Genomic DNA, 57054 nt, shown 5'->3' on the forward strand with positions numbered 1-57054 from the left:
CTGGTTGGTGATTACAATAAAGCCAAGGATAATTTTACCGGCTAGGCGGTGAACTTGCCGGGTAATACAACCCTAAGGTGTTATATTTTAAAAGGTCGTTTGCTTTGCAGACGGCCTTTTTTTATGCTGATACACCGCTTGGAAGTAGCCACGAGATAACCATGAAAAAGATTTTTGCCTACGGTTTATTGCAGTACCCCGATTTGTTGAATGCGTTGATCGGCAAAGCGCTGCCGATAGCGTCAGCTTCGCTGCTGGATTACCGTCGACGCTCTATTGATCACCCTGCAGTCTCTACCATTGCAATGGCCGTTGAGGAACCGGGACATCGTATAGAGGGGGTGGTTATTTCGCAGGTTGATGCGCAGTCGTTAGCCATACTCGATGCCTTCGAAATGCTCGATGAGGGCTGGTATAGTCGCCGCTCGGTCACCGTACAAATGGACGATGGCACAGAACAGCAGGCTGAGCTTTACTGTGTAGGTGCCTTGGCTGCCGGCAATATTGGTGGTGACTGGCCGGAAGAACAATTTTACCAAGCTAACTATCAGCACTATATTGAACACATTATCCCCGATTTCTTGCAGACGTTGGCCAGTTAAGCACAGGCCGCCGATCCGCCTTTAATCCGCATTGAAAGCCTAACTTTGAGAGCGACTATGACAACGTATAGAGCCCTGCAAACCGTAAAAACCGACCACGGATTCACCACCGACATGATTGAATTGCCCGCGTTGGAAGCCGGCGATGGTGAGCTGGTTGTGGCCGTCGAATACTCGTCGGTCAACTATAAAGATGGCCTCTCTGCCGCCGGTAACCCCGGCGTCACGCGACAGTTTCCCCATGTACCTGGTATCGACGCCGTGGGCAGGGTGCTGCAGTCCAATGACGATGGCTTTGCCGTGGCTGAGCGCGTACTGGTCACCGGTTATGATCTGGGGATGAATACCGATGGCGGCCTCGCCGAGCAGTTGAAGATACCGGCGAGCTGGGCGTTGAAGCTGCCGGCCGATTTATCGGCACTCAATGCAATGGCGTTGGGCACTGCCGGTTTAACCGCCTACCTCTGTCTCGATCGCTTGGAGCGGGCTGGGTTGCAGAAGGGAGCCTCTATTATTGTCAGTGGTGCAGGTGGTGGTGTTGGCTCCGTGGCTGTCGCGCTGGCCAGTAGTCGGGGCTACCGGGTGACGGCGTCCAGTGGTAAGGCCGAGCAGGGGGAGTGGCTGACGGCGCTGGGGGCGGCGGAGGTTATCGACCGCAGCGAATTGTCGGAGGAAAACAAGCGTCCTATGCTCAAACCGCGTTGGGATGCCGGTATAGACTGCGTCGGTGGCTTTACCCTGGCCAACATGGTCAAGCAAATTACCTACGGCGGCCATGTCAGCGCCTGTGGCTTGGCCCAGAGTGCCGACTTACCGTTGACCGTGCTGCCGTTTATTCTCAACGGTGTTGGTCTGTTGGGGGTGGATTCGGTCGAGTTGCCGCTGTCGGCCAAGCAGGCAGCGTGGCAGGCCCTATCCCAGATCGATGATCAGCTGGGCTTGGAGAAACTGTTTAAAGTGATTAGCTTAGAGCAGAGTGTTGATGCACTATCCGAGGTGTTAACCGGCTCGGTTTTGGGGCGGACAGTGGTCGATGTAAACCGTTAAACAATGATTGAATGCATAAAAAAAGCCAGCGATTGCTGGCTTTTTTTATGCTTGATTGAAACTACTTCATGGTTGGCATGGTGAATTCTGCCTGTAGGTTTTCTGGCCAGCGAGCCGTCACAGTCTTCATCCGGGTGTAGAAACGAACGCCGTCTTGGCCGTGCATATTCAGCGGGCCAAAGATGGAACGCTTCCAGCCACCAAAAGAGTGGAAGGCCATGGGCACAGGGATTGGCACGTTAATACCGACCATGCCGACGTGAATACGGTTGGCGTATTGACGGGCGGCGCCACCATCACGGGTGAAGATGGCGGTACCATTGGCGTATTCATGGCTGTTGATCAGTGCAATCGCGTCCTCGAGAGTGTCGACACGGACCACGGCCAATACTGGACCAAAGATCTCTTCCTGATACAGGCGCATGCCGGGCTTAACGTTATCGAACAAACAGCCGCCGATGAAGAAGCCATTGGAGCCATCAGTGGTTTCGACACCGCGGCCATCGACTACCAAGGTGGCGCCTTCGGCCACGCCCTGATCGACATAGCCGGTGACTTTGTCAAGGTGGGTCTTGGTCACCAGAGGTCCCATTTCCATTTCAACATCGTTACCAAGACCATTACCAACACGGAGTGCCTTGACCTTTGGTGTTAGCTTGGCGATCAGCGCATCGGCCGCTTCATCACCGACGGCAACCGCGACAGAGATTGCCATACAGCGCTCGCCAGCAGAACCGTAGGCGGCACCCATCAGCGCGTTAACCGTGCCGTCGATATCGGCATCGGGCATCACGACCATGTGGTTTTTGGCGCCGCCGAGGGCTTGGGCGCGCTTGCCATACTTGGCCGCTTGCTCGTAGATATACTGGGCAATAGGGGTGGAGCCTACAAAGCTTACCGCGGAAATGTCAGGGTGTTGAATCAAGGTGTCGACGGCAAACTTGTCACCGTTTAAGACGGTGAAGACGCCATCGGGCAGACCGGCCTCGGTGAGCAATTCAGCGATGCGAATAGCAACTGATGGATCGCGCTCCGAAGGCTTGAGTACAAAGCTGTTACCACAGGCGATAGCGACAGGGAACATCCACATTGGCACCATGGCGGGAAAGTTAAACGGGGTAATACCGGCGACCACACCCAGCGGCTGCATCAATGAGTAGGAGTCGACACCACGGCCGACATCGCTCGAGTGCTCACCTTTCTGCAGGTGTGGAATACCGCAGGCGAATTCGACCACTTCGATACCGCGGGTTAATTCACCCATGGCATCGGAGAACACCTTGCCGTGCTCACGGGTAATCATGGCAGCAAGTTCATCGGCGTGCTTCTCAAGCAACGCCTTGAACTTGAACAGTACTCGGCTTCGGTTCAGCGGTGTGGTGGCTGCCCAGCCAGTAGAGGCCGCAGTCGCCGTGGCGATGGCAAGTTCACAATCTGCGGCGGTGGCCAGCGATACCTGGCTGGTCACGTCACCAGTGGCGGGGTTGAATACGTCGCTGCGGGCGGTGCCGCTGGAGGCGTGGTGTTGACCGTTGATGTAGTGACCGATAGTGGTTGTCATGATGAATACCTTAACGCTTTAATAAAATAGAGTGAAACCACCGCTTATGCGGTGGCTTGGATGACCTCGGCAAGGGTGCCGAACAGTTCATCGATATGGCTGTGTTCGATAATTAATGGCGGACTCAGAGCAATAATGTCGCCGGTCACTCGAATCAATACGCCGCGCTTATAGCACTCGGTAAAGACTTCAAATGCGCGTGCACCGGGGGCACCGTCACGGCTCTTGAGGTCGATAGCGGCTACCAGGCCGTAGTTGCGAACATCTTGAACGTGTTCTAATTCTGCCAGGCGGTGAGCGCCATCTTCGAAGTACTGACCGAGGCTGTGGGCCTTCTCGAAGAGATTGTCCTTCTTATAAATGTCCAGGCTGGCCAGCGCCGCAGCACAGGCAACCGGGTGACCTGAATAAGTATAGCCGTGGAAGAACTCAATCATCTCCTCGGGCCCTGCCATAAAGGTGTCGTGGATCTTGTCGCTGACGAAGACTGCACCCATTGGCACGGCGCCGTTGGTCAGGCCTTTGGCTGTGGTAATAATATCGGGTGTGACGCCAAATTCTTCGGCGGCAAAGCAGTTACCAATACGGCCGAAACCGGTGATCACCTCATCAAAAATGAGTAGAATGCCATATTTGTCGCAGATATCACGCAGTGCCTGTAAATAGCCTTTGGCAGGCAGAATAACACCGGCAGAACCCTGTAGCGGCTCGACAATAACAGCGGCAATGGTCGAGGCGTCGTGCAGGCCGACAATGCTCTCGAGTGCTTGTGCCAGCTCGACACCGTGCTCGGGCAGGCCACGACTAAAGGCATTGAGATCGATGTTAAGGGTGTGCGGTAGGTGATCGGCACCGGGTAATAGAGGGCCGAACATCTTGCGATTATTGACCAGACCACCGACGGAGATACCGCCGAAGCCGACACCGTGATAGCCTTTTTCGCGACCGACAAAGCGGGTGCGACTGGCTTCACCACGGATGCGGTGATAAGCGACAGCAATTTTTAGTGCCGTATCAACCGACTCGGATCCCGAGTTGGTGTAAAAAACCTTGTTAATACCTTCCGGGGCCAGTGCGACTAAGCGGTTTGCCAGTTCAAACGGCAGTGGGTGGCTCATCTGAAAACTGGGGGCATAATCGAGCTGTTCAATTTGATGTGAGACCGCCTGGGTGATCTCTGAGCGGCTATGACCGGCGTTACAACACCAAAGACCAGCGGTACCGTCGAGAATCTGACGGTCATCATCGGAGGTGTAGTACATCCCCTTGGCCGCTTTCATTATGCGAGGTGTTTTTTTAAATTGACGGTTTGCCGTAAACGGCATCCAATAGGCATCCATCGTGTTTTGTGGGGTATTAGCCATGGATTTGCTCCTCTTATAGCGCTCTTCTGGGGCGCTTGATAATGATATAAAGTTCTGTCTCTATTAGTAAAATTTGCTAACCTAGTGTTTTCTGCTGCGGTTTAGCTTGAGACGGTGAAGTAGAGCATAAGGGTGTTTAATAAAATTTACAATTATTAAATTTGATGCGATATAATTTACGCCCACTGTAAAATGTTTTTGACACCGGTTAAAATCTTAAGCACAGTGGATTTTCCTTATAAAAAGGCATCAAACAGGCCATCGATAGGCGGTTTGTCTAATAAGAGACGAGGAGACAGTGTGGATATAGGTGAGCGGCTAAAAAATATTAGAAAGGACTATGGCTATTCTCAGCGAGAGCTGGCCAAGCGAGTTGGGGTGACTAACAGTACTATCTCATTGATTGAGCAAAACAGAGTCAGCCCGTCGGTGGGGTCGCTGAAGAAGGTGCTCGATGGTATTCCTATGTCGCTGGCCGATTTTTTCGCCGTGGACGCCGGTGAGAAAGATCAGCAGTTCTTCTATCAATCCAATGATTTACCCGACCTTGGTACCGAGGGTATTCAATATTTGTTGGTGGGCGCTAACCGCAACGACCGTCAGATGTCGATTATGCGTGAGGTTTATATTGCCGGCAGTGATACCGGTGAGGAATTACTCAGCCATGATGGCGAAGAAGGTGGCTTTATTGTCCAGGGCCAGCTCGAATTAACCGTTGATGGCGATGTGCAGCTGCTCAGTGAGGGCGATGGCTATTATTTTGACAGTCGCAAACCCCATCGCTTCCGCAATATTGGCGAGCAGGACTGTGAAGTGGTCAGTGCCAATACGCCGCCGTCTTTCTAAGGTAAACCAGGCACCACAACAGTGGTGGCTGGGCGTGTAGGATCCAGTAAAACGAATAATAAAAGAGATGTAAGGTATGGCGGTAGAAAGAAATCAGGCCTATTGGCTGCAGAAGTTAACAACACTGAACATCGAGGGTCGTGCTTTTATTGCCGGTCGCTATGTCGATGCAGCCGCGGGTGAGCAGTTTGATTGCCACTCGCCCCGTGATGGCCGGTTGTTAACGGCAGTGCAGTCCTGTCAGCAGGCGGATGCGGATATTGCCGTGGCCGCTGCCAAAACCGCCTTCGATAGTGGCGTTTGGAGTGAAACCAGTCCCAAGTATCGCAAGAAAGTGATGCTACGTTTTGCCGATTTAATGGCGCAGCACCAAGAGGAGTTGGCGTTGTTAGAGTCTCTGGACATGGGGAAGCCGGTACTGGAAGCTGAGAGCATCGATATTAAGGAGTCGATTGCCAGTATTCGTTGGCACGCCGAGGCCATCGATAAGGTCTTCGATGAGGTCTGCCCAACGTCCCCCGATGTGCTGGGCATGGTAACCCGCGAGCCGCTGGGTGTGATTGCCGCCATCGTGCCGTGGAACTACCCTCTGTTAATGGCCTGCTGGAAGTTAGGTCCCGCCTTAGCGACCGGTAACAGCGTGATCGTTAAACCGTCGGAAAAATCACCGCTGACCATGATTCGTGTTGCCGCCTTGGCCACCGAGGCCGGCCTGCCCGACGGCGTATTGAATGTCTTACCGGGCTTTGGTCATACCGTCGGCCAAGCCCTGGCACTGCATATGGATGTCGAAGGTTTGGCCTTTACTGGCTCCACTGCCACCGGTAAACGCCTGTTACAGTTTGCCGGTGAATCGAACATGAAGCGCGCGTTTATGGAGTGCGGCGGCAAGTCGCCGAATATCGTCTTTGCCGATGCGCCCAATCTCGACCAGCTCGCCGTCCATGTCGCCGAGTCTATTTTCCACAATCAGGGTGAGGTCTGTACCGCCGCCTCACGACTGTTGATCGATGCCTCGATCAAGACCGATTTCGTTAAAAAGGTGGTGGCTGCGGCCGCCGAGATGCAGCCAGGCGACCCGCTGGACGACGACGCCTTCATGGGCGCCATCGTCGACGATATTCAGCTGGCCAATATCCAGCGGATGGTGGCGATGGCCCTTGATGAGGGGGCCGAGTTGCGCTGTGGTGGCGAGCAGGTGAGGGCCGATACCGGCGGCTATTACTTCGCCCCGACCATCTTCGACAATGTCGATAACCGCATGAAGATCGCCCAGCAGGAGGTCTTCGGCCCGGTGCTGACGGTGATTGGCTTCGATACTGAGGAGGAGGCGATTGCCATTGCCAACGACACCATCTACGGCCTCGCCGCTGGCGTCTGGACCACGGACCTCGGTCGCGCCCACCGCGTCGCCAAGAAAGTTCGCGCCGGTTCGATGTGGGTCAACACCTGGGACGGCGGCGATATGACCACGCCGTTCGGTGGCTTCAAGCAATCCGGCAACGGCCGCGATAAGTCGCTACACGCGATGGAGAAGTACACCGAACTGAAGTCGGTTTGGATTAACTTGGATTACTGAGTTGAATGCTGACTAAAAAAGGCGAGCTATTGGGCTCGCCTTTTTTAGTGTTGGGAAGCGGTGCGCCGGTGCTCGCCCTCGCTGCGTCTATTCCCCCTGAGATTCAGTAACAGATATTCTTCATCTCAACATGAATAGACGCCGCCGCCGGTTTAACGACTGGGGTGGGAGCCTCGAGAGGTTGTCTCGTGAGTCGCCAACTGTCTGGCCACTCTGTCACTGCAAAAACAACCTGTTCAGTGTATAACTACGGCAATTACAGATTTGTTTGGAGTTTCCGTTAATGACGGTGAAACGCAACACGGCTTTAATCACTGGCGCCTCGTCAGGCATTGGCGAAGCCTTTGCCCGGGTTTGTGCGCAGCATCAGTATGATGTCATTCTGCTGGCCCGCAATCAGCAAAAGTTAAACAGCTTGGCGGTACAGTTAAGTGCTGACTACGGTGTTGAGGTGACGGTTAAAACCTGTGATCTGACGGCACCGGACGCCGTCAAGGACTTAGTCGAAGAGCTGCTGACCGAGGGCAAAGAGGTTGATCTACTGATTAATAATGCCGGCAGGGTAGAACATGGTGCCTTTGTGCATATCACACCTGAGGATCACCAAAACATTGTCCAGCTCAACGTGGCTGTTGTGACGGCGATGACGGCCCATCTATTGCCGCGGATGATTGCTCGTGGCCAAGGGCGGGTATTAAACGTCGCCTCAATGGGGGCGTTTCAGCCGATGCCCAGCGTTGCCAGCTATGCTGCCACCAAGGCTTTTATTCTGTCGTTGTCTGAATCCCTTAGCGAAGAAGTAAGAGGCACGGGAGTCACGGTGACGGCACTGTGCCCAGGTCTCACCGCCACCGATATGGTAGCCGGTGCTCAGCAAAAGAGCCCGGCGCTGACCCATATTCCCCGGGCCGTTATGGCTGATCCTTATGCCGTTGCTCAACAAGGTCTGCGTGGCTGCCTTAAGGGCAGGGTAGTTGTGGTGCCCGGCGCCAAAAACTGGATTGTCAGCGTGTTATCGCGGGCCACGCCAAAGTGGTTGGTGCGACGGATTATCGGCCTGGTTGGTCGAGCGACGATATCGCCATAGCCTGCTGCCAATGCTTGTGTCGTTAGCATTAGGCCATAAATCGATATTAGCCTTGTGTCTGTAGTTTTTTCTGCTCACAATACGCCTTTTAAGTAATGCCTATCAGCTGTGCTTATTTTAATCATTTAATAGAGACCCACGAGTATGCCCAGCAATGTTGTTATAGAAGCTATTGCTTACGAACTCCCGAGTACAATCATTACATCACTGAGTATTGAAGAGCAGATTGCTGACAACCTGGCAAAATTTGGTATCCCGCTTGGCAGCCTAGAGATGCTATCGGGCATCAAAGAGCGGCGTGTTTGGGATGCCGGGACAGAACCCAGCAATGTCGCCACCCTGGCGGCGCAGAAGGTGATCGATGAGTCTGGTATTAATGCCGATGACATTGGCTGCATCATCAACACCTCGGTCAGTAAAGACTACATAGAGCCCTCTGTAGCCTGTCTGGTTCACGGTAATCTGAAGCTCTCTGCGCACTGTAGAAATTATGATATTGGCAATGCCTGCCTGGGCTTTGTTGATGGCATGTCGACCATGATGATGATGATCGAAACTGGCCAGATAAAATACGGCCTGATCGTCAATGGTGAAAGCTCTCTCGGGCCTATGGATCCAACCATGGCGCGATTAAAAGACCCCGAGCTAACGATGGAAACCTTCCGTGATAACTTCGCGACGCTGACGCTGGGCTCCGGTGCTGTCGCTATGATTCTCACCCATAAAGACAATTCTCAATCAGGCCACCTGATCAATGGCTCAGTGACCCTGGCCGATACCGATAATAATCGCCTGTGCGTGGGCACACACGAGGGCGGTATAACAGATCCTCAAAAACTGCTGGTTGCCGGTGTAGAGCTCGCCGGTAAAACCTGGAAAACATGTGAAAGAGACCTGGCCAATTGGAGTGATAGCGCGATAGATATTTACATCCCGCATCAGGTGAGTATGCCGCACATCAACAAACTGTCGAAGGCCTTGGGTATGTCGATGGATAAGATATTCCTGAACGTCCAGACGTTGGGTAATATCGGCCCTGCCGCCTTACCGATTACCCTTAAAATGGCGGAAGAAGCGGGTAGAATGAAGGCTGGCGATCACGTCGCGTTATTAGGTATTGGCAGCGGTCTTAACTGCACCGGCATGAGTGTGACCTGGTAGCGCCGTCGCCGGCGCCTCGGTGGGTCGGAGCAATTATCGCTTGCGGGCCGACCATTCGCCATAGCCGGTAATAAACATCTTCAGCGTATTGTCGCTGCACTCGCGGTAGTGCTTGTTGCCGGGCTTGCGGAAGAATGCGCTGATCTCATGCTTGCTGAAGTAGATGTCTACCTGCTGGAACACCTCTAAGATATCCTCGGCGTGTAAATCGAGGGCGATTCTCAGTTTTTGGAAGATCTTATTGTTGTTGAGCTGATCGACCGGCTTGGGTTGTTCGCCCTCGCGTCTGCCGCGGTTGTGGTTGATAAAGCCATTGAGAAATAGCGCCAGCTCCGTGTCGCTGATTTTGAGGTAGGTCTTGTCGCCGTCCTTTTTTGACCAGCCTGTGATCTGCTCCAGCGATGCTGCGAAGTCCGCCAGGGCGAAGATTTCGGTCATGGCGTCATCATTAAGCTCAAGTGTGCTGCGTATCAGGTGCAGGGTTTCGTTGTTCGTCAAAATAATTCCTAGGCTAGGGTAAGGCCAGTACAATCAACACGATTACTGGATGCCCCCATTTTAGCAGAATCTACTCTAAGCCACTATTGGCTATCGGGCTAATAACCGTCGTTTATCCCGCTTGAGAAGGTGAGTCGAGTCCGCCCGCCGATCGATCGATACCGTCGCGTAGTCGGTCATTCCCCTCAACTTCAAAAAGCGCAACGGCAAAGACCAGCAATCACGCCAACGTCTGGTACCAATCATATTCCAGTTGGCTGATGTGACGTTCGAAATCGAGTCGTTCCTCGGTTTTGATTTGGCTGTAGACGCTTTGAAACTCTGCCCCTAAATATTCGTGGATAAACTCGCTGTGTTGAAAATAATGCACAGACTCCTTCCAGTTGCAGGCAATCGACTCGCGCTGCTCTTTATAGGCGCTTAACTCGGTCTCGCTGGGTAGTGGCAGATTGCCATGATCGAAACCGTAACAGATGCCGTTGATGATACAGGCCATGACCACGAAGGGGTTGGCATCGGCGCCGCCGATGCGGTACTCGATACGGGTGGCCGAGGGGCTGCTGAGGGGGATACGCAGCGCCACAGTGCGGTTGTTGTGTCCCCAGCTTTTGTTGATCGGCACAAAGCTGCCCGGCTGAATGCGGTGATAGCTGTTGGCGTGAGGGGCAAAGGCCAGCAGGCTATCCTGCATGGTGGTAATCAAGCCGCTCAGCGCCTGTCGCATCGCTGGATTAATGGTCTCGTTGGTGATCAGTGGGCTGACATCGGGGCTGAAAATATTATTTCCCTGTTGATCTAGCACACTGATATGCACATGCATGCCGCTGCCGGCCAATTGTTGGTAGGGTTTGGCCATGAAGGTGGCTTGGTAGCCGCAGGCCTTGGCGCAGCCCTTGATAATACGTTTAAGCAACAGAGCCTGTTCGCAGGCCAGCACCGGATTATTAATGTGTTGTAGATTGATCTCGAACTGGCCGGGGGCGAACTCGGCGATTGCCGCGGTGGCGGGGATATTTTGTGCCTGGGCGCTCTGTTGTACCAGGGCTAAGAAGTCGCCATAACTGTTGAGGTCTTCAAAGCTATAAACTTGAGTTTCGCAGTCGCGCCTGCCGCTGTCCGGTGAAATAGGGGGCTGGGGCTGACCCTGGGCATCGGTTTTTACATCGAGCAGATAAAACTCAAGTTCAACGGCAACCACGGCACTGTAGCCGTGGCTATCCAACCGTGTGACGGCGTCGGTGAGCACGGTTCTGGGGTCGCAGCGCAGGCCGCTGCCATTGGCTTCGACCATATGGCTGAGCAGTTGCGCGGTTTTAGGTTGCCAGGGACAGGGTGCCAGTGTCTTGGCTTGTACCTGACAGAGGTAATCACGGTCGCCGGTGGCGTCACCGAGTTCAGTGGCCTCGGCTGCCTCACCAGTGATTTTATTACCGAAAATAGAACGAGGTAGCAGAATGCCTTCGGTGATGACTTTTTCGAGCTGATCAATCGGGGTGCGTTTGCCACGTAGTACGCCATTACTATCTGCTAGCATGATATCGACAGTTTCAACGTCGGGGAACTGAACAGCAAAGGCTTGATCGGGGTGGTGGGATTGCATATTTTTTTCTCGTAAGTCTATGATAATTTATATTAAATGTTTATTTATCAATTATATTAAACTGGGTGTTGAAAAAAATAAACACCACTTGTAAGGTGTAGGCTTATTATTAGGTTGGAATTTAACGTGTTTGGAAGATTTTACGGGTATTAAAAAATGGCTATACAGCGAAAACCGGTCGTCTTAGTTTGTGCCGACCGCAAGATGGCAGGCGTACACCCTTTTCACATGGCGGGTGAAAAATATATCAAAGCCGTCGTTGAGGGGGCGGGTGCTATTCCTCTCATTCTGCCCGCCTTGGCACACAGTCAAGACGTTATCGATTTGCTCGATCAGGTTGATGGATTTTTATTGACCGGTGGCTATGCCAATATCGAGCCGCATCACTACGGTGGCCCAGCCGCCCCCTCGGAAGAAATTATTGATCCGGCCAGAGATTCGGCCACGCTGCCTTTAATCCCCGAGTTGGTAAAACGAAAAATTCCATTGCTGGGTATTTGTCGTGGTTTTCAAGAAATTAACGTCGCCTTTGGCGGCTCTATTCACTACCGCGTCCACCAGGTGGAAGGAATGGCTGACCACCGTGAAGATGGTGAGCTGACGTTGGATCAGCAGTATGCCGTGGCGCACCCCGTGACGACAACTGAAGCGGGCAGGCTGCGTGGCATAGTGGGCCAGACATCTATTATGGTCAACTCACTACACGGCCAGGGTATTGACCGGCTGGGTGAGGGGTTGCTGCCGGAGGCAACTGCCGATGATGGTTTGATTGAGGCCGTCAGTGTCAAAGATGCCGAGGCCTTTACCATGGCTGTGCAGTGGCATCCTGAGTGGAAACTGCAGCAGCACCCACAATATTTATCCCTGTTTGAGGCGTTTGGTAATGCCTGTCGTGAGCGTGCTAAAAGCCGCTAAAACGTAGAGACACCCCTTGGGGGGTATTCTTTTAGTGGGTAAAAGCCCGTATAAAATTAGCTTCAAATAGGTGAAACCACATGTCGATGTTAGAAATTAAAGCCTGGTTAGAAAAGAATAATATATTAGATGTCGAGTGCCTTGTGCCTGACATCACCGGCAACGCCCGCGGTAAGATTATCCCGGCGGATCATTTCGTTAATGAAGAGGGTATGCGACTGCCTGAAAGTCTGTTTGTACAAACAGTCAACGGCGATTGGTCTGACGATTGGGATGAGTTAGTCGATGGTGTCGAACCCGATATTGTGATGACGCCTGATTTGGCTTCTATACGCGTCGTGCCTTGGGAGAAGTCTACCGCCCAGATCATTCACGACGATAATGAACAGCTGGACGACTCGCTGCTCTGTCGCTCGGTTCTCAAACGCATCTTGGCTCTGTATGACAAAGAGGGCTGGGTACCGGTTGTGGCGCCAGAGATGGAGTTTTATCTGGTCGCTAAAAATATTGATTCGAACCAAACTATCGAGGCGCCAGTTGGCCGTTCAGGTCGACGCGAAACAGCCTGCCTTTCTTACAGTGTCGAGGCGGTCAATGAATTCGGTAAATTGTTCGATGACATGTACCGCAATTGTGATGCCATGGGGCTCGATGTCGACACCCTGATTCACGAATCGGGCACCTCTCAGTACGAACTTAACTTCAAGCATGGTAATCCGCTACAGCTGGCTGACGAGGTGTTTACCTTTAAGCGCCTGCTGCGCGAAACAGCGATGGAATACGATGTTTATGCCACCTTTATGGCCAAGCCGATGGATGATCAAGCCGGCAGCGCCATGCATATCCACCAGAGTATCGAAGACAAGGACGGCAACAATATTTTTGCCGGCGAAAAAGACGGTGAATACACCGAGTCGTTCTATCACTATATCGGCGGCCTGCAAAAGTATCTGCGTAAGGCCACTGCTCTGTTTGCCCCTAATGTGAACTCTTATCGTCGCTTTATGCGTGATAACTCCGCGCCGATTAATCTGCAATGGGGTGTCGATAACCGTACTGTGGGTTTGCGAGTGCCGATCAGTAATCGACGCGGTACCCGCGTTGAGAACCGCCTGCCTGGTGCTGATGCCAACCCTTATATTGCCATGGCAGTCACCCTTGCCTGTGGTTATTTGGGCATGAAAGAGCAGTTAAAACCGACGGACCCCATGGACGGCTCTGCCTACGATGAAGACTTCGAAATCCCTCGCAACCTAGAGTACGCACTGCGTTTACTCGATGGCTGTGATGAATTGAAAGACGTATTAGGCGAGCGTTTTATTAAGGCTTACAGTTCGATCAAGGCAAAAGAATACGATGACTTCTTCAGTGTCATCACCCCTTGGGAACGTGAACATTTACTGCGCAACGTCTAGTTGCTGCTGCGTCACGGGACCGTTTTAAATAATAATTTTTATAGGTAGATTCGACAATGAACCAGTCACTGGATAATAAAACCCTCAAACAAATGGATCGCGACCACTATTTGCATCCGTTCAGCAACCTTACCGAGATGAAAGAGACCGGTAGCCGAATTATTGAACGTGCTGAAGGGGTTTATTTGTATGACAGTGAGGGCACCAAGACCCTCGATGGTTTTGCTGGTTTGTGGTGTGTCAACATTGGTTATGGTCGTGATGAGTTGGCTGATGTTGCCGCCGAACAAATGAAACAACTGCCGTATTACAACAGTTTTTTTGGCACGACTAATCCGCCGGCGGCTGAGCTAGCGGCGTTGATAAAGGATGTGACGCCAGAGGGGTTCAATCACGTATTTTTTACCGGCTCAGGCTCTGAATCTAACGATACGGTTGTGCGTATGGTACGCCGCTATTGGCAGTGTCAGGAGCAGCCATCGAAGAAATATATTATCGGCCGTCACAACGCCTATCATGGCTCGACGATTGCCGGCGCCAGTTTAGGTGGCATGGGTTATATGCATAAACAGGACGAGGGACTGCCGATGCAGTTTGTCGACCATATCGAACAGCCTTATTGGTTTGCCGAGGGCGGCGATCTTAGCCCTGAAGAGTTTGGTCTTCAGCGAGCACAAAAGTTAGAAGAGAAAATTCTAGAGCTCGGCGCAGAGAATGTCGCCGCCTTTATTGGCGAGCCGCTGCAGGGTGCCGGCGGTGTTATTATCCCACCGTCTACTTACTGGCCTGAAATTCAGCGGATCTGTAACCAGTACGATATTCTGTTGGTCAGCGATGAGGTCATCTGTGGCTTTGGGCGTACTGGCCAGTGGTTCGGTTGTCAACACTTTGGTTATACCCCTGATTTGATGTCTGTTGCCAAGGGGATGACCTCGGGTTATTTGCCCATGGGCGGGGTTATTGTCGGTGATAAGGTGGCCAATGTATTGGTCGAGAAGGGCGGCGATTTCAACCACGGCTTTACCTATTCGGGGCATCCTGCGTCGGCGGCGGTGGCGGTGGCGAATATCAAGATTATCCGCGACGAGGAGTTGGTCGAAAAAGCAGCTAACGATACCGGTAAGTATTTCAGAGAGCAGTTGGCAACCTTTGCCGACCACCCGGTTGTTGGCGAGGTGCGCAGCATTGGCTTGGTCGCTGCCATCGAGTTGTGTGCCAATAAAGAGACCCGTGAATTTTTCCCTAATCAAGGTGATACTGGTAGCCTGTGCCGTAACTTTGCTTTGCAAAATGGCTTGGTTCTACGTGCCACGGCAGATACGATGCTGTTCTCTCCACCGTTGACGATTAGCCGTGAAGAGATTGACGAATTGATTGCCATTACCAAGCAGAGTTTAGATTTTGTGGCAGAACATTACGGCATGAGCAACGGTTAGTGCTAGTGTTGACTGTTAAATTATTAGTAAGCGCAAGAATAAAAATTACATCCAGCATCATAATAGGGGTTAAGTAATGTCAGATGGTTCCAGTAACCAACGTGAAGTTTGTCTTCAAATCAAAAATGTCAGTAAAAATTTTGATGATTTCACCGCGGTAGATAATGTCAGTCTTGATATTTACAAAGGCGAAATTTTTGCACTACTTGGCGCCTCTGGCTGTGGTAAGTCGACACTGTTAAGAATGATGGCCGGCTTTGAAAACTTAAGTGCTGGTCATATGATACTCGATGGCGATGACCTAAGAGAGATGCCACCGTATCAGCGTCCTATTAATATGATGTTCCAGTCCTATGCGCTGTTTCCTCATATGACAGTAGAGCAGAACATCGCCTTTGGTTTAAAGCAGGATAAGATGCCCAAGGCGCTTATCCGCGATAAGGTGGATCATGTGTTAGGCATGGTACAGATGACCAAGTTTGCCAAGCGCAAACCGCACCAGCTCTCCGGGGGGCAGCGTCAGCGTGTTGCCCTGGCGCGTAGCTTGGCAAAAGAACCTAAGTTGCTGTTGCTCGATGAGCCAATGGGGGCGCTGGATAAGAAGCTGCGTACCCGTATGCAGCTTGAGGTTGCAGAGATTATTGAAAACGTCGGTGTTACCTGCGTTATGGTAACCCACGATCAGGAAGAGGCGATGACCATGGCCGACCGGGTCGGTATCATGCACAAGGGTATCATCCGTCAGGTGGGTTCGCCGCACTCGGTCTACGAGCAGCCAAACAGCCGCTATACCGCTGAGTTTATCGGTTCGGCTAACGTCTTTGATGGCAAGTTGGTTGTCGATGAGCGTGATCATGTTGAAATCGATTCACCGTCGTTAAGCAGCAATATCCTTGTCGGTCACGGTGTGGCTGGACGTATGGGAATGGACTTGGCCTATGCGATCAGGCCAGAGAAAATTTCGATCAGCAAGACCAAACCTGATCAGACTTACAATGTGGCCAAGGGTGTGGTCGAGGAAATAGCCTATTTAGGCAGTCATTCTATCTACCATGTAAAATTATCCTCTGGCTTTATCGTCATGGTGCAGTCTAGCAACAGCCATCGCCGCATTGTTGGTGACGGAGAAGACGCTGCTATCACATGGGAAGACGAGGTGTACATTAACTGGGAGCAGAACAGCGGGGTGGTGTTAATATCATGAGCCATTCACGCCCTTTACTCGATAGAATAGGTAGCGGCACTGTCTTAGGTATTCCCTATCTTTGGTTGCTGGTCTTTTTCTTAGTTCCTTTTGCTATTGTGTTGAAAATCAGTTTTGCTGAATCGATTCGCGCTCAGCCGCCAGTGACGCCACTGGTGATATGGGACAGCATGGAAGAGGTATATCAGCTAGCACTGAATTTCTTTGCCTATGTCGACCTGTTTCAATATGAACTCTATTTAGACGGTTATTTAAACTCACTGCGTATTGCCGCGACCTCTGCTTTTCTGTGCCTGTTGATTGGCTACCCAATTGCCTATGTGATCTCTAAAATGCCAGAGTCAACTCGCAGCGTTGCCCTGATGCTGGTTATCCTGCCATCGTGGACCTCTTTTCTGATACGTATCTATGCCTGGTTAGGTCTGTTAAAAAATAACGGTTTGATTAACCATGCGTTATTAAGTATCGGCATTATTGATCAGCCAATACATATGTTGCATACCCCGTTCGCCGTCTATGTCGGTATTGTCTATGCCTATTTGCCCTTTATGATATTACCGTTGTACACCAATTTGGTGAAGCATGATCAAAGCCTGATTGAGGCGGCCAGTGATCTTGGTGCCTCACCTGTGACCACCTTTTTCAAAATTACATTGCCGCTGTCGCTTGCCGGTATTGTTGCTGGTGTGATGCTGGTGTTTATCCCTGCGGTAGGAGAATTTGTTATTCCTGAATTACTGGGTGGTCCAGATACAGTCATGATCGGTAAGTTATTGTGGCAAGAGTTCTTCAGTGCGCGTAATTGGCCTGGTGCTGCAGCGTTGGCTATCTCCATGCTACTGGTATTAATCGTTCCTATTATGATTTACCAATATGTTCAGGCGAAGGAAATGGAGAGTGCAAAAAATGACTAAATCTAAAGTAGCGTCATTCAGTGTGCTGTTTTTTGGCTTTCTATTTCTCTATGGCCCGATTTTCATACTGATGTTTTATTCGTTTAACGAATCTAAGTTGGTAACCGTTTGGGGGGGGTTCTCAACCAAATGGTATGCCGAGCTGTTTCAGGATGAGGCAATGTTGCGGGCGGTATGGAACAGCCTGCGCATTGCGGCAATGAGTGCAACCAGTGCGGTAATTTTGGGAACGATGGCGGCACACGTGCTGATCAATCGTCGCTATTTCCGCGGCCGCACGTTGTTTTCCGGCATGGTAACGGCGCCACTGGTTATGCCAGAGGTTATTACCGGTCTATCGCTGTTGCTGTTGTTCGTGACCTTTAATATGGATCGCGGTATTACTACTATTACCATTGCCCACATTACTTTCTGTATGGCCTATGTGGCGGTCATCATGACGTCACGTTTGACCGAGTTGGACAAGTCAATCGAAGAGGCTGCACAGGATTTGGGCGCAACGCCGGCACGCACGTTCTGGTCGATTACGCTGCCTCAAATTACCCCGGCCCTGGCCTCGGGCTGGTTGCTGTCTTTCACGCTGTCACTCGATGATCTGGTTATCTCAAGCTTTGTTTCGGGTCCGGGTTCTACCACTTTGCCGATGTTGGTTTTCTCCAGTGTTCGGATGGGTGTCAGCCCTAAGATTAACGCCTTGGCAACGTTGTTGGTATTGGTTATTTCGCTGGGTACATTTATCGGTTGGTGGTATATGCGTCGACAGGAACGCAAACGCCAAGAGGAAATGAAGCTGGCCTTTGCAAATGACTAAAATGATGTAACAAGATCCGCGGGGTAAGCATGATGCTTCCCCCGTATTTTATTTCAACAGTGGGCTGACCAGAGCAGGGTAGAGAAAGGCACGCAGTTGTTTTTCGGTTTTTAAAATACGACTAGGGTTGGTGACGAAGGAAACCACTACCCGGGTAACCCATTCGACCATCAGCGCCAGCGTGACACCGGGACGAAGTTGATTATTTACTTGGGCGTAGCGATAAAACGGCGTTAGCATTTGTTCGCCAAGCTCTTTGAAAGCATCTTGTGACAGCGTCAGCCGACTGGTTAGGGCGGCGGAGTGCTCGCCAAACAAGATCACTGACATCGCTCTTTTGGGAGTTTCTCTCAGAATCAGCAATACACCCTCGACAAAATACTCCTGCGCATTGGGCTGTTTTTTGATACGAGTTTGTAACAGTTGCTGCAACTCTTCTAAATCCTTGATCACGACTTGGGTGAGCACCTCGTCTCTGTTACTGAAGTGCCGATACAATGTCGCTCGGCCGACACCGGCAGACGTGGCAATGTCGTCCATGGTAGTCGATAGAATACCCTGTTGCTCGTAGCATGATAGTGCCGCACTCATTAATTTCTTTCGAGTTAGCTGGCTTCTGGTGCGCCGTTTATCGGTATTAATTGGTGTGCTAGTCACTGGTTTATCCCTCTGATTTAGCGTTATTCTATCAGTTCGGCTCGTCATTCTAAAATGGCGCTTTTTTGAGGCGGTGATGGTACAAATTAGTGCGTAAAAAATATGTAAATATGTGTAAATAATACTTAACAGTAGCGTTTTGTGTTGATAAGCTGATTAAGTATTTTGACTGTAAATATTCATTCAAGATTAGCTAAATTTGATGGATTAAAATTCTCTTAAGCTAGACCCAACGAGGTTGAAATGAAAATAATAAAACACGCGATTGCAACAGCTATCCTAGCCGTTACAGCCACCACGGCCATCGCCGAAGAAGAAAAGATTTTAAACGTATATAACTGGAGCGATTATATCGCCGAAGATACCCTGGCCAACTTTGAAAAAGAAACCGGCATTAAAGTTATCTACGATGTATTCGATAGTAACGATGTGCTTGAAGCGAAGTTAATGGCGGGTAAGACCGGTTATGACATCGTAGTTCCCTCATCAGTCTTTATGGCTCGCCAGATTCAAGCCGGCGTTTTTCAGCCGCTAGACAAATCAAAAATCCCTAATTACAAGAATCTCGATCCTGAAATGATGGCCCGTCTTGAGAAGATGGATGCGGGTAATGCTCACGGTATTCCCTACCTTTGGGGTACGACTGGCATCGGCTATAACGTCGATAAAGTCAGAGAGATTCTTGGCGAAGATGCACCGGTAGATAGCTGGGATCTGGTTTACAACGTTGAGAATATCTCTAAGCTGTCTGAGTGTGGTGTCGCCATGCTCAATGCCTGGGACGAGATTATCCCTACCACGTTAAACCACCTTGGTGAGGATCCAAACGACCACAGTATTGCCTTAACCCGTGGCCCAGTACTGGATAAGCTGCTTGAAATTCGCCCGTATATTACTTATTTCCACTCATCACAGTATATTAACGATTTGGCCAATGGTGACATTTGTCTAGCTGTTGGTTGGTCTGGTGATATCATTCAGGCTATTGACCGTGCTGCAGAAGCAGATAACGGCGTTGAAGTTGCCTACACCATACCTAAAGAAGGTGCTGGTCTTTGGTTCGATATGCTGACAGTGCCTAAGGATGCTGAGCACCCTGAAAACGCGCACAAATTCCTCAACTATCTGCTGCGCCCTGACGTGATGGCCGGTATCAGTAACTACGTTTGGTATCCAAATGCAGTGCCTGCTTCTAAGGCGATGATTGAAGAAGAGATCTTAAACGATACTTCAATTTATCCTGATGCTGAGACTGAGGCGAAGCTATTCCCTTTCCTTATCACACCGGATAAGTATGACCGTGCAGCGACCCGTGTATGGGCTCAGGTTCAAAGCGGTAAGTAAGTCTTGATGCAGTGCTTATAAAAAGGGCGAAAGCCCTTTTTTTTCGTCTGTAAAAAGTGAAGGTTAAGAACTGTTAATCCGTTCTACAATGATTGTTGGAGCTTGGTTGTTGAGCTATTATCATCGCCTGAAATTGGTTTTTAAATGATTAGGTTTATTATGTTTTCATCAGCGGTAAAGACGGCGATTGTTGCCTTGTCCCTCAGTTCTGCGGCCAGTGCATTGGCTCAGCAGCAGACGTTAAATATCTATAACTGGACCGATTATATCGGCCCCAAAACAATAGAAAAGTTCGAGGCGCAAACCGGTATTAAGGTAGTCTACGATGTCTTTGATTCCAATGACACATTGGAGGTCAAGCTACTGACCGGCCAGAGTGGTTATGATTTAGTGGTGCCGTCACACAACTTTATGGCACGGCAAATCGAGGCCGATTTGTTTCTGCCGCTCGATAAGAAGCAGTTAACTAATTATTCTCAGCTCGATCCGATTCTGATGGCACGATTAGACGCCGTCGACCCCGGTAATACCTACGGTGTGCCGTATCTTTGGGGAACCACGGGTATTGCGATTAATGAAGATATGGTCAAGGCAGCCCTCGGTGAGCACGCAGCGCTCGATAGTTGGTCGTTATTGTTTGATCCGGCGACTACTGGCAAGCTGTCGCACTGCGGTATTAACCTGCTGGATGCCTGGGATGAGGTAATTCCCTCAGCGCTCAGCTATGCTGGCGCCGATGTCACAACGCACAGTACTAAGGTGATGAAGAGTGAGGCCGTGCCAGTGCTCAACAAGATTCGTGGCGATATTAAAACGCTCCATAGCTCGAGTTATATTAATGGCTTAGTTGGTGGTGATGTCTGTGTCACCATGGCCTGGTCGGGCGACGCGCAGATGGCTAAAGATCGCTCTGCAGAGGCCGAAACAGGGATGAATATCAGCTATATCATTCCTAAAGAAGGTGCCGGACTGTGGTTTGATATGATGGTCATTCCCAAGGATGCGCCCAACCCGGAGGCCGCCCATCTGTTTCTTGATTACTTAATGCGCCCAGAGGTGATTGCCGAGGTGACCAACTATGTTGGCTACCCCAATGCGATACCGGCGAGTTTGCCGCTGCTCGATGCAGAGATCCGCGACAATAAGGGTGTCTACCCCAGCGAGCAGGTGATGAATAATCTTTTCATGTTCGAGGTTTATCCGCCGGCCGTTGATCGTTTTGGCTCTCGCTTATGGGGGCGATTCCGCGCTGGCCGTTAAAAGTCTTGCGAGAAAAGGATGATCATCAACAAAAAAGCCGACATTACAGTCGGCTTTTTTGTTGATGTCGTAGCCTTACAGGCGATCGCGCAAGGAGTAGTACAACATGCCGGCGACGAGCCCGGGGTAGCGCAGCAGGGTGCCACCGGGGAATTTTTTCATCGGTGCGTTGCTAAGCAGATCAAAACGCTCGGCGGTGCCGGTTAAGGCTTCTGCAATCAACTTGCCGGCAAAGGCCGCCAGTACCACGCCGTGGCCAGAGTAGCCTTGGGCATAGAAAACGTTCGGCGCCAGACGACCAAAGTCAGGCATTCGATTCATGGTAATGGCGAGGGTGCCGCCCCAGGCGTAATCGATGCCAACATTGTCGAGTTGAGGGTATATCTTCAGCATATAATCACGCACAAAACCCTTCAGGTTAGAGGGGAAGGCGTTACGGTAGTTTTCGCCGCCGCCAAATAGTAGGCGATGATCTGCCGTCATGCGCCAGTAATTGACCACAAAGCGAGTGTCGTAAACAGCGGCATTGTTTTTGATTAACTGCTCAGCACGTTCCTTGCCCAGTGGTTCCGTGGCCAAGACAAAGTTGTTAATTGGCATGATCGACGAACTCAGGCGCTTTTCAGTTTTGCCCAAATAACCATTACAGGCCAGTACCACGTATTTTGCCTTGACCTTACCCTCGGCAGTATTAATAGTTGTCGGTGTCTTGTCATCGTAACTGAGCACCTCAGAGTGCTCAAAGATGTGCGCGCCCGCATCAACGGCAGCCTTGGCCAGGCCGAGGACGAAATTAAGAGGGTGAAGATGCCCGCTGCGTTTATTGTAAAGACCGCCGTGGAATTGATCACTGGAAACCGTGTTGTTAACGGTGTCTTTATCCATATACTCGATAAAGTCAGCATCATAATCTTTGTGCAGTTTATCGAGGTAGTGGCGGTATTCACTGTCGTATGACGCTTTGTGGAAGCTATTAATAATGCCATCCTGCCAGTCACAGTCGATATTGTGCTGCTTTATTCTCGCCTTCATATCGTCGAGGGCGGCATAGTTCAAATCCCAGTGACGGTGTGCATCTTCAACGCCAACCAGTTGTTCTAATTCATCTACGCCGAGTCTCGGGTCGCCGCCAGCCTGACCACCATTGCGTCCAGTGGCGCCCCATCCGATATGGTATGACTCTAACAGTATTACCTTAAAGCCTTGTTCAGCCAGATTAAGTGCCGCACTAACACCGGTGAATCCGCCGCCGATAACACAGACATCACAATCGTGTTCTCCCTGTAGGCGTGGGTGTTCGGGGCGTGTGTTGGCACTGGCTAGATAATAGGATTCGGCAGCGTAATGATTTTGCATAAGAAGGTTTCCGCAGTTAAAACTGTTGTCAGCATTATGCGGTTATCATAGCTCGAGTGTTAATTATTTTAAACGATAATTGTGGTTTTTTTTACGCGTTCGTTGGTCACATCATTGGCAAAAAAATGACCCTACGATAATGGGGAGGGATCGTAGGGCCATAAGCTACCGCACATTGGAAATCAAAGAGGTCAGTGAATAGGAATCGTGGCGTTGGCAATGTCCTTTGGTGTATGTGTTGATAATGAATTCTGATCGAGTGTGCTAATCGTGGTCGCAAAATCTGCGCCACTGGCCAGGGCGACAAGGGCTCCGTGAAATAACAGCTTGGCTTGCTCGGGTTGTTGGTTAACGGTGAGAAAAATCGTCAGCGCCTGATGGTACTGTTGCGTTGCTCTATATTGGCTGCAGCTCGATAGCCCGTGGAGTAGCAGGGCAATCATTTTCGGGTGTTGATACATCTTAGCGAGCAAAATGGCGATGTTCTGGCTGTTGTTGTTCTCTAGCCCGCCGAAGTGGCTGAGGCTGTCGAGCTGTTTGGCCGCCTCCTCCAAGCATTGACTAAACCACTGTAGCAATAGTTCACTGATCAGCGCGTCACTGTTTTCAAAATAGTTGTAAGCGGTGGTGCGAGTGGTTTTTGCACGCTTAACAATGGCTTGAATATTCAGCTCATGGAGTGTGCCGGTATTCGCCAATTCAAAGGCGGCGTTCAATAGTGCTTGTCGGCGACGCATCTTGGTTGGGCTGAGTCTTTGTCTGTGTGACGATTGTTGCAGTGCCTGACTAACGAGGCTGCTATAGCTTGTGCGTGAAGAGCTGGATACATAATGGTTGTCTAACATGCCTAAAGTCTCGCTGTGCCGCTTTCTCTGAGGGGAAATTTCAGAGTAGCACAGCAATGTATTTTTGCTGTCAGCCTGTTATGTTTTCGCGCCCGGCTTTAATTAATCGGTGACGAATATTGTCTACCAACGCATCGGTAACAACACTGGTTTTTTCGTAGAGATCATCGACGGCCAGTGCTGGGGTGTTGTTTTCAGTGCGGGGAGCGGAGATTGTTTGGGTGATATCAGCAATCGGTTGGTGACAACTCGCAGGCATATCTAAGCTGCTATTTAGATCAATTAATTCTTTATTGATGGCCAAGCCTAATTTGATGACTTGCTGGGTTAGCTCGTCACTGGGTAGCTCGGCATCGGAAATTGTAGCGCTACAAAGCGCTCGAAATTGACCGATCTTTTCTACCAGTAGCGGTGCAGATCTTAGCAGGTGGTAAAGTCTGTTGTCGGCGGTGGTGCAATCGAGTTGGCTGTCTATGCTGACAAGGGGAATAGCTTCGAGCAAGGTTTTAATCAGCAGGCAGTGGCTGTTGATATTGTCGAGTGTTGTCAGCACTTGCCAGTGATTACTTAGGCTTTGCCAGTCGGCGGTAAATGCGTGCCAAACGGCGCTGTTGAAAAAACTAATGGCGCTGGAGAAATCCGCGTCAATACAGGCAATATTGTGATCGATGGCTTCACGGGTTTGCTGAATCTGACGTTGTAATGCCGGCTTGCCCGATTCTTCTCGGCTGCTGAGGCTACGGTGTTGCTGGATAAGCTGCATTGTATTCAGCAGTGCGGCGTTAGCTTGTAGGCCCTGTTGTTGGCGATATTGTTGTTGCTTGCCCTGATGGCGAGAGAAATAATACAACGCGGCAATGGTGGCGATAAACCCAGTGGACAGTAGCCACACAGTGGATAAGCTAAACATCGTATAAAACCTTTTTTATAGTTATTTTATCGATACGTCGTTTAATTTAGCTTATAACAAGCTTGCTTAGTGTTCTATAGTCAGTGAACGTAAATACCAAGTTTTTTCAATTGATTGAAAAATAACAAATATTAGGAATAGAAATGAAGGCGATTGTCTGTGAGGGTGCGGGTCAGGCCAATATTATGCGGTGGCGTGACGTCAATAAACTCGCTGAGCCTGGTGAAAACCAGGTGATAATTGCGGTCGCGGCGGCGGGGGTTAATCGTCCCGATGTCTTTCAGCGCATGGGGTTGTATCCGCCACCACTTGGCGAATCTGAGGTGTTGGGGCTTGAGATATCGGGACAGGTGGTGGCGGTTGGCCGTGGCGTTGAATGGCCTGCACTGGGCGATCAGGTCTGTGCACTGGTTGGCGGTGGCGGATATGCGCAATATTGCCTGGCGACAGCTGACCACTGTATGCCGATCCCTTCAGGTATTGGTGTTGAACATGCGGCTGCGCTGCCTGAGACGGTGCTGACGGTTTGGCATAATGTATTTCAGCGCGGCAATTTGCAGCCAGGTCAAACACTGCTTGTGCACGGTGGCTGTAGCGGCATTGGATTGGCAGCTATTCAGCTAGCGCTGGCCAAGGGGGCTAAGGTGATTACCACTGTTGGTGGTGATACCAAGCGACAGTTCTGTCAGCAGCTTGGCGCAGAGGCGATTGATTACCAGCGGACTGACTTTGTTGAGCGGGTGGGGGAGTTGACTCAGGGGCGAGGGGTCGATGTGGTTCTCGATATGGTTGGGGGTGATTATATTGAGCGTAATATACAGGCGGCCGCTTTCGACAGCACGATTGTCAGTATTGCTTTCCTTCGAGGCGCCTCGGTCACAGTTAATATGATGCCGATAATGCTAAAGCGTATTAACTTAACGGGTTCGACGCTACGTGCCAGAGATGGGCTGTTTAAGGCGGCGCTGTGCCGCGAAGTCGTTGCGCAGTGTTGGCCTATTATTGCTCGCGGCGATTTTAAAATTGTTGTCGACAGTGAGTTTGCCATGGCCGAGGCGGTACAGGCCCACGAAAGGATGGAATCGAATGGCCATATCGGAAAAATTGTTTTACTGACCTAGCGTAAACCCTGCGACGGCCGGGTTATTTACCGGCCTTAACATCCCGTACGATCATATAAAGCACACCGGCAATCACCACGGTGGTAGCGGCAATGACTAATAGTCCAGCAACAATGGTTTCATCAATATACATGGCTATCTCCTTATTTATAGTATGGTTATAGTAGCGCGATAATGCGTGTCGAATATTGATCTATATCATCCCTACACTTGCTGGGGTTATTCTCTAGCGGTATTCATCCCGTTGGTTAAAAAATTGGCTGAAAAAGACCTTGTTAGAGCACTTTTCCCCCGTCAGCCCTGTCTGCGGTCAGCGCATAAAAAATACTACATATAGTCAATCCGTAATATCGACCACTATATATAGTGGTTTAATGCCTAAGACAGTCGTTGACTCTGTGATCCAGTTGTGGTTTTTACGGTCTATTGAGAGTAGCCACTTACGGCTCAGCAAGCATGGTAGCGAGTCAGCCCATTTTAGTTGTTTTTAGTGCTTGCCGACGTCGAATAAATTTGCGAATATTTATTTCAGACACACAAGATGTAGTGGTCGAGAGCACGGATGCCCACCAGCAGGGCGATTTTGCTGATTTTCCCTCCACGAACCTATTTTATTTTACACAACGACTGTTGATTGAACGACAAGGACCTTTTCATGCCTGCCACCCTTAAATCTGTGCCGAATACTTCTGAAGAAATTACTCTCCAGGATGCTTCGCTTGATATTTGGAACACCAAGTATCGCCTCCGTGCAAAGAACGGTGAAGCTGTCGATACAGACATCGATGCAACGTATAGCCGTGTGGCTAGAGCCTTGTCTGATGTTGAGGACAAAAAAGTACGTAAAGAGTGGTATGAGAAGTTTCTTTGGGCATTAAGACAGGGTGTTATCCCCGCCGGCCGTATTATTTCAAATGCCGGAGCCAAGGAGCACAAGCCTGCTACCTCGACAATTAACTGTACGGTTTCAGGCACCATCAGTGATTCGATGGACGACATTCTCAACAAGGTGCATGAGGCGGGTTTAACGCTGAAGGCTGGTTGTGGTATTGGCTATGAGTTTTCTAGCCTGCGCCCCAAGGGTGCTTATGTTTCCGGTGCCGGTGCTTATACCTCAGGCCCGCTGTCCTTTATGGATATCTACGACAAGATGTGTTTTACCGTCTCGTCTGCCGGTGGCCGTCGCGGTGCACAAATGGCCACCTTTGATATCTGTCACCCCGATGTTGTCGAATTTATCCGTGCCAAGCGTGAAGATGGTCGCCTGCGTCAATTCAACCTGTCACTGCTGATTACCGAAGAATTCATGGAAGCGGTTAAAGCCAATGCTGACTGGCCACTTTCTTTCCCCGTAACCGAGAAAGAAGCCAAGCAAGATGGCTTGGAATTAAACGACAGCAGCCAGGTTATCTGGCGTGATTTCCCGGTCAAAGATACTTATATCACCGATGCAGAAGGTCGTACTGCCTGTAAGATATACAGCACGATTAAGGCCGAGAAACTGTGGAACGTCATCATGACGTCTACCTACGATTATGCCGAGCCTGGTTTTATTCTGATCGACAAGGTTAACGATCAAAACAACAATTGGTTCTGTGAAGACATTCGTGCGACCAACCCTTGTGGTGAACAGCCTTTACCGCCATACGGTGCCTGTTTGTTAGGCTCGGTTAATCTGACGCGATTTGTTCGTGAGCCTTTTACTGACAAGGCCTATTTTGATTGGAATGCCTACGCTGAAGTTGTTGCAGTCTTTACTCGAATGCTTGACAACGTGGTTGAGATCAATGGCTTGCCATTGCCGGAGCAGCGCGCAGAGATCGAGCGTAAGCGTCGCCATGGCATGGGTTTCCTCGGTCTTGGTTCAACCTTGACGATGCTGCAAATGAAATACGGTTCTTCCGATTCTGTTGCCTTTACTGAGGAGGTCAGCAAGCAGATGGCGTTGACCGGATGGCGTGCAGGTCTCGATCTTGCTCGTGAGAAGGGAGCGGCCCCAGTGATGACAGAAGAGTTTACCGTCACTGAAGAAATGCTACGCCACCGCCCAGAGATGCGCGCCGACGGCCACAAGGCTGGCGATGTGTTAAAGGGCCGTGAATTGCTGGCCAAGTACAGCCGTTATATGCAGAAAATTGCCGAGGCCGACCCTGAATTGATTGCGGCGTTAGCGACAGAGGGTAGCCGTTTCAGTCACCACTCATCGATAGCTCCAACCGGGACGATCTCTCTGTCGCTGGCCAACAATGCCAGTAATGGTATCGAGCCAAGCTTTGCTCATCACTACAGCCGTAACGTTATCCGCGAAGGCAAGAAGAGTAAGGAGAAAGTCGATGTTTTCTCCTACGAGCTGTTAGCGTATCGTGCCCTGATTAACAACGATGCGATGCCTTTCAGTACTGACGAGGCCACCAAGTTGCCGGAATACTTTATTGCCGCCGACGATGTTAAGCCAAGCGAGCATGTGGATATACAGGCGGCGGCGCAGAAATGGATCGATTCATCGATCTCCAAGACCGCCAACGTACCGACTGATTTCCCCTATGAGGACTTCAAAGATATTTACATGTATGCCTATGACCAGGGTCTCAAGGGCTGCACCACTTTCCGCTTCAACCCTGAGGCCTTCCAAGGGGTCTTGGTGAAAGAGGAAGACTTAGAAAATACGCTGTATAAATTCACCCTCGACGATGGCTCGACCATTGAAGTGAAGGGTAACGAAGAGATCGAATATGACGGTGAAACACACAGTGCTGCCAATTTATTCGACGCCTTAAAAGAAGGTTATTACGGTAAGTTCTAAATCAATTAATAAACGCCGCCGCAAATGTTAATATACGGCGGCGTATAGCAAGTATCAGTGAGGAAGGCCGCATGGCGACCAAGATTAGTAAGAAAATTGTTGGCTATAAAGTAGTTAACGCAGAAGAAGAGAAAGCCCGTACGGAGCAGGCGCAGGCTGTTGCAGAGCAGGAAGCGAAAGATCAGGCGATGGCCAATGTTGTTCACATGCATGAGAGCGTTGACCGCCCTGAGATGCTGCTGGGCTCTACCTACAAGATTAAGACGCCGCTTTCCGAGCATGCGCTATACATTACAATTAATGATATTGTGTTGAACCCCGGCACAGAGCACGAGATGCGCCGTCCTTTTGAGATGTTTATCAACTCTAAAAACATGGATCAATTTCAGTGGGTTGTGGCCTTGACGCGGGTTGTTTCTGCTGTTTTCCGTAAAGGTGGCGATGTTACCTTCCTGGCGGAAGAGTTGAAGGCGGTGTTCGATCCTCAGGGTGGTTATTTCAAGCGCGGCGGTAAGTTTATGCCGTCGTTGGTTGCCGAGATTGGTGAGGCTATCGAGTCGCATATGCGGATGATTGGTCTGATTAAGAATGACGGCCTTGATGAGACGCAAAAGAAGTTTATCGATGCCAAACGTGCTGAGTATGAAAGCGCTCAAAATCCGGGTAGTGCCGATGCAACCGAGGGTGATGCTGCCTTTCCATCCGCTGCGGTGATGTGCAATAAGTGCTCTAATAAAGCGGTTATCCGTATGGATGGGTGTAATACCTGCCTCAATTGCGGCGATTCTAAGTGCGGTTAATCACTGTTGTGTGTCACCGTAAACAAAGCCCGCTATGACGCGGGCTTTGTCTTGTATGGCTTCTGTGTTTAAGTCATTAAACCTATTATTAAGTGAGAACATTCGATGACAACAACTGTTAAATTCAAGCGTTTGGGTGATCATCTCCTGCCACTACCGAGTCGTGGTAATGAGTTTGCCGCCGGTATCGATCTGGCCTATGCCGGTGAAGATACTGTGATTGCTGCAGGGCAGAGAGCGCTGTTGAAATCGGGTTATGCGGTGATGCTCCCGGCTGGCCACTATGGTCGTGTCGCCCCGCGCTCCGGCTTGGCCTATAAACATGGCATTGACGTGATGGCCGGGGTGATCGATATCGATTATCGTGGTGAGGTTGGCATTATCTTGTTCAACAGCAGCGAGGTCGATTTCAGCGTTAATTTTGGTGATAAGATTGCCCAGCTAATCATCGAAAAAGCCGCCTATTTTGCCCCCGAGCTAGTCGATGAGTTACCCGAGACCGATCGCGGCGAGGGTGGTTACGGCAGCACGGGCAGCTCTGCGCTGTAAAACCTGGCAATGAATAAGATTGTGATCGCCGCTATCAGTCTCGTACTGTTAGCGGCGTTATTTTATGGGCTTAATAGGCCGACAACGCTGCAATTAGTCGTGGTCAATAATAGCCCCCGAGCCGTCGATAGCTTTGTCTTAACGGGTTCGGGTATTACCGCGGCTAATGGTCAGTCGGTGCCGGCGATACCGGCGGGTGGGGTGGTCGAACAACAAGTCGATTTACAACCCGTTGGGCGTCTACGCTTTGTCGCGAAGCAGGGCTTGAACCGTGCCAGCGGTATTCTGGTTAAGCGAGTCGAGCGCTGGCAGCTGTATCAGATAATCATTACCGTCGATGGCAATAATCGCTATCAGATCGAGCAGCAATAGCGATTATGGCGAGCTGGATTAGCTGTCTCGGCGCTTCAGGTAGACACCGGTTTCCATGTGATGGGTATAGGGAAACTGATCAAAAAAGGCCAGTTTAACCACCTCGTGTGTTTGATTAATAGTGGTGAGGTTTTCGGCCAGCGTATGCGGGTTGCATGAGACATAGAGTATGTTGTCGAAGCGCTGTACCAGCTTGACGGTTTCGCTGTCGAGGCCGGCGCGGGGTGGGTCGACTAAAACAGTCGAGAACTGGTAGCTGTCGAGATCGACACCTTTCAGCCGCCTAAACTCGCGCTCGCCGTTGAGCGCCTGGGTAAATTCCTCGCTCGACATGCGAATAATGGTCAAATTATCGATGTTGTTTTCGGCGATATTGTACTGTGCCGAGTGCACCGAGGTCTTGGAGATCTCGGTGGCCAGTACCTTATCAAACTGGCGAGACAGCGGCAGGGTAAAGTTGCCGTTGCCGCAATACAGTTCGACCAAATCGCCGCCATTATCTTTGCTGGCATCGACGGCCCAGTTAATCATACTGCAGTTCATCTTGGCATTGGGTTGGGTAAAGCCACCCTCTACCTGTTTGTAGCTGAACTCACCCAGGCTCAGCGGCAATTTTTCGATCACAAAATCGCGATCGAGGCAGATTTTCATCTTGCGGGCACGGCCAATAATATCGATGCCGAGGCGTTTTTTTAGTGCCGTTGCCTCGCTGATCCATTGGTCGTCGAGCTGGCGGTGGTAAATCAGAGTCACCAGCATATCGCCGGCCAAGGTCGACAGAAATTCAACCTGAAACAGTCGATGGCGCAGCGTGGTAGAGCTTTTAAGCTCCTCGATCAGCACCGGCATCAGTGTGTTAATGGCCTCGCCGGCGACGGGAAAGCTATCGACTCGAACCGGTTTTTTTGCCGCCGCAGGGTTAAACATCACGTAGTAAAGCTCATCGTCTTGGTGCCAGACTTTGAATTCGGTGCGCATACGGTAGTACTGCTTATCCGAGGCAAAGACTTCTGCCTCAGGCATGGCGACATCGTCGAAAAGGGCGCGGGTGGTGGCAACCTTGTCGTTGAGTAATTGATCGTATTGTTCGGGCTTAAACTGGCTGAGTGGCATAGCAAATAAACCAAGTGATGAGTGAACTGAAAAACGTCGCGATTATAACTGATATCGTGTGAGTGCAATATGTTAGAGTGAGATAAATTGTAGGTGACAGAATTTTAGGAGAAAAGTGTGAGTATTTTGGTGACCGGCGGAGCCGGCTATATAGGCAGTCATACCTGTGTCGAGTTGTTACAGTCGGGCTACGATGTGGTGGTAGTCGATAATTTAACCAACAGCTCAGCGGAGTCCTTGGCGCGGGTGAAAACGATTACCAATCAATCGCCAACTTTTTATCATGCCGATGTCCGCGATAAAGCCGCCTTAACGGCTATTTTCACCCGGCATGAGATTACCGCCGTGATTCACTTTGCTGGCCTAAAAGCCGTCGGCGAGTCGGTGGCACAGCCGCTGCGTTACTACCAAAACAATGTTGCCGGCACATTGGTATTGTGTGAAGTGATGGCTGAGCATGATGTTTTCGATCTGGTATTTAGCTCATCGGCGACAGTGTATGGTGACCCGGAAGTGCTGCCGATTACTGAAGATAGTCCGCTGTCCGCTACCAACCCTTATGGTCGTTCAAAACTGATTGTAGAGGAAATGCTAGGTGACTTACCGGTGGCTGATTCGCGCTGGAATACTGTGCTATTGCGCTATTTCAATCCGGTGGGAGCACACGAGAGCGGTCTTATTGGCGAGGATCCCAACGGTATCCCCAATAATCTGACGCCGTTTATTACCCAGGTCGCCATCGGCAAGCGGGATGCTCTGCAGGTATTTGGTGATGATTATGACACCGTCGATGGCACCGGTGTGCGCGATTATATTCACGTAGTCGACTTAGCCAAGGGGCATTTAAAGGCGGTGCAGAAGCTGGCTGAGAAGCCCGGTGCCGTTGCTTATAACCTCGGCACAGGCAAGGGCTATTCCGTATTAGAGGTCGTTGCCGCTTTTGAACAGGCCTCGGGCAAAGCCATTGCTTATACCATTGCCCCGCGTCGCCCTGGCGATATCGCCAGTTGCTATGCAGAGCCTGCCTTGGCCTTATCTGCTTTAGGTTGGAAGGCCGAGCTGGGTATTACCGAGATGGCGCGAGACGGCTGGCGTTGGCAAAGCCAAAACCCGGATGGTTACCGAGGCTAATATGTCGATCACAGGATGCCGATTAGCCATCCTGTTTGATGCGGTTGGGGTTGCGCTGCTGCCAATAGGTCTCGGCTAATCGATAGGCTTGCTGGTGATCGTCGGCCTTGCCCAGCTGGTGTAATACCAGTGCGATGGTTCCTAGGATGGCTTTCTCGCCATAGCTATCGTGCTCGCCATGCCAAACCGCGGCGAGTCTGTCGACATCGAGGCTTTCCAGCTTCGGCATACGCTCTTCGGTCAATCTGGGCCAGCTTTGTTCGCTCAATTGACTGTCATCCACGCTCAGCAAGGCGCAGCTGGCATCCGGCTTGCGCTCAAATTCACCCGCTTCCCCCTTGATTACCAGCGCGTGCTTTTGCCTCAGAATCTGTGCGGCGCGCTGATGGCTGGGGCCATAGGCGGGATGGAAGATGCTCTGCAGGCTGTAATCGGCCGCCAGTGGGTTGAGCAATCGGCTGAGGGTGTGTACCGGCGTTCTCAGCCCCATGACATTGCGTAGCTCGATAATGCGTTGCAGTGGCGGGCATAAAGTTTGTAGGGACATAAAAGCGAAGTTGTCGCTGTCAAGTTGGCTGCCAACCTGCTGCCAATCTGTGGCGGCATCGATGCCTAAATAGGCCAGCACATCCTCTGAGTAGATGCGGCCGGCAGTGTGGCCCTTGGCGCCATGCATAAAGACCCGTAAACCGCTGTCGGCGAGGCATAACGCGGCTAATAAATACCACGGTAGCTGACGGCGCTTGCCGGCATAGGATGACCAGTCGAGGTCGACAGCAATTGAGGTGGGTGCCTGTATGTGGTTGCGGGCGGCGGTGACAAAGCCAGCCAGCTCCTCAGGGCTCTCTTCATTAACGCGTAGCAAGGCCAGCATGGCGCCGAGTTGAAAGTCGGTTACCTGGCCATTAAAAACCATGGTCATGGCATCAACAGCCTCGTCATAGCTGAAGCTGCGAGATCCTTTCTTGCCCTTGCCAATCACTCGAATATATTGCGCGAAAGGGTGTTCGTCAGGACGGGCGACGAGATCGATTTTTCTTTTTTTATTCATGTGGTTGTGGCTCTGTGTTAAAGGCAGTTGTCGGGCTTTGGCAGGCCTGCAATCTTGCTGCCGAGCTTGGCAGGGCTCTGGGGGAAGAGCGTCAGTAAGTAGAGGCTGTTGCCCTTGTCATCGCCCAGTTCCTGTTTGATAAATTTGATCAGCGGGCGCATTGCCGGTGATAGCTGAAACGTTTGATAAAAGCGTCTCAGGCAGTAGATCACCTCCCAGTGGGCCTCGGTGAGTTCAACCCCTTCGCTGGCGGCAAGCTCCTTAGCAACCTGTTCAGACCAGTCGTCAAGATTGGCCAAAAAGCCGTGTTTATCGAGCGTTGTCATAGGGCTTAAAACCAACTGATGGAGCGGGGAGTATCACAGCTCAGGGTGACAAAGCCGGGGTAGTCGACGGTGTCGAAAGAGGGTGTAAGCCCCCGTGTTTGGCTGTCGTTGTCGAGTATCAGTACAGTGGCGTTGATGCTGGCCAGTGACTGCTGCCAGTCCCCTGTGTCGGCATAGACGCCATCCTCTATTAGTAGCAGAATGTCGTCGTCGGCGATGACATTGAGGCAGTTGCTCAAGCAGTCGCTTTGATAGGGTGATTTGCTGACGATGTGTAGGGTCATATTAAAAACTCAATACCGTGTCACTGTTGGCAATGATCTGTTGAATGGCGGCTCTATCCACCGGCTGTGCCTCGATATTCAACTGCTCAAGGCTGATGGCCCTGCTGCTGAGGGCGGAGTTATCGACATAAATCTCGTCGACATCATACAGTGGCAGCGCCTGCAGATTGGCCTCGATGGATTTCTGTGTGCTACGGTCGACGGTCTGCTGTTTTAACAGCTGCCAGACAGCCTCGCCGGTGAAATACAGCTGTACCTTTTGTTCAAACACGGCGGCAGCCAGGGCGGCATCAATGGCCTCCTTGGCCAGCGAACTGCCATAGGGAGAGTGGCTGAGTACAATCAATAGTTTGTTACTCATTTTAATCTCCGAAGGTGATGTGGCGGTCAGCTTTAATCGTCGCGTCGACCAGCTGGCCCAGGCCTGAAAGCGTGAATGATTCGGCGAGGTTGTTGCCAGGCTTGCTCCAGCGTTCGGCCTCATCTTGATCGAGTACGCCGCGTTTGAGGGCGGCGGCAACACAGACCACCAAATCTATATTGTGGTCGCGTGCCAGTGCCTGCCAGCGTAGATAAAGTGCAGGTTCATCCTGGGGTGGGGTGGTAAATAATGAGGCAGTTTGGACGCCGTCATGATAGAAGAACACGCGGTAGAGTTCATGCCCCTGCTCGGTGGCCGCCTCGGCAAACTGGATGGCGCTGATACTGGCTGCGCTGCTGTAGGGAGCTCCATAGATGGCGATGCTGAAGATCATAGAAAACCGTTGTTAATATTCAGGAATAAAAAATGGCGACCTAAGTCGCCATTATAACTGATTAATCAAGCCGCCGGGCCGATTAATCGTCGCTCATCACGCCCAGAATACTCAGCAGGTGAACAAAGATATTGAACACGTTGAGGTAGAGTGACAGCGTGGCACGGATATAGTTGGTCTCACCGCCGTTGATGATGCGGCTGGTATCAAACAAGATCAGGCCAGACATGATCAGAACAATGGCAGAAGAAACTGCCAAGCTCAGTGCTGGGATGCCGAGGAAGATATTGGCAATACTGGCAATAACGGCGATAACCAGGCCGACCATTAAGAAACCGCCCATGAACGAGAAGTCTTTGCGGGTGGTTAATACATAGCCGGACAGTGTGAAGAAAATCAGTGCTGTGCCGGCAAGCGCTTGAAACACAATCTGTGGGCCGTTGGCCATGGACAGGTAGTGGCTAAGCATTGGGCCAATAGAGGCGCCCATCAGGCCGGTAAAGATAAAAATCATGCCGATACCCTTGCCGCTGTCCGCTGTCTTGTTGACCACAAACAGCATGGCGAAGCCGCCGAGCATACAGCCGAAGGCAGCCATCTGGCCCATGCCAATAACAATGGCAACAAAGGCGGTAAAGGCGCTGAACAACAGGGTTAGGCCGAGTAGCATATAGGTGTTTTTAAGCACTTTATGAGTGGGAATAGTCGCCTGTTGTGTGGCGGTGCTATTCATATAAGGCGTATTAGCCATTGTCCTGTCTCCAATAATTGAGCAATTTAATCATTTCATCATACTGAGCCACAGTATGAAAGCAAGTGCCTGTCTATTAATACTGGTTAATCAATAGGCTAGCAAAATAAGTCATGTTAATGATTATGGGGGCAAGGGGGCTGTTTTTAAAGGGCTAAAATCCCAGGCATAAAAAAAGGCCGATCAGCTAAGCTAATCGACCTTTTAGAATAATGGCGGAGGAGTAGGGATTTGAACCCTAGAAGGGCTATTAACCCTTGCCGGTTTTCAAGACCGGTGCATTCGACCACTCTGCCACTCCTCCGCAGCAAGTAGGGGCGCATTATACGGACAGGGTAAAGGCTGGCAAGCCCTTTTCAGCAAAAAAACCTGTTTTTTACGTTTATTTTTCAAGTGATTAAAAAATAAACACCCGCAATGAGGATAATATTGAGCAATAAAAAAGGCCGATCTGCTAATGCGGATCGACCTTCTAGAATAATGGCGGAGGAGTAGGGATTTGAACCCTAGAAGGGCTATTAACCCTTGCCGGTTTTCAAGACCGGTGCATTCGACCACTCTGCCACTCCTCCGCAGCAAGTAGTGGCGCATTATACGTATCGATTGAATCAGTTCAAGCCCTTTTTATCGATCAAAGCAATTATTCTGCCGTATGTTTGCAGTGGCAAAATACGGTCGCTGAGGCAGACTGTCATTATGCCGGTTGTTGGCTACGCTGTTGCTGCTACAAGGAGTATTGGTTGAATAGAAGATAAACTTTGTTAATATTTTGTCAGCACTGTGGGCAAGTTTTGCCACAGTGATTTAAATCAATGTTTTTGGCGCTGTAATATGAAAAATGGCAGGCGGAAAACTAAAGGCGTGGTCTTTGGCTGTGATTAAAAGAAACGGGGAATAAAAAATGGCTGTAGCAGGTACTACAGAAGCAAACTTTATGCACTGGGGGAGTCGTTTGACGTTTATCCTTGCTGCGACAGGTTCGGCAGTGGGGTTGGGGAATATTTGGAAGTTCCCCTATATGGCGGGTGAGAATGGCGGCGGCGCCTTTGTCTTGATGTATTTGGCCTTTGTCGCTCTGCTGGGTGCGCCAATGTTGATGAACGAAACCATGATTGGTCGTGCCATGCGCAAAAGCCCCATCGGCGCACTGCAGTCCTTGACCGAACAATACAATATCTCTAAATACTGGCGCAGTATTGCCTGGATGGGCTCGCTGAGCGGCGTCTTGGTAATGGCGTTTTACAGTGTCATCGCCGGCTGGTCGCTGGATTATATTGTTAAAATGGCCACCGGTGTTTTTAATGGTGCCAATGCCGAGTTTGTCGGCAATCAATTCGGCGGCGAACTCTTGGCCAATCCGGGCAATATGCTGTTTTGGCATTTTCTGTTTACGGTGTTGACCGTCGCGATTGTCGCCGGTGGCGTGGTCAAGGGTTTGGAGCGTAGCCTGCGTTTTCTGATGCCTCTACTGTTCGTACTGTTGCTTATCATGGTGGCCTATTCATTGGCCACCGGTGATGTTGAGGCCGGTATGCGCTTCCTATTCACCTTTAGGCCGGAAGATATCACCTCTGCCAGCGTCTTGGCGGCACTGGGTCAGGCGGTCTTCACTCTGAGTTTGGGTTGTGTCTCGATGATGGTTTACGGCAGCTATATGGCGCCGGGGCAGGATCTTGGTAAAACAGCGGTGGCAGTGGCTGCGTTGGACACCATGGTTGCCATCTTAGCGGGTATTGCTATCTTCCCAATTGTATTTGCCAACGGCTTGGAGCCAGGTCAGGGACCCGGTTTGGTTTTTATCAGTTTGCCATTGGCCTTTGCCAATATGCCGGGTGGTCAGTTCCTTGGCACGCTGTTCTTTGTCTTGATTGCGGCGGCGGCGGTCAGTTCGTCGATCTCGTTGATCGAGCCGACGGTTGCGCGCTTGGTTGAGAGCACCAAGTTGGGTCGTGCCAAGGCCACGGCTGCGGTTGGCATGTTTACCTGGGTGCTCGGTATCGGCTGTGTGTTGTCGTTCAACGAGTGGTCGGGTTATACCGTTGCCGATAAGAATTTCTTCGATATATTGGATTATGCCACCGCCAACGTATTGATGCCGTTAGGTTGTATGATGATAGCGTTGTTGATCGGTTGGGGTCTGCCCAAGCACTTCGCCCGGGAGCAGTTATCCGAGATGTCTCCGACGATGTTTAGCCTCTGGCGTATGATGACGCGCTATGTTGTCCCAGTCGGCGTCGGTGCGATCTTCTTGTTCAACCTGTTCTAATTCGCCGAATACCCAGAGCGAAATAAAAAAGCCCAAGTTGTCATGACTCGGGCTTTTTTTATGCTCGTCCTAACGTCCTAACGTCCTAACGTCCTAACGTCCTAACGTCCTAACGTCCTAACGTCCTAACGTCCTAACGTCCTAACGTCCTAACGTCCCAACGTAATTGAGTGGTCGTAGCAAATACTGGTCATTAGTGTCTACGGTTGCGGTGATGTGATTTATTTTTTGACATAAAAAAAGGCTGCCTACTGGCAGCCTTTTTTATGATCAACCCGCATTGCTTTGGGTCGATGAGCGGTGGTTACGCTCTGTTGTTACGCGGGTCGTTCGAGGCGCGAGCCTTTGACTTGCTCGGTGCTTCGATCGCTTCAAGCGGTGCCAAGTCATCCTGGCCTGTGTAGGCAACGTTGGTTACCTCAAGCTTGGTGACTGGCTTTGACTTGGCGCGGGGGTCGTTGGACGCTCGTGCTGGTGCTGCTTTAGTCTTGGGCGCTTCGACAGCGACTTCGGCTTTAGGTGCTTCGACGGCAGCTTCGGCCTTAGGTGCTTCGACGGCAGCTTCGGCCTTAGGTGCTTCGACGGCAGCTTCGGCCTTAGGTGCTTCGACAGCGACTTCGGCTTTAGGTGCTTCGACAGCGACTTCTGCCTTAGGTGCTTCGACAGCGACTTCTGCCTTAGGTGCTTCGACAGCGACTTCTGCCTTAGGTGCTTCGACAGCGACTTCGGCCTTAGGTGCTTCGACGGCGGCTTCGGCTTTAGGTGCTTCGACGGCGGCTTCGGCCTTAGGTGCTTCGACGGCGGCTTCGGCTTTAGGTGCTTCGACAGCAGCTTGAGCCTTGGGTGCTTCGACGGCGGCTTCAGCCTTGGGTGCAGCGGTAGGCGCTGGTGCAACAACGGCAGGTTGTTGCTTGTCAGTAGAGACGTTCTCTTCTTGTTTGCGGTTCTCTTCGCTCATGCGTTGGCCGCGACGGCGTTGCTGAGGCGAGCGATTGCGCTTATTAGACGGGCGACGTTGAGGGCGGCTACCTTCGTTGTTGCTGTCTTCAGACTCGTTTTGACGGGTGTCAGTGTTTTCAGTTTTAGGCTGTTGCTGGCGGTTGTCGTTCTTGTCGTTACGGTTGCGGTTACGCTGTGGTGCGTCGTCGCGGTTGCGCTGCTGATTTGCTGGACGCTCACGCTTGTCAGCATCTCTGCGGCTGTCGTTGCGATTGCGGTTGTCGCTGCGCCCATCATTGCGGCTGCGGTCTTCGCTACGGCTGTCGCTGCGTCCGTCATTACGGCTACGGCCTTCGCTGCGTTTATCGTTGCGCCCGTCACTGCGGTTATCACTGTTACGATTGCGGTCGTTGCTGCGATTACGGTTGCGGTTACGGTCGTTGTTACGATTTTGACCGTTATTGTTGCTGCGACGATTATTGGTCTGAGGCTTTTTCGGTTCCTCTTTCTTTTCTTCTTCGGCGCTAAACAGTGATGAAATAGCGCTGCCGAGACGGGCAAACAAGCCTGGAGCTGCTGGTGCGGCTTTTTCTTTAGCCTTGGCTGGCGCTGCCTTGGGTGCTTCTTCGTTGGCGGCTTGGGCGACAGGGGTAACTGTCTGCACGGCGGCAACCTGCTGAGTGGGGACGACAGTGCTTGGCTTGTAGTCCTGTACTTCTTCGGCTTCGAGGCTGATTGAGTAGCTCAGTTCCTGCACGCTGGCGAGACTGTTATCGTCTCTGAGGCGCTGTACATCATAGTGCGGTGTGCGCATATCGGGGTTGCCGATAACCAGTACGCGGGTGTTGTTATTGACTTCGATATCGTGAATTAGGCCACGCTTCTCGTTAAGTAAATAAGTAGCCACTTTCAGGGGAACGATGGCGCGGATCTCTGCGCTACGCTCTTTGTTAGCCTCTTCCGCCAGTAGGCGCAAGATGGAGAGTGCCAATGATTTGGTGTCGCGAATAGTGCCCTGGCCATTACAGCGAGGACAGACTTTGGCGCTGGTTTCGCCAAGTGATGGGCGCAGGCGCTGACGAGACATTTCCAGCAGGCCGAAGCGGGAGATACGGCCTACTTGGATGCGAGCACGGTCCATGGCGAGTGCATCTTTGACGCGGTTTTCAACTTCGCGTTGGTTACGCTGGCTCGACATATCGATAAAGTCGATGACGATTAAGCCGCCGATGTCACGCAGTCTTAGTTGGCGAGCAATTTCATCTGCTGCCTCAAGGTTGGTTTGTAGTGCTGTTTCTTCGATATCGCTGCCGCGGGTCGCTTTGGCAGAGTTGATATCAATAGATACCAAGGCTTCTGTTGGATCGATAACAATAGAGCCGCCAGAGGGTAGGCTGACCTCGCGTTCAAAAGCAGTTTCGATCTGGCTTTCGATCTGGTAGCGATTAAACAGCGGTACCGGGTCGATGTATTGCTTGATGCGGCTCTGATACTGAGGCATAACCTGAGAGACAAAGTCGAGGGCTTCTTTGTGCGCCTCGGGGCTGTCGAGCATAACTTCGCCGATGTCTTCGCGTAAATAGTCGCGAACAGCACGGATAATGACATTACTTTCTTGGAGTAGCAGTGTCGGTGCTGGATTTTTCTGTGCGGCGGTAGTGACTGATTTCCAAAGGTTGAGTAGGTAGTTGAAATCCCACTGTAGGTCTTCGGCTTCACGGCCCACGCCGGCGGTGCGAACGATGACGCCCATGCCCTTTGGCATGTCGATAGAGTTCAATGCTTCACGTAATTGAGAGCGCTCATCACCTTCGATGCGGCGAGAAATACCGCCGGCTCTTGGGTTGTTTGGCATCAGTACCAGATAGCGGCCGGCGAGGGAGATAAAGGTGGTAAGGGCGGCGCCTTTGTTACCGCGTTCTTCCTTATCGACTTGTACAATAACCTCGGTGCCTTCTTTGACCACATCTTTGATGCGTGGACGGCCGCTTTCAGACTTCTTGTAGAAGTATTCGCGCGATATTTCTTTCAGCGGCAAAAAGCCGTGGCGTTCGGCGCCGAAGTCGACAAAGGCTGCTTCTAGGCTGGGTTCTACGCGGGTAATTTTACCCTTGTAGACGTTGGATTTCTTTTGGACGCGAGTGCGATTCTCGATGTCTAGGTCGTAAAGGCGTTGGCCGTTAACCATTGCTACGCGCAGCTCTTCGGGTTGAGTTGCGTTAATAAGCATTCTTTTCATGTGTGCCACTTTCGTTTAGGCATGCACGGAATGAAGACGGCTTGATAGCAGGTGTTGATCAGAGTCTGCAGCTGTAAATATACAGTGAATTCAGCAGCTTAATGGTTGTGATCTAAGCGCTTAGTGCAATGTTTGAGCTCAATAGGTGAACGCTAATTCAGCGTATCATCGCTTTGTTTCACCGTCTCAATATTTAAATACTTATCTATAGGTCTTATGCGTTGGCAGCCTAATTGTTGCAGTCTCGAAAGGCTGCGCAGTATTTACTCTAATTTTGCCTTTTAGCAAGCGGGCTTAAACCATACTTTGCTGTTAGTGCATATATTCCCTCGAGCTAATCGCCTTACCCAAAATGCGGGTTGAATCATCGATGGCTCAAACAGGGAATCTGTAATAAATCGTTTTTGCTTCAGCTGCGCCTCGTGCTTCTGGCCAATAATCGGTTCCAGGCCGGGCTCGCAGTAGTAGCGGAATATTGTTCGGCTACCACAGATTGTCTATTGTTTCTGCTTGAAGACCGGCTGATTATAACAGCAATCATATTTCCCTTCAATTGCTTATGGTCGTGTTATCATTGTGTTCATGAATGATGAGAAGCCGGCACCGGGCACAGGTGTACAATTTTTTGAGGTTGACTCGGAATATGAGGGTCAGCGTGTTGATAATTTTTTGCTTTCGAGGCTCAAGGGTTTGCCCAAGTCTCGCTTGTATAAACTGTTGCGAAAGGGTGAGCTGCGGGTTAACAAAAGGCGGACCAAACCGGATTACAAATTGGTGGCGGGTGATTTGATTCGCGTGCCGCCGATGCGTCTGGCTGAGCGGGGTGAGGTTGCCCTTGCTGGTGAAGGCTTGAAGGCTCGATTGGCTGAATCAATCCTGTACGAGGATAATGGTATTTTGATTGTTAACAAACCGTCGGGTTTGGCTGTTCATGGTGGCAGTGGTGTTAGTTTGGGTTTGATCGAGGCGTTGAGGCAGATGCGCCCAGAGGCCAAGTTTTTGGAGTTGGCGCACCGCCTGGATCGCGATACCTCGGGTTGTATTATTGTGGCAAAAAGGCGCAGTGCGCTGCGTGCGTTACATGAATTATTCCGCGGTGTCGGCATGGATAAGCGCTATTTGGCATTGGCTGCAGGCGAGTGGCCGCAACGCCGCTCGACGGTTTCCGTGGCGCTGAAGAAAAACGAACTCAAGAGTGGTGAGCGTGTCGTCAGGCCGGCCGCTGACGGTAAAGAGTCGCTGACCCGTTTCTCTATAGTCAGGCGGTTAAAAGGTGCCACGCTGATTGAGGCCAAGCCGGTGACCGGCCGTACTCACCAAATCAGAGTGCATGCGCAATATGCGGGCCACCCATTGGTGGGAGACGATAAATATGGCGATGAGGCCGTCGACAAGAAAATGCGTGAGCTGGGTTCCAAGCGTCTATTTTTGCACGCCTGGCGCCTTAATTTTGAGCTCTCTGGCAAGCGCGTTCAGGTAGAGGCTAAACTGCCTGAAGAGTTGAGCAAGTTGGTGGATCGGCTGAACAAAGATGAGCGGTAATCCTGAGCTTTATATCTTCGATTGGGATGGCACCTTGGTTGACTCTGCCGCTAAAATCATTACTGCGATGCAAGCAGCTGTTGATCGACTGTCGATGCCTTATCAGAGTGATGAACAGATTCGTCAAATTATCGGTCTGGGCTTGCCCGAGGTGATGGACGAGCTGTTCCCCGAGGCTGATTCGGCGTCTAAGCTGGCGATGCAGCAGGGGTACCAGCATGAGTATCGGCTGTTGGATAATGCGGCTCGCTGTCATTTGTTTGATGGCGTCGAGGAGACGCTGGCGGCGCTGAAAGAGAGTGGCGCAAGTTTGGCCATTGCGACGGGAAAAACGCGGGCGGGTCTGGATAGGATGTTATCGGCGCATGGTTTGGTGCATTATTTCTCTGCTACCCGCTGTGCCGATGAGACCGCGTCCAAGCCGAACCCGCAAATGCTCCATGAGCTACTGGTGGAGATGTCGGTGGTATCATCGAGGGCGGTCATGATTGGTGATACCGATTTCGATTTAAGGATGGCGAATAATGCCGGTGTTGCTGCTATTGCCGTCGATTATGGTGCGCATTCCTTGGCCAGGCTTGAGCTTTGTCAGCCTGCCCGAGTTATTTCATCGATTAGGCAGTTGTTGGACGTATAAAAAAGACAGTTAGAAGGGTAGGTTTGATGTCGGAAGAAAATTTAACGCAAAAGCAGTGGTCTTTACTTGAGAAGCTTTTGCTGGAGCAAACAGCAGAGCAAAAAAAGACCCGTCGTTGGGGGGTCTTTTTTAAGGTCTTGGTGTTTGTCTATATTTTTGCTGGCCTGGCGGTGCTGTATCCGCGCATTCAGCCATCGCTGTCGGTGGGTGAAGAGCATGTGGCGTTGGTGCGTGTAGACGGTGTGATCGCCGCGGATAAACCAGCTTCGGCAAATAAAATTGTCACGGGGCTGCGTCGTGCTTTTGAGGCGGAGAGTAGCAAGGCGGTTATCGTCGCGATTAATAGTCCTGGCGGCAGTCCGGTGCAGTCTGGCTATGTCTATGATGAGATTGTTAGGCTAAGGGAATTGTACCCTGATAAGCCGGTGTATGCCGTCATTGCCGATTTGGGTGCATCCGGAGGCTACTATATTGCGTCGGCAGCGGATGAAATTTATGCCAATAGAGCCAGCCTGGTTGGTTCTATTGGTGTTGTGTCGGCGGGCTTTGGCTTTGTTGGCCTGATGGATAAGATTGGTGTCGATCGCAGAACGTATACAGCTGGACGTAATAAAAGCCTGCTAGATCCTTTTCAGCCGCCCAAGGCCGAGGATAAGGTTTTCTGGCAGCAGGTACTCGATACCACCCACGGTCAGTTTGTCGCTGCGGTAAAACAGGGTAGGGGAGATCGTTTGGTTGTTAGTGATGATTTGTTTACCGGATTGATTTGGTCGGGTGAGCAGGCCCTATCCCTCGGCTTGATTGATGGCCTTGGCAGCTCAGGGTATGTGGCACGGGATGTTGTCGGCTTTGAGGAAATTGTGGATTACAGTGACAAGGGCAGCCCCTTTGCGCAGTTGCTTTCGGGTCTGGGAATGTCCGTTGGTTTGGGAATGGCAGAGGCGATGGTTGAGAGTTCCCAGTATGGCGGTCTTCAGTTGCGTTAGCGCCGCTGGGTGCTGCCTATAATAGCGGGGAGATACCTTCGTTTTTTAAGAAGGCCAATAGTCTTATCAAGGGGAGCCCGATCAGACTGTTGTAATCCTCACCTTCCAGGCGTTCAAATAAGCTGATGCCCAGGCCTTCGACCATAAAGGCGCCGGCACAGTTGTATGGCTGCTCGGTTGTTAGGTAGTTGGTGATCTCTTGGTTGGATAGCGGTCTGAAGTCGACACGGTATTGTTCGCAGCTGAGTTGATGAGTGTTTATTTTGCTGTTGTATAGTGCGATACCGGTATAAAATGTAATTGGCTTGCCGGCGCATTGAGAGAGCTGTTCGAATGCTTTGTCGAAGCCGCCAGGTTTGGTTAGCTGTTTGTTGCCACAATAGGCCACCTGATCGCTGCCAATAATCAAAGCATCGCTGTGTTTGTGACCGATTTCTTTGGCCTTGGCCAGGGCAAGACGTTGGCAAAGTTGCTGTGGTGTTTCAGAACTCTTAGGGGTTTCGTCTATATTTGGGCTGATACAGCTAAAATCGAGTCGTAAAGATTCGAGCTGTTTCTTGCGGTAGATAGAGGATGAAGCCAGAATTAACTGCATTGTTCGCCTATGTATATGTTAATGCTATCGGTTATTTTCCCGTTAAGTATTATAAAACTATACAAAGAGAGCAATATCTTTTGACAGAAGGCTCTTAGAGCCCTATGATTGCGCGCTTATGTTAGAAGGGGTACTTCCCAAGCAGGCAGATTTACATAAATTTGCGGCTCAGGGTAAAGAAATAGAAGGGCAGTTGCCGATATCGAAGATGTCTAGGCTGCTGCTTTCGCTAGCTGATGATAGCGGTACGGTAACGTATTCATTGAAGTTTGAGTTTGAGCAGGGTCGTATTCCGACTGTGCGAGGCAGGCTTCATGCGAACGTACAAGTGACCTGTCAGCGCTGTTTAAAAGCAAAGCCTCAGGAGTTAGATCTTGAGATTGCGCTCGGGGTTGTTCGTAACAACGAACAGGCTCAGCAGCTACCGCGCTCGCTCGATCCATTAATGGTGGCAAGCGATGAAACGGTGGTCTTGCTAGAGGTGATGGAAGATGAGCTGATTATCAGTGTACCAGCGACCAACTATCACACCGAGACAGAGTGCGAATCATCTGTTGGCTTTACTTCACAAGATGACGACTACATCGAAGAAGTGCCAGAGGAAATTGATAATCCATTTAAGGTTTTAGCGAGTCTTAAATCTAAACGTGACTGAGGAGTTAAACTCACCATGGCAGTACAAAAAAGTAAGGTTACACGTTCACGCCGCGGCATGCGTCGTTCACACGATTCTTTAACTGGCCCAACATTATCTGTTGACGCTACTAGTGGTGAGACTCATCGTCGTCACCACGTGACTGCTGACGGTTTCTACCGCGGCAAGAAAGTTGTCGAAACTGGTTCTGACGACTAAGTTTGATTTGCATCGCCGTCGATGCAATGGGCGGGGACTTCGGTCCTCGCACAACTGTTCCTGCATCTATAGAAAGTCTCAAACAGGATGATAATCTCAAGATTGTTTTGTTTGGCGACCAAGCTCAGATAAGTCCTTATCTAGCAAGTATTCCCCCTGTTATTAAAAAACGTCTCTCTATTGTTCACTGCGAGCAAGTTGTCGCTATGTCTGACAAACCTTCGTTTGCGCTGCGGCATAAGAAAAGCTCTTCTATGCGTCAGGCCATTGAATATCTTCATCAGGGTAAGGCTGATGGCTGTGTCAGTGCGGGTAATACCGGAGCCTTGATGGGCATAGGTTGCTATGTGTTAAAAACCTATCCGGGGATAGACCGGCCGGCAATATGCACAGCAATACCAACGCTTGGCGGTCACTCGTATCTATTGGATCTTGGGGCTAATGTCGATACTAACAGTGATAACCTGTATCAGTTCGCTCTCATGGGCAGTGTTCTGGCCTCGGCTGTCGATGGTTTGCACAAGCCCAGGGTGGCGCTGTTGAATATCGGTGAGGAAGAGGTTAAGGGTAATGGCCAGGTGAAGCACGCCTCGGCCCTGTTGTCGGCTCAGGGTGAGATTAATTATACCGGCTATGTTGAAGGTGATCACTTATTCTCAGGGGTTGCCGATGTCATAGTTTGTGATGGTTTTGTCGGTAATATTGCTTTAAAAACCAGTGAGGGAGTGGTTAAATTCATCGCCAGCCTCAGTGAGCAAATGTTTGGTGGTGGTGCGGTCAGTAAGCTACTAATGGCCGCTGTTAAACCACTTTTTGATCGTCTGCAGGCTAGGATCGATCCGCAGCAATATAATGGCGCTTATTTTCTCGGCCTGCAGGGCTTGGTGGTGAAAAGTCATGGCAATGCTAATGTTGAGGGGTTTGTGCAGGCGATTAGCAGCGCCGGCCATTGCATCAAAAAAGACATGGTAGTACTGATGGAGGAAAGGCTCGACGAGCTGCTCCCTTAGTAAATTATAAGTATAGGATTTTATTGTGAGCAATTTGAAACTAGCATTTTTATTCCCAGGCCAAGGATCTCAAAAAGTCGGTATGTTATCCGAATTGGCGGCTGCTTATCCGATTATTGAACAGACTTTTTCCGAGGCCTCTGAGGTGCTTGGCTATGACCTGTGGGCTTTGTCACAGCAAGGGCCTCAAGAAGAGCTAAACCTGACTGAAAAGACACAGCCATTATTGTTGACCTCAAGCGTTGCCTTGTGGCGTGTATGGCAGCAGTTAGAGGGCGCAAAGCCTGAGGTTTTGGGTGGTCATAGTCTGGGTGAATTCTCGGCACTGGTTTGTGCTGGCGTGCTGGAGTTCAAAGATGCGGTGAATCTGGTGCGTCTGCGCGGTCAGTTCATGCAGACCGCCGTGCCAGTGGGTGAGGGAGCGATGGCAGCTATTATTGGCCTGTCAGATGAGGCCATTGAGCAGGCTTGTCAGCAGGCTTCGGCCACCGGTGTGGTGCAGGCTGTAAATTATAACTCGCCGGGGCAAGTAGTTATCGCCGGTCATGTGGCTGCTGTTGAGGCTGCCATTGTGTTGTGTAAGGAGGCTGGTGCCAAGCGTGCCCTGCCACTGCCGGTTAGTGCTCCTTTCCATACAGAATTAATGAAGCCTGCCGGTGAAAAGTTGGCTGTCGAGATTGACAAGATCACCTTTAGCCAGCCGCAGATTGATGTTGTTCATAACGTCAATGCCAAAACAGAGTCAAATCCTGAAAAGATTAAGGCGCTGATGGTTGAGCAGATTTACAGTGCTGTGCAGTGGACATCCTGCGTAGAGACTATGCTTGAGATGGGCGTTGAGGTGACGGTTGAGTGTGGTCCGGGTAAGGTGCTGGCCGGTTTGAGTGGTCGTATTAATAGGGCGTTAAAAGGCAAGGCGTTCGCTACGGAAGATCAGGCGAACCTCGATAAAGCCTTGGCGACATTTCAGTAAGAAGTAATCAATATTAAGAGTGAGTATTGTTATGAGTTTGCAAGGTAAGATTGCCTTAGTTACAGGTGCCAGCAGGGGTATTGGTGCTGCTATAGCTGACGATTTGGGTCGTTTGGGTGCTACCGTCTTAGGGACAGCGACGACCGAGTCTGGTGCAGAAAAAATCACTGCTCGCTTCGCTGAAGCTGGTATTTCGGGTCAGGGCTATGCTCTCAATGTAACAGAGGCTGAGTCAGTCACTGCGGTCATCAAGCAGATTACTGCCGACTTTGGTGCGCCGGTCATTTTGGTAAATAATGCAGGGATTACCCGCGATAATTTAATGATGCGGATGAAGGATGCTGAGTGGGATGATGTTGTTAATACCAATCTCAGCGCAGTATTTCGTGTTACCAAGGCTTGTTTGCGTGGCATGACCAAGGCCCGTTGGGGCCGTATTATTAATATCAGCTCTGTTGTTGGCTCTATGGGTAACCCTGGCCAGGCAAACTACTCGGCCACAAAGGCCGGTGTTCAGGGGTTTGCGCGTTCGCTGGCCTGCGAGATAGGCGCTCGAAATATTACAGTTAATTCTGTTGCCCCAGGTTTCATCGATACCGATATGACAAAAGAGTTGCCTGAAGAGCAGCGAGAGGCGCTACAATCAAATATACCGGCGGGACGCTTGGGGCAGCCCAGTGAGATTGCGGCGGTTGTTAGCTTTCTTGCGAGTGATGGCGCGGCTTATGTTACTGGTGAAACCATTCAAGTAAATGGTGGAATGTACATGTCATAGGGTTGGCAACAGCCAAAAAATGTGTAAAATCTCGTTCTATATTGAATTATAGCAATTACAACGCTGTGAAATACGAGTACAATTCGGTTTCGCATTTATAGCAATAAGTATTTAATTATTGCAGTGAAAGTTTCTAACTAGGAGTTTAAAACTACCATGAGTAGCATTGTCGAACGTGTTAAGAAGATTGTTGCTGAGCAACTAGGTGTTAAAGAAGAAGAAGTTAAAAATGAATCATCTTTCGTTGACGACCTTGGCGCCGATTCTTTGGACACAGTTGAGCTAGTAATGGCTCTAGAAGAAGAATTCGAAACTGAGATTCCTGACGAAGAAGCAGAACATATTACTACCGTTCAGGCTGCTGTCGATTACATCGAAAAGAACCTAGCGTAAATCTATATCTTAACGACATAGATTGAAAAGCCGTTTCTATGTTTGCATAGAGCGGCTTTTTTTGTATTGTGAAAGCAATAATAATTTTTTAGGAGGATTGTCTGGTGTCCAAGCGTAGAGTAGTAGTCACCGGTTTGGGCTTGATTACTCCCTTAGGTAATACTGTCGCCGATACATGGAACGGTATACTTAATGGTAAAAGTGGCATTGCGCCTATCGAGCACTTTGATGTCTCATCGTTTACGACACGTTTTGGCGGGTCGGTGAAAGATTTTGATGTCACGCAATATTTAGCCAAGAAAGATGCCAAACGAATGGATATTTTCATTCAATACGGTATGGCTGCTGCTATCCAGGCAATTGAAGACTCTGGTTTGCAAGCGACAGAGGAAAACGCACCTCGTATTGGCTGTGCTATTGGTTCTGGTATTGGCGGTATTGGCTCGATTGAGCAAGGTCGCGATATTATCAACAATAGCGGTCCTCGCAAGATTTCCCCATTTTTTGTCCCCGGCTCTATTATCAACATGATTGCCGGTAATATATCGATTAAATATGGCTTTCAAGGCCCTAATATTGCTGTCACCACCGCCTGTACTACGGGCACGCATAATATTGGTATCGCGGCTCGTATGATCGAGCACGGCGATGCTGATGCAATGGTTGTTGGTGGCGCTGAAATGGCGACAACCTCGGTTGGCTTAGGCGGTTTTGCTGCAGCCCGTGCACTGTCTACCCGGAACGACGACCCGCAAGCGGCCAGCCGTCCATGGGATAAAGATCGCGATGGTTTCGTGCTCAGTGATGGTGCTGGTATGCTGGTGCTTGAAGAGTATGAGCAGGCCAAGGCCCGTGGCGCAACAATCTATGCTGAGCTTGCCGGCTTTGGCATGAGCGCTGACGCTTATCATATGACGTCTCCGACGACGGATGGCAGTGGTGCTGCGCGTTCTATGAAGAATGCCATCGTTGATGCTGGTATCGATACCTCGCTTATCCATTACGTCAATGCTCACGGTACATCGACACCGGCGGGTGATGTCGCTGAAAGCTTGGCGGTGAAATTGGCAATGGGTGAGGCTGCTGCGGCAAAGGCTGCCGTCAGCTCAACCAAGTCGATGATCGGTCATTTGCTCGGTGCTGCGGGTTCTGTCGAGGCTGTTTTCTCAGTATTGGCTATTCGTGATCAGGTGGCTCCGCCGACCATCAACTTGGATAACCCAGACGAAGGCTGTGATCTTAATTACGTGCCACATACCGCGCAAGAAATGAATATTGAGGCTGCTGTTTCAAATTCATTTGGCTTTGGTGGTACCAACGGTAGCTTGTTGTTCAAACGAGTATAGCCGTCTGCCGGCGACTATCGTCGCCGGTCTTATTTACCTTCCGGTTAGAATTATGGCGTTGATTACTGGCTGTGTTGTTATCAATGGAAAGGTTGTTGATCAGCTGGCCGTGACAGATCGTGCATTGGCCTATGGCGACGGCTTGTTTGAAACAATGCCGGTGACCGGCGGCAGGATTGTGTTGTTGGATTACCATCTGGCCCGCCTAACAAAGGGTTGTCATGCACTCGGCTTTTGTTCGCAACAAATAGTACTTATTGCTGACGAGATCCAGCGCATTGTCGCTGACATGCCCTCGGAACCTTTCATTCTGAAATTGATACTCTCTCGTGGCAGTGGCGGGCGGGGTTATCGGCCGCCAATAGAGGCGCAATACAGGCGTGTTTTTCAGTGTCTACCGATGGTGGATTATGGTGTTGAACAGGGCGGAATATCGGTCTTTCAGTGCCAAACAAGGCTGCCAGAGGCCTTCGCGTTAGCCGGGCTTAAGCATCTCAACCGACTGCCACAGGTATTGGCAAAGCAAGAGTGGCATGATGACGCCATTGCCGAAGGCATTATGCTCGATGGACAGGGATATGTTGTTGAGGGAACGCAGAGTAATGTTTTTTGGTTGCGAAATAACACGCTGTATACCAGTAGTCTCAAACGCTGTGGCGTGGCAGGCGTAATGCGCCAGTTAATTATTGAAAAACTGGCAAAAAAGTTTAATTATGATGTGGTGTTCGAAGAAATATATTACCGCCAGCTTTATCATGTCGAAGCGGTATTTGTCTGCAATAGCTTGATGAGAATTTGCCCTGTTGATTGCCTGCTTGATACCGATAAACGCTTGCCAATAGAGCTCAATAGTAGCGGTCACCCAGTAGTTGCTCAGCTGCAGCATGCGTTGATCGATATTTACCCCCAATAATAATGTAAGAGTAGTGAATGATAATTTTTAAACGTGTATTGCTACTGGCTGTTTTTGTCGCAGTGCTGGTTGGTTTTGGTGCCCAGCAGTGGTTGCAGCGTACGATGCATACCCCACTGGCAGAGCAGTTTATCGGTTCTAGTGTCGTTGTCGGCAAGGGCTCGAGTTTTAGTGCTGTGGCAAATCAGCTGCAGGCTGATGGCATAATAGAAAACGCCCGTGTTTTTGTTCTCTACGCGAGATTTTATGAGCTGACAGATATCAAGGCGGGAGAGTATGCGATCTCGGTCAATGATACCGCCATTACGCTGTTGGATAAGATGCGTAAAGGGGCGGTAAAGTATTATCAAATCACGTTGACGGAAGGACTGACGCTTAAGCAACTGCTGGCCAAAATTCATGCGAATACACTGATAGAGCAGACGTTGCAGCTGTCTGAATTACCGGTCTATATGAGTGAGCTTGGCTATGGTGAGCACGACAACATTGAAGGCTTGATCTTCCCGGATAGTTACGCCTTTACCCGCGGTCAAACCGATCGTGAGATCATTGCCGTCGCCGCGGCGAGGCTGCAGACAGTCTTGCAGCAGCAGTGGCAGCAGCGACAAAAAAATCTGCCCTATAAAACCCCCTACGAAGCCCTTGTTATGGCCAGTATTGTTGAGAGGGAAACCGGTGTTGCCAGAGAGCGGGGTGAGATTGCCGGGGTCTTTGTTCGTCGCTTGAAAAAGAGAATGAGGTTGCAGACTGACCCGACGGTTATCTACGGCATGGGTGATCGTTATAACGGCCGGATTACTCGGGCTGATTTACGTCGAGATACTCCATACAACACATATACCCGCAACGGTTTACCGCCGACGCCTATCGCTGCTGCTGGTAAAGAAGCGATACACGCAGCGCTAAACCCCAAACAGGGCAGTAGCCTGTACTTTGTCGCCAAGGGTGATGGTACGCATCAGTTTTCAGATACCTTAGAGCAGCATAATAAGGCCGTCAGAACCTATCAATTAAAGCGCCGTGATGATTATCGCAGCTCACCGGCCAATGAGTAGCAGCATGAGTTTAGAGACAAAGACCAAGCCCTTGTTTATCACTATCGAGGGTGGTGAGGGTGTCGGTAAAACCACTAACGTCGAATACATTAAGCAGTTGCTCAATGCCAGCGGGACAGAGTTTATTCATACCCGCGAGCCGGGGGGGACGCCATTGGCGGAAGAATTGAGAGAATTGCTGCTGAGCAAGAGAGGGGAGCAGGTTGATGAGATGGCTGAGCTGTTGTTGGTGTTTGCCGCCCGTTCGCAACATCTCAATACCAAGATTTTACCAGCACTAAGTCGTGGCGAATGGGTGCTGTGTGACCGCTTTACCGATGCCACCTATGCCTACCAGGGTTGTGGTCGTAATATGTCAACGGCATTGATTGAACAGCTAGAGCAAACCGTTCAGCAGGGTGTGCAGCCTGATTTGACGTTGCTATTGGATGTGCCTGTTGAAATTGGCATGGAACGCGCTCGTCAGCGCGGGGAACTCGACCGCTTTGAATCAGAGCAGCTGGCATTCTTTCATCGTGTCAGAGAGGGCTATTTACGCCGTGCAGCCGACAACCCTCAGCGCTTTGCTGTTATTGATGCCTCACAGCCACTGGCCGATGTGCAGGCGCAAATCGCCGGTGTCATCTTGCCAATGCTCGCGAATACGCCATGATATACCCCTGGTTGGAAGATCGCTGGCAGCAGCTGATTGAACAGGTGGATGCCGGCATCTTACCCCATGCACTGCTAATCACCGGGTCTGCCGGGCTTGGCAAGCTATCTCTGGCCAAGGCCCTGGGCATCTATCTTCAATGTCATCAGCCTGTCGATAAGCAAGCCTGCGGTAGCTGTAAAAGTTGTCTATTGCATCAGGTCGGCACCCATCCGGATTATAAGGTACTGACATTAGAGGAGGGCAGCCGGCAAATTAAAATTGATGCGGTGAGGCAGGTCTCAGATTTCGTACTCAAAAAGAGTCAGCAGGGCGGCTATAAAATTGTCATTATCGACCCAGCCGTGGCGATGAATGAAAATGCCTCAAATGCGCTGCTCAAAAGTCTGGAGGAGCCTGGCGAAAGTACGGTCATTATTTTGTTGGGCGTCAGTAGCCAGCAGGTGTTGCCAACTATCCGTTCCCGATGCCAGTTGTTGCAGATTAGGGATATAAGTTTTGAGCAGGGTGAGCAGTGGCTGGCACCTCAGGTGGGTGGACTGGAGCGGGCAAAATATTTATTGGCTGTGGCCAAGGGGCAGCCTACCCTGGCGTTGGAGCTGGACCAGAGTCCCAAGCTTCAACTGCGCGAGCAAATTCTGGCCGAATTGACCCAATTGCTAGAGGGGCAGACAGACCTGGTCGTTGTCGCTCAAAAGTGGGCTAAAGCCGAGCTTGGCGAAGTGGTGGGCTGGCTGTTGGATTGGTATATTGATTTGGCTAAGTGGACGGCCACCGGAGGATATACAGCAATGGCGGACTGCCAGGTGCTGTACCGGTTATTAGCTTTAAGGCTTAATCCGCAGAAACTACATCAGCAGGTAGATAAATTGACTAAACTAAAGGCTGTTATCACCAAAGGTGCAAGCCCCAATAAACAGCTGTTGCTAGAGGGTGTGCTTGCAGATTTAAGTCATTAATAACTAGTGGAAATAGTGCTTCTTTACGGTTATTCTTCGGTTATAAAATAAAGTTGTGTTGTGCTTGGAAATGTTGGAGTAAGTGATGTCTATCGGTGGTGCTGGTGCTAAGGCGGGGGCAAGAAATGGTATCTTGTCGTTAACAATCAAAGATGCTTCTGTGCTCTATGCAGCCTATATGCCTTTTTTAAATAATGGCGGACTTTTTGTACCAACTACAAAGGCTTACAACTTGGGTGATGAGGTTTTTATGCTGATCACATTGATGGATGAGGCCGAGAAAATTCCGGTTGCGGGCAAGGTTGTCTGGTTGACACCTGAGGGTGCGCAGGGTGGCCGTGCAGCCGGTATTGGTGTTCAGTTTGCCGATAAAGATGAGATAGCGGTGAGTAAAATTGAAACCTATCTTGCCGGTTCGTTGGCATCAGATCGTCCCACGCATACTATGTAAATCGGCGACAACGCCGTATACTGCACGGCAAATTTTTATGAAAGTATTGTTATGCCTGTTCAAACCCTCCCGCTTGTTGATTCTCACTGCCACCTAGACCGTTTAAACCTTGAGGGGTATGACGATGGTATTGCTGGCGTGATAGCCCGTGCCCGTCAGCAGGGTGTCGGTAAGATGCTCTGTGTGGGTATCGACCTCGAAAACTCTTTAACCTGCTCTGAGATTGCCTCCACCTATTCTGAAGTTGTCGCCTCTGTCGGTGTGCATCCCTTGAGCGTCGATGAGACGCCGCTCGATATAGAGCGACTACGTCGGTTAGCCGATAGCAAGCATGTTGTCGCGATAGGTGAAACTGGGCTGGATTATTTCTACGAGTCTCAATGTTTGAAGCAGCAGAGACAAAGCTTTGTTGACCATTTGGTGCTGGCCAAAGAGCTTCGTAAGCCGGTGATTGTTCATACCCGGGATGCCAAAGACGATACCATCGAGTTGATAACAGGTCATGGTTGTTTGGAGTCTGCCGGCGTGCTTCACTGCTTTACTGAGGATTTGCCGATGGCTAAGAAAGCCCTGGACCTCAATTATTACATCTCTATTTCGGGGATAGTCACCTTCAGAAATGCCGATGCTCTTCGTGATGTTGTTAAGGCGTTACCACTCGATCGTCTATTGATTGAAACAGATTCGCCCTATTTGACGCCGATGCCCCATCGCGGAAAGCCTAACGAGCCGCAGTATGTCAGTTTGGTTGCGCAATATATCGCCGATTTGTTGGCTATTGATGTGCAAGTTTTGGCGGAAATTACGACGAATAATTTTTATCGGTTGTTCGGTAGTGAATAAAAAAATATACCAAAAGACATATTTAAAAAATAATATTATGTGCCGAATAACATATTTATAGTTCGTGAAGTTTGTGCTTTTTTCTAGTATTTTAGCTGAAAATAAGCGCGCTCGGTTCAATGCATACATTCTTTTTTAAGGATGAAAAAGCGCAGGCCGAGGAATGGATTTAGGACGAAATATAAATCAATGGCACGTTTGCCTCGACTCAACCTGATCAATATCCCTCAGCATATCGTACAGGTAGGCCATAATAGTCTGCCCTGTTTTTTTTGTGATGATGATTATGCTTTCTATTTGCAGAGCCTGCGTGCGGCGTCGGACCAGTATAAGGTAGATGTCCATGCGTATGTTTTGCTGCCAAGTATGATCCAAATAATCGCAACCCCTAATATTCCCAATGGCATCTCTTCGATGATGCAGTCTTTAGGGCGCCGCTATGTACAATATATTAATCACCGCTATAAACGCTCAGGCACCCTGTGGGGTGGTCGATACAAGTCCAGTGTCATCGACTCGACAGCCTATCTTTTAACCTGCTATCGCTACGTTGAATTAAGGCCGCTTCATATGGGGCTGGTTGATGACGTTGAAGATTATCGATGGTCTAGTTTTCCTCACCATATAGGGCTCTGCAATGACTCGCTGATCATTGATCATCCGTTGTTTTTAGAGTTGGGCGACAGCCGTAAACAACGTTGTTATGCATATCAGCAGTTGTTCAAATATGAATTCGGTGTCGCGGTAATGGATTACATAGCCGAGACGGTAAGTGTTGGGCAGATACTCGGAGGTGATGGTTTTAAGGACCAGATAGAAAAGATAGCTAATGTGAGAGTTCGTCCTTTGAAACGTGGACGCCCCAAAAAATCATCGGCGGCGCGTTAAATCGTGCCGGAGTCGTTTTTTTAAATCACCCTTGGTGCCACGATCCTTGTTGGGATATTGATAATGATGTTTTAATGGTGTCAGAGTGGATTTTAAAAGTGATGGTTCTTGTTTTAAAAAATAATGAATATGCTTAAATGTTTGTGTCGCCGCTAGCTAGTGGTAAAAAAATTTTTAAAATTAAAAGGACTTATTGTTATGGCTATTTACATGAATTACAACGGCAAGACTCCAGCGGGTAATGTTACTGCTAAGGGCTACGAGGGATGGATTGAGGTTGATAGCTTTTCTTTTGGCGTCGGTCGCGGTATCAGCATGGAAGCCGGTCATCTGTCTAATCGTGAAGCAACTCGCCCAAGCATCAGTGAAATCACTGTGTCAAAGGCTATGGACGCGGCCTCAGGTGGTTTATTCAAGCAGTCTGTCACCGGTGATGAAGGTATTCAGGTCGAAGTACATATCGTACAAACAGGCGCAGCAGGCCTTGAAAAATATGCCACGTATACCATGGATGACTGTTTGATCAGCTCATACAGCGTTGGTGCCAGTGCCGGTGGTGCGCCACAAGAAACAGTATCGATCAGCTTTGCCCGCATTGAGGCAAACCTTGCCCATGCAGATAAGAGCAATAAGAATCCTAAGAATGTATTGGTCGGTTATAACTTAGCGACAGCTGAACCGATTTAATCTATTCGTTGTTGACGTGTTAATGAGGCTGGTTACAATTTTCTGTAACCAGCTTTTTGTCGTTTGTGTAGTAACCCAAAGGAATGGTGTATGTCAGAGGTTGAACTAGTACAAGAGCATAGGCTGGCCAAGGTGAAATCCGGCATTACTTCGGATGTCATCGTGGTCAATGTTGCTGGCTTAGAGTCTATTTCTGCTGAGTTCGAATTTGATGTTGATATATTATCTGATGATCACAGTATCGATGCTGAAGCATTAATAGCGACGGCAGTAGTACTTGAGGTGGCGATAGATGATAGTAAAAAAAGAGTGATAAAAGGCCTTGTCAGTCATTGTTCAATTCATGGCGTCGATGAGAGTGGGCTAAGGCATTATCGACTCAAGCTGGTATCTCCGCTCTGGTTTATTCAATACTCATCGAATAACCGTATTTTTCAGCAAAAGACGGCTAAGAAAATCATCGAAGAGGTGCTTGCCAAATATGGCTTTGAGCTGACGGTGTCGTTTCAAACACAGGCTCAAATGCTCGAGCGGAACTACTGTGTTCAGTACGATGAATCTGATTATGATTTCATACATCGATT

The 57054-nt window shown here is 50.2% G+C and carries 58 protein-coding genes and 2 tRNA genes (2 of these 60 only partly in view); 41 read left to right on the forward strand and 19 right to left on the reverse strand.

The genetic code is table 11. The annotated features are described in order from the left end of the window. From L9P87_RS00775 to L9P87_RS00785, 3 genes are all read left to right on the forward strand, one after another. Positions 1 to 45, forward strand: the 3' end of a protein-coding gene (locus L9P87_RS00775) for a DUF3581 family protein (protein ID WP_237442770.1). It extends 666 nt beyond the left edge of the window; 45 of the gene's 711 nt are visible here — the last part of the coding sequence; its start codon lies beyond the left edge, outside the window; the stop codon is at positions 43 to 45. Between the two features lie 116 nt (positions 46 to 161). Then, complete coding sequence (locus L9P87_RS00780) at positions 162 to 602, forward strand: gamma-glutamylcyclotransferase family protein (RefSeq protein ID WP_237442771.1); 441 nt, start codon at positions 162 to 164, stop codon at positions 600 to 602. Between the two features lie 57 nt (positions 603 to 659). Next, positions 660 to 1649: a YhdH/YhfP family quinone oxidoreductase gene (locus tag L9P87_RS00785; RefSeq protein ID WP_237442772.1), complete on the forward strand. Its 990-nt coding sequence runs from the start codon at positions 660 to 662 to the stop codon at positions 1647 to 1649. Positions 1650 to 1710: 61 nt separating this feature from the next. Here the strand turns inward: L9P87_RS00785 and L9P87_RS00790 are convergent, their stop codons facing one another. Together L9P87_RS00790 and aptA are read right to left on the reverse strand one after the other, a co-directional pair. Further along, positions 1711 to 3210, reverse strand: coding sequence for a CoA-acylating methylmalonate-semialdehyde dehydrogenase (locus tag L9P87_RS00790; RefSeq protein WP_237442773.1), 1500 nt, complete (start codon positions 3208 to 3210; stop codon positions 1711 to 1713). Between the two features lie 44 nt (positions 3211 to 3254). Continuing rightward, positions 3255 to 4574: an omega-aminotransferase AptA gene (aptA, locus tag L9P87_RS00795; RefSeq protein WP_237442774.1), complete on the reverse strand. Its 1320-nt coding sequence runs from the start codon at positions 4572 to 4574 to the stop codon at positions 3255 to 3257. Between the two features lie 300 nt (positions 4575 to 4874). On the opposite strand from aptA, the gene L9P87_RS00800 reads away from it, so the two are divergent. The 4 genes from L9P87_RS00800 to L9P87_RS00815 all read left to right on the forward strand — a co-directional run bounded on the left by L9P87_RS00800 (position 4875) and on the right by L9P87_RS00815 (position 9247). Then, positions 4875 to 5420, forward strand: a complete 546-nt coding sequence (locus tag L9P87_RS00800; protein ID WP_237442775.1) for a cupin domain-containing protein — start codon at positions 4875 to 4877, stop codon at positions 5418 to 5420. A gap of 76 nt (positions 5421 to 5496) precedes the next feature. Then, the gene (locus L9P87_RS00805; protein ID WP_237442776.1) at positions 5497 to 6999 is read left to right on the forward strand and encodes an aldehyde dehydrogenase; all 1503 of its coding nucleotides are present in this window, start codon (positions 5497 to 5499) and stop codon (positions 6997 to 6999) included. A 283-nt stretch (positions 7000 to 7282) separates the two neighbouring features. After that, complete coding sequence (locus L9P87_RS00810) at positions 7283 to 8086, forward strand: SDR family NAD(P)-dependent oxidoreductase (protein ID WP_237442777.1); 804 nt, start codon at positions 7283 to 7285, stop codon at positions 8084 to 8086. 144 nt (positions 8087 to 8230) lie between these two features. Further along, complete coding sequence (locus tag L9P87_RS00815) at positions 8231 to 9247, forward strand: 3-oxoacyl-ACP synthase III (protein ID WP_237442778.1); 1017 nt, start codon at positions 8231 to 8233, stop codon at positions 9245 to 9247. Positions 9248 to 9280: 33 nt separating this feature from the next. Here L9P87_RS00815 and L9P87_RS00820 read toward each other — a convergent pair whose 3' ends face one another. Both L9P87_RS00820 and L9P87_RS00825 read right to left on the reverse strand, forming a co-directional pair. Next, positions 9281 to 9745, reverse strand: a complete 465-nt coding sequence (locus L9P87_RS00820) for a YehS family protein (RefSeq protein WP_237442779.1) — start codon at positions 9743 to 9745, stop codon at positions 9281 to 9283. A 220-nt stretch (positions 9746 to 9965) separates the two neighbouring features. After that, the gene (locus L9P87_RS00825) at positions 9966 to 11345 is read right to left on the reverse strand and encodes a glutamine synthetase family protein (RefSeq protein ID WP_237442780.1); all 1380 of its coding nucleotides are present in this window, start codon (positions 11343 to 11345) and stop codon (positions 9966 to 9968) included. A 156-nt stretch (positions 11346 to 11501) separates the two neighbouring features. Between L9P87_RS00825 and L9P87_RS00830 the strand changes: the two genes are divergently transcribed. The 6 genes from L9P87_RS00830 (at position 11502) to L9P87_RS00855 (ending at position 18040) form a co-directional block, all read left to right on the forward strand. Further along, the gene (locus tag L9P87_RS00830) at positions 11502 to 12260 is read left to right on the forward strand and encodes a gamma-glutamyl-gamma-aminobutyrate hydrolase family protein (protein WP_237442781.1); all 759 of its coding nucleotides are present in this window, start codon (positions 11502 to 11504) and stop codon (positions 12258 to 12260) included. An 80-nt stretch (positions 12261 to 12340) separates the two neighbouring features. Next, complete coding sequence (locus L9P87_RS00835) at positions 12341 to 13675, forward strand: glutamine synthetase family protein (protein ID WP_354001871.1); 1335 nt, start codon at positions 12341 to 12343, stop codon at positions 13673 to 13675. A 56-nt stretch (positions 13676 to 13731) separates the two neighbouring features. Next, positions 13732 to 15111, forward strand: coding sequence for an aspartate aminotransferase family protein (locus L9P87_RS00840; protein ID WP_237442782.1), 1380 nt, complete (start codon positions 13732 to 13734; stop codon positions 15109 to 15111). A gap of 76 nt (positions 15112 to 15187) precedes the next feature. Continuing rightward, on the forward strand, positions 15188 to 16315 hold the full coding sequence (gene potA, locus L9P87_RS00845) for a polyamine ABC transporter ATP-binding protein (RefSeq protein WP_237442783.1): 1128 nt from the start codon (positions 15188 to 15190) through the stop codon (positions 16313 to 16315). Further along, positions 16312 to 17229, forward strand: a complete 918-nt coding sequence (locus L9P87_RS00850; RefSeq protein ID WP_237442784.1) for an ABC transporter permease subunit — start codon at positions 16312 to 16314, stop codon at positions 17227 to 17229. The genes potA and L9P87_RS00850 overlap by 4 nt, the downstream gene beginning before the upstream one ends. Further along, complete coding sequence (locus tag L9P87_RS00855; RefSeq protein WP_237442785.1) at positions 17222 to 18040, forward strand: ABC transporter permease subunit; 819 nt, start codon at positions 17222 to 17224, stop codon at positions 18038 to 18040. The genes L9P87_RS00850 and L9P87_RS00855 overlap by 8 nt, the downstream gene beginning before the upstream one ends. Positions 18041 to 18088: 48 nt before the next feature. On the opposite strand, the gene L9P87_RS00860 is transcribed toward L9P87_RS00855, so the two are convergent. After that, the gene (locus L9P87_RS00860) at positions 18089 to 18631 is read right to left on the reverse strand and encodes a TetR/AcrR family transcriptional regulator (protein ID WP_237442786.1); all 543 of its coding nucleotides are present in this window, start codon (positions 18629 to 18631) and stop codon (positions 18089 to 18091) included. Between the two features lie 309 nt (positions 18632 to 18940). Between L9P87_RS00860 and L9P87_RS00865 the strand changes: the two genes are divergently transcribed. Together L9P87_RS00865 and L9P87_RS00870 are read left to right on the forward strand one after the other, a co-directional pair. After that, positions 18941 to 20041, forward strand: a complete 1101-nt coding sequence (locus L9P87_RS00865) for an extracellular solute-binding protein (protein WP_237442787.1) — start codon at positions 18941 to 18943, stop codon at positions 20039 to 20041. Between the two features lie 144 nt (positions 20042 to 20185). After that, complete coding sequence (locus tag L9P87_RS00870) at positions 20186 to 21301, forward strand: polyamine ABC transporter substrate-binding protein (RefSeq protein WP_237442788.1); 1116 nt, start codon at positions 20186 to 20188, stop codon at positions 21299 to 21301. A 75-nt stretch (positions 21302 to 21376) separates the two neighbouring features. Here L9P87_RS00870 and L9P87_RS00875 read toward each other — a convergent pair whose 3' ends face one another. The 3 genes from L9P87_RS00875 to L9P87_RS00885 form a co-directional block, all read right to left on the reverse strand. Next, a complete protein-coding gene (locus tag L9P87_RS00875) occupies positions 21377 to 22657 on the reverse strand; it encodes an NAD(P)/FAD-dependent oxidoreductase (protein ID WP_237442789.1) in 1281 nt (426 codons plus the stop codon). A 191-nt stretch (positions 22658 to 22848) separates the two neighbouring features. Then, a complete protein-coding gene (locus L9P87_RS00880) occupies positions 22849 to 23502 on the reverse strand; it encodes a TetR/AcrR family transcriptional regulator (protein WP_237442790.1) in 654 nt (217 codons plus the stop codon). 70 nt (positions 23503 to 23572) lie between these two features. Next, positions 23573 to 24412 carry a hypothetical protein gene (locus tag L9P87_RS00885; RefSeq protein WP_237442791.1) on the reverse strand — a complete coding sequence of 280 codons (840 nt, stop codon included), beginning with the start codon at positions 24410 to 24412 and terminating at the stop codon, positions 23573 to 23575. A 143-nt stretch (positions 24413 to 24555) separates the two neighbouring features. On the opposite strand from L9P87_RS00885, the gene L9P87_RS00890 reads away from it, so the two are divergent. The 5 genes from L9P87_RS00890 (at position 24556) to L9P87_RS00910 (ending at position 30057) form a co-directional block, all read left to right on the forward strand. After that, the gene (locus L9P87_RS00890) at positions 24556 to 25533 is read left to right on the forward strand and encodes an NAD(P)H-quinone oxidoreductase (RefSeq protein ID WP_237442792.1); all 978 of its coding nucleotides are present in this window, start codon (positions 24556 to 24558) and stop codon (positions 25531 to 25533) included. A 655-nt stretch (positions 25534 to 26188) separates the two neighbouring features. After that, a complete protein-coding gene (locus L9P87_RS00895) occupies positions 26189 to 28336 on the forward strand; it encodes an adenosylcobalamin-dependent ribonucleoside-diphosphate reductase (protein ID WP_237442793.1) in 2148 nt (715 codons plus the stop codon). A gap of 71 nt (positions 28337 to 28407) precedes the next feature. Further along, complete coding sequence (locus L9P87_RS00900) at positions 28408 to 29136, forward strand: TSCPD domain-containing protein (RefSeq protein WP_237442794.1); 729 nt, start codon at positions 28408 to 28410, stop codon at positions 29134 to 29136. Positions 29137 to 29241: 105 nt separating this feature from the next. After that, on the forward strand, positions 29242 to 29685 hold the full coding sequence (gene dut / locus L9P87_RS00905; RefSeq protein WP_237442795.1) for a dUTP diphosphatase: 444 nt from the start codon (positions 29242 to 29244) through the stop codon (positions 29683 to 29685). Between the two features lie 9 nt (positions 29686 to 29694). Further along, entirely contained in the window at positions 29695 to 30057 is a 363-nt protein-coding gene (locus tag L9P87_RS00910) for a hypothetical protein (RefSeq protein WP_237442796.1), read from the forward strand. 18 nt (positions 30058 to 30075) lie between these two features. On the opposite strand, the gene trmA is transcribed toward L9P87_RS00910, so the two are convergent. After that, entirely contained in the window at positions 30076 to 31170 is a 1095-nt protein-coding gene (gene trmA / locus L9P87_RS00915) for a tRNA (uridine(54)-C5)-methyltransferase TrmA (RefSeq protein WP_237442797.1), read from the reverse strand. Positions 31171 to 31287: 117 nt separating this feature from the next. Between trmA and galE the strand changes: the two genes are divergently transcribed. Next, positions 31288 to 32301, forward strand: coding sequence for a UDP-glucose 4-epimerase GalE (gene galE, locus L9P87_RS00920; RefSeq protein WP_237442798.1), 1014 nt, complete (start codon positions 31288 to 31290; stop codon positions 32299 to 32301). 22 nt (positions 32302 to 32323) lie between these two features. Here the strand turns inward: galE and L9P87_RS00925 are convergent, their stop codons facing one another. The 8 genes from L9P87_RS00925 to L9P87_RS00960 all read right to left on the reverse strand — a co-directional run bounded on the left by L9P87_RS00925 (position 32324) and on the right by L9P87_RS00960 (position 36040). Continuing rightward, on the reverse strand, positions 32324 to 33352 hold the full coding sequence (locus L9P87_RS00925; protein WP_237442799.1) for a glycosyl transferase family protein: 1029 nt from the start codon (positions 33350 to 33352) through the stop codon (positions 32324 to 32326). Between the two features lie 17 nt (positions 33353 to 33369). Beyond that, positions 33370 to 33678 carry a TusE/DsrC/DsvC family sulfur relay protein gene (locus L9P87_RS00930; protein ID WP_237442800.1) on the reverse strand — a complete coding sequence of 103 codons (309 nt, stop codon included), beginning with the start codon at positions 33676 to 33678 and terminating at the stop codon, positions 33370 to 33372. Between the two features lie 5 nt (positions 33679 to 33683). Next, positions 33684 to 33962 (reverse strand): sulfurtransferase complex subunit TusB, encoded by a 279-nt coding sequence (gene tusB / locus L9P87_RS00935; RefSeq protein WP_237442801.1) that lies wholly within the window; start codon positions 33960 to 33962, stop codon positions 33684 to 33686. A 1-nt stretch (position 33963) separates the two neighbouring features. After that, positions 33964 to 34323 (reverse strand): sulfurtransferase complex subunit TusC, encoded by a 360-nt coding sequence (gene tusC / locus L9P87_RS00940; protein ID WP_237442802.1) that lies wholly within the window; start codon positions 34321 to 34323, stop codon positions 33964 to 33966. A 1-nt stretch (position 34324) separates the two neighbouring features. Then, complete coding sequence (gene tusD, locus L9P87_RS00945) at positions 34325 to 34717, reverse strand: sulfurtransferase complex subunit TusD (protein ID WP_237442803.1); 393 nt, start codon at positions 34715 to 34717, stop codon at positions 34325 to 34327. 82 nt (positions 34718 to 34799) lie between these two features. Continuing rightward, positions 34800 to 35468 carry a Bax inhibitor-1/YccA family protein gene (locus L9P87_RS00950; protein WP_237442804.1) on the reverse strand — a complete coding sequence of 223 codons (669 nt, stop codon included), beginning with the start codon at positions 35466 to 35468 and terminating at the stop codon, positions 34800 to 34802. A gap of 213 nt (positions 35469 to 35681) precedes the next feature. Continuing rightward, positions 35682 to 35772 (reverse strand) — tRNA-Ser (locus L9P87_RS00955). A gap of 177 nt (positions 35773 to 35949) precedes the next feature. Next, positions 35950 to 36040, reverse strand: a tRNA-Ser gene (locus L9P87_RS00960). Between the two features lie 329 nt (positions 36041 to 36369). Here L9P87_RS00960 and L9P87_RS00965 point away from each other — a divergent pair. Beyond that, entirely contained in the window at positions 36370 to 37734 is a 1365-nt protein-coding gene (locus L9P87_RS00965; RefSeq protein WP_237442805.1) for a sodium-dependent transporter, read from the forward strand. A 304-nt stretch (positions 37735 to 38038) separates the two neighbouring features. Here L9P87_RS00965 and rne read toward each other — a convergent pair whose 3' ends face one another. Continuing rightward, the gene (rne, locus tag L9P87_RS00970; protein ID WP_237442806.1) at positions 38039 to 40912 is read right to left on the reverse strand and encodes a ribonuclease E; all 2874 of its coding nucleotides are present in this window, start codon (positions 40910 to 40912) and stop codon (positions 38039 to 38041) included. A gap of 582 nt (positions 40913 to 41494) precedes the next feature. On the opposite strand from rne, the gene rluC reads away from it, so the two are divergent. From rluC to L9P87_RS00985, 3 genes are read left to right on the forward strand one after another with little or no spacing between them, the layout of a single operon-like run. Next, complete coding sequence (gene rluC, locus L9P87_RS00975) at positions 41495 to 42454, forward strand: 23S rRNA pseudouridine(955/2504/2580) synthase RluC (protein ID WP_237442807.1); 960 nt, start codon at positions 41495 to 41497, stop codon at positions 42452 to 42454. Further along, on the forward strand, positions 42444 to 43091 hold the full coding sequence (locus L9P87_RS00980; RefSeq protein ID WP_237442808.1) for an HAD-IIIA family hydrolase: 648 nt from the start codon (positions 42444 to 42446) through the stop codon (positions 43089 to 43091). The genes rluC and L9P87_RS00980 overlap by 11 nt, the downstream gene beginning before the upstream one ends. Before the next feature lie 26 nt (positions 43092 to 43117). Continuing rightward, positions 43118 to 44077 (forward strand): S49 family peptidase, encoded by a 960-nt coding sequence (locus L9P87_RS00985; protein ID WP_237442809.1) that lies wholly within the window; start codon positions 43118 to 43120, stop codon positions 44075 to 44077. 16 nt (positions 44078 to 44093) lie between these two features. Here L9P87_RS00985 and L9P87_RS00990 read toward each other — a convergent pair whose 3' ends face one another. Beyond that, positions 44094 to 44672 (reverse strand): Maf family protein, encoded by a 579-nt coding sequence (locus tag L9P87_RS00990; RefSeq protein ID WP_237442810.1) that lies wholly within the window; start codon positions 44670 to 44672, stop codon positions 44094 to 44096. A 118-nt stretch (positions 44673 to 44790) separates the two neighbouring features. Here L9P87_RS00990 and L9P87_RS00995 point away from each other — a divergent pair, with 118 nt between their 5' ends. The 16 genes from L9P87_RS00995 to L9P87_RS01070 form a co-directional block, all read left to right on the forward strand. Beyond that, a complete protein-coding gene (locus tag L9P87_RS00995) occupies positions 44791 to 45327 on the forward strand; it encodes a YceD family protein (protein ID WP_237442811.1) in 537 nt (178 codons plus the stop codon). Positions 45328 to 45342: 15 nt separating this feature from the next. After that, positions 45343 to 45525, forward strand: coding sequence for a 50S ribosomal protein L32 (gene rpmF, locus L9P87_RS01000; protein ID WP_237442812.1), 183 nt, complete (start codon positions 45343 to 45345; stop codon positions 45523 to 45525). A 2-nt stretch (positions 45526 to 45527) separates the two neighbouring features. Then, positions 45528 to 46535, forward strand: a complete 1008-nt coding sequence (plsX, locus tag L9P87_RS01005; protein ID WP_290368470.1) for a phosphate acyltransferase PlsX — start codon at positions 45528 to 45530, stop codon at positions 46533 to 46535. Positions 46536 to 46560: 25 nt separating this feature from the next. After that, entirely contained in the window at positions 46561 to 47508 is a 948-nt protein-coding gene (gene fabD / locus L9P87_RS01010; RefSeq protein ID WP_290368471.1) for an ACP S-malonyltransferase, read from the forward strand. A gap of 31 nt (positions 47509 to 47539) precedes the next feature. Beyond that, positions 47540 to 48283 carry a 3-oxoacyl-ACP reductase FabG gene (fabG, locus tag L9P87_RS01015; RefSeq protein WP_237442813.1) on the forward strand — a complete coding sequence of 248 codons (744 nt, stop codon included), beginning with the start codon at positions 47540 to 47542 and terminating at the stop codon, positions 48281 to 48283. A gap of 156 nt (positions 48284 to 48439) precedes the next feature. Then, complete coding sequence (acpP, locus tag L9P87_RS01020) at positions 48440 to 48676, forward strand: acyl carrier protein (protein WP_237442814.1); 237 nt, start codon at positions 48440 to 48442, stop codon at positions 48674 to 48676. Positions 48677 to 48780: 104 nt separating this feature from the next. Next, a complete protein-coding gene (gene fabF / locus L9P87_RS01025) occupies positions 48781 to 50022 on the forward strand; it encodes a beta-ketoacyl-ACP synthase II (protein ID WP_237442815.1) in 1242 nt (413 codons plus the stop codon). A gap of 52 nt (positions 50023 to 50074) precedes the next feature. Further along, positions 50075 to 50935 carry an aminodeoxychorismate lyase gene (gene pabC, locus L9P87_RS01030; protein ID WP_237442816.1) on the forward strand — a complete coding sequence of 287 codons (861 nt, stop codon included), beginning with the start codon at positions 50075 to 50077 and terminating at the stop codon, positions 50933 to 50935. A 17-nt stretch (positions 50936 to 50952) separates the two neighbouring features. After that, positions 50953 to 51990, forward strand: coding sequence for an endolytic transglycosylase MltG (gene mltG, locus L9P87_RS01035; RefSeq protein WP_237442817.1), 1038 nt, complete (start codon positions 50953 to 50955; stop codon positions 51988 to 51990). Positions 51991 to 51994: 4 nt separating this feature from the next. After that, complete coding sequence (gene tmk / locus L9P87_RS01040; protein ID WP_237442818.1) at positions 51995 to 52642, forward strand: dTMP kinase; 648 nt, start codon at positions 51995 to 51997, stop codon at positions 52640 to 52642. Continuing rightward, positions 52639 to 53601, forward strand: coding sequence for a DNA polymerase III subunit delta' (locus tag L9P87_RS01045; RefSeq protein ID WP_237442819.1), 963 nt, complete (start codon positions 52639 to 52641; stop codon positions 53599 to 53601). The genes tmk and L9P87_RS01045 overlap by 4 nt, the downstream gene beginning before the upstream one ends. Before the next feature lie 82 nt (positions 53602 to 53683). Beyond that, positions 53684 to 54052, forward strand: a complete 369-nt coding sequence (locus L9P87_RS01050; protein ID WP_435531781.1) for a PilZ domain-containing protein — start codon at positions 53684 to 53686, stop codon at positions 54050 to 54052. A gap of 51 nt (positions 54053 to 54103) precedes the next feature. Next, positions 54104 to 54895: a TatD family hydrolase gene (locus L9P87_RS01055; RefSeq protein WP_237442821.1), complete on the forward strand. Its 792-nt coding sequence runs from the start codon at positions 54104 to 54106 to the stop codon at positions 54893 to 54895. Positions 54896 to 55084: 189 nt separating this feature from the next. After that, a complete protein-coding gene (locus L9P87_RS01060; RefSeq protein WP_237442822.1) occupies positions 55085 to 55783 on the forward strand; it encodes a transposase in 699 nt (232 codons plus the stop codon). Positions 55784 to 55981: 198 nt separating this feature from the next. Next, positions 55982 to 56470 carry an Hcp family type VI secretion system effector gene (locus L9P87_RS01065; protein WP_237442823.1) on the forward strand — a complete coding sequence of 163 codons (489 nt, stop codon included), beginning with the start codon at positions 55982 to 55984 and terminating at the stop codon, positions 56468 to 56470. Between the two features lie 90 nt (positions 56471 to 56560). Continuing rightward, on the forward strand, positions 56561 to 57054 hold the 5' end (the start) of the coding sequence (locus tag L9P87_RS01070) for a type VI secretion system Vgr family protein (protein WP_237442824.1). It continues 1420 nt past the right edge of the window; the window shows 494 of its 1914 coding nt (coding positions 1-494); it begins with the start codon at positions 56561 to 56563; its stop codon lies beyond the right edge, outside the window.

Source organism: Sinobacterium norvegicum, assembly GCF_923077115.1.
Lineage (GTDB): Bacteria > Pseudomonadota > Gammaproteobacteria > Pseudomonadales > Sinobacteriaceae > Sinobacterium > Sinobacterium norvegicum.

Coding starts and splice junctions, on each gene's coding strand:
- rne (WP_237442806.1), bottom strand. CDS start 40,912: ATGAAAAGAATGCTTATTAACGCAACTCAACCCGAAGAGCTGCGCGTA.
- L9P87_RS00805 (WP_237442776.1), top strand. CDS start 5,497: ATGGCGGTAGAAAGAAATCAGGCCTATTGGCTGCAGAAGTTAACAACA.
- rluC (WP_237442807.1), top strand. CDS start 41,495: ATGAATGATGAGAAGCCGGCACCGGGCACAGGTGTACAATTTTTTGAG.
- L9P87_RS00840 (WP_237442782.1), top strand. CDS start 13,732: ATGAACCAGTCACTGGATAATAAAACCCTCAAACAAATGGATCGCGAC.
- L9P87_RS00990 (WP_237442810.1), bottom strand. CDS start 44,672: ATGCAGTTAATTCTGGCTTCATCCTCTATCTACCGCAAGAAACAGCTC.
- trmA (WP_237442797.1), bottom strand. CDS start 31,170: ATGCCACTCAGCCAGTTTAAGCCCGAACAATACGATCAATTACTCAAC.
- L9P87_RS01045 (WP_237442819.1), top strand. CDS start 52,639: ATGATATACCCCTGGTTGGAAGATCGCTGGCAGCAGCTGATTGAACAG.
- L9P87_RS00965 (WP_237442805.1), top strand. CDS start 36,370: ATGGCTGTAGCAGGTACTACAGAAGCAAACTTTATGCACTGGGGGAGT.
- L9P87_RS00780 (WP_237442771.1), top strand. CDS start 162: ATGAAAAAGATTTTTGCCTACGGTTTATTGCAGTACCCCGATTTGTTG.
- potA (WP_237442783.1), top strand. CDS start 15,188: ATGTCAGATGGTTCCAGTAACCAACGTGAAGTTTGTCTTCAAATCAAA.
- L9P87_RS00875 (WP_237442789.1), bottom strand. CDS start 22,657: ATGCAAAATCATTACGCTGCCGAATCCTATTATCTAGCCAGTGCCAAC.
- tusB (WP_237442801.1), bottom strand. CDS start 33,962: ATGACCCTACACATCGTCAGCAAATCACCCTATCAAAGCGACTGCTTG.
- tusD (WP_237442803.1), bottom strand. CDS start 34,717: ATGATCTTCAGCATCGCCATCTATGGAGCTCCCTACAGCAGCGCAGCC.
- L9P87_RS00810 (WP_237442777.1), top strand. CDS start 7,283: ATGACGGTGAAACGCAACACGGCTTTAATCACTGGCGCCTCGTCAGGC.
- aptA (WP_237442774.1), bottom strand. CDS start 4,574: ATGGCTAATACCCCACAAAACACGATGGATGCCTATTGGATGCCGTTT.
- rpmF (WP_237442812.1), top strand. CDS start 45,343: ATGGCAGTACAAAAAAGTAAGGTTACACGTTCACGCCGCGGCATGCGT.
- L9P87_RS00835 (WP_354001871.1), top strand. CDS start 12,341: ATGTCGATGTTAGAAATTAAAGCCTGGTTAGAAAAGAATAATATATTA.
- pabC (WP_237442816.1), top strand. CDS start 50,075: ATGGCGTTGATTACTGGCTGTGTTGTTATCAATGGAAAGGTTGTTGAT.
- L9P87_RS00930 (WP_237442800.1), bottom strand. CDS start 33,678: ATGACAACGCTCGATAAACACGGCTTTTTGGCCAATCTTGACGACTGG.
- L9P87_RS00910 (WP_237442796.1), top strand. CDS start 29,695: ATGAATAAGATTGTGATCGCCGCTATCAGTCTCGTACTGTTAGCGGCG.
- tusC (WP_237442802.1), bottom strand. CDS start 34,323: ATGAGTAACAAACTATTGATTGTACTCAGCCACTCTCCCTATGGCAGT.
- fabG (WP_237442813.1), top strand. CDS start 47,540: ATGAGTTTGCAAGGTAAGATTGCCTTAGTTACAGGTGCCAGCAGGGGT.
- L9P87_RS00830 (WP_237442781.1), top strand. CDS start 11,502: ATGGCTATACAGCGAAAACCGGTCGTCTTAGTTTGTGCCGACCGCAAG.
- L9P87_RS00850 (WP_237442784.1), top strand. CDS start 16,312: ATGAGCCATTCACGCCCTTTACTCGATAGAATAGGTAGCGGCACTGTC.
- L9P87_RS00785 (WP_237442772.1), top strand. CDS start 660: ATGACAACGTATAGAGCCCTGCAAACCGTAAAAACCGACCACGGATTC.
- L9P87_RS00925 (WP_237442799.1), bottom strand. CDS start 33,352: ATGAATAAAAAAAGAAAAATCGATCTCGTCGCCCGTCCTGACGAACAC.
- L9P87_RS00870 (WP_237442788.1), top strand. CDS start 20,186: ATGATTAGGTTTATTATGTTTTCATCAGCGGTAAAGACGGCGATTGTT.
- L9P87_RS00950 (WP_237442804.1), bottom strand. CDS start 35,468: ATGGCTAATACGCCTTATATGAATAGCACCGCCACACAACAGGCGACT.
- L9P87_RS00985 (WP_237442809.1), top strand. CDS start 43,118: ATGTCGGAAGAAAATTTAACGCAAAAGCAGTGGTCTTTACTTGAGAAG.
- mltG (WP_237442817.1), top strand. CDS start 50,953: ATGATAATTTTTAAACGTGTATTGCTACTGGCTGTTTTTGTCGCAGTG.
- L9P87_RS00880 (WP_237442790.1), bottom strand. CDS start 23,502: ATGTTAGACAACCATTATGTATCCAGCTCTTCACGCACAAGCTATAGC.
- acpP (WP_237442814.1), top strand. CDS start 48,440: ATGAGTAGCATTGTCGAACGTGTTAAGAAGATTGTTGCTGAGCAACTA.
- L9P87_RS00900 (WP_237442794.1), top strand. CDS start 28,408: ATGGCGACCAAGATTAGTAAGAAAATTGTTGGCTATAAAGTAGTTAAC.
- L9P87_RS01065 (WP_237442823.1), top strand. CDS start 55,982: ATGGCTATTTACATGAATTACAACGGCAAGACTCCAGCGGGTAATGTT.
- L9P87_RS00885 (WP_237442791.1), bottom strand. CDS start 24,412: ATGTTTAGCTTATCCACTGTGTGGCTACTGTCCACTGGGTTTATCGCC.
- L9P87_RS00855 (WP_237442785.1), top strand. CDS start 17,222: ATGACTAAATCTAAAGTAGCGTCATTCAGTGTGCTGTTTTTTGGCTTT.
- L9P87_RS00865 (WP_237442787.1), top strand. CDS start 18,941: ATGAAAATAATAAAACACGCGATTGCAACAGCTATCCTAGCCGTTACA.
- L9P87_RS01060 (WP_237442822.1), top strand. CDS start 55,085: ATGGCACGTTTGCCTCGACTCAACCTGATCAATATCCCTCAGCATATC.
- L9P87_RS00890 (WP_237442792.1), top strand. CDS start 24,556: ATGAAGGCGATTGTCTGTGAGGGTGCGGGTCAGGCCAATATTATGCGG.
- L9P87_RS00860 (WP_237442786.1), bottom strand. CDS start 18,631: ATGAGTGCGGCACTATCATGCTACGAGCAACAGGGTATTCTATCGACT.
- L9P87_RS00980 (WP_237442808.1), top strand. CDS start 42,444: ATGAGCGGTAATCCTGAGCTTTATATCTTCGATTGGGATGGCACCTTG.
- L9P87_RS01055 (WP_237442821.1), top strand. CDS start 54,104: ATGCCTGTTCAAACCCTCCCGCTTGTTGATTCTCACTGCCACCTAGAC.
- dut (WP_237442795.1), top strand. CDS start 29,242: ATGACAACAACTGTTAAATTCAAGCGTTTGGGTGATCATCTCCTGCCA.
- L9P87_RS00815 (WP_237442778.1), top strand. CDS start 8,231: ATGCCCAGCAATGTTGTTATAGAAGCTATTGCTTACGAACTCCCGAGT.
- L9P87_RS00825 (WP_237442780.1), bottom strand. CDS start 11,345: ATGCAATCCCACCACCCCGATCAAGCCTTTGCTGTTCAGTTCCCCGAC.
- L9P87_RS00895 (WP_237442793.1), top strand. CDS start 26,189: ATGCCTGCCACCCTTAAATCTGTGCCGAATACTTCTGAAGAAATTACT.
- L9P87_RS00790 (WP_237442773.1), bottom strand. CDS start 3,210: ATGACAACCACTATCGGTCACTACATCAACGGTCAACACCACGCCTCC.
- tmk (WP_237442818.1), top strand. CDS start 51,995: ATGAGTTTAGAGACAAAGACCAAGCCCTTGTTTATCACTATCGAGGGT.
- L9P87_RS00995 (WP_237442811.1), top strand. CDS start 44,791: ATGTTAGAAGGGGTACTTCCCAAGCAGGCAGATTTACATAAATTTGCG.